The sequence below is a fragment of the Microcoleus sp. A006_D1 genome, assembly GCF_036702805.1.
Classification (GTDB): domain Bacteria; phylum Cyanobacteriota; class Cyanobacteriia; order Cyanobacteriales; family Microcoleaceae; genus Microcoleus.
Window position 1 is genome coordinate 115,344 of the sequence record NZ_JAUBVZ010000009.1, and the last position, 57,671, is coordinate 173,014.

The 57,671-nt window shown below is 45.3% G+C and carries 53 protein-coding genes, 1 tRNA gene and 3 pseudogenes (2 of these 57 cut by a window edge); 29 read left to right on the forward strand and 28 right to left on the reverse strand.

Features of this window, described 5'->3' with window-relative positions; all coding sequences use genetic code 11:
* Positions 1–11, forward strand: partial view of a YggT family protein gene (locus QUB68_RS17710; RefSeq protein WP_332994898.1) — the 3' portion only. It extends 274 nt beyond the left edge of the window; the window shows 11 of its 285 coding nt (coding positions 275–285); the start codon falls outside the window, past its left edge; its stop codon occupies positions 9–11.
* 114 nt (positions 12–125) lie between these two features.
* On the opposite strand, the gene accC is transcribed toward QUB68_RS17710, so the two are convergent.
* The gene (gene accC, locus QUB68_RS17715) at positions 126–1,481 is read right to left on the reverse strand and encodes an acetyl-CoA carboxylase biotin carboxylase subunit (protein ID WP_332994900.1); all 1,356 of its coding nucleotides are present in this window, start codon (positions 1,479–1,481) and stop codon (positions 126–128) included.
* A gap of 229 nt (positions 1,482–1,710) precedes the next feature.
* On the opposite strand from accC, the gene QUB68_RS17720 reads away from it, so the two are divergent.
* Positions 1,711–1,794: transfer RNA gene (locus QUB68_RS17720), tRNA-Leu, on the forward strand.
* Between the two features lie 230 nt (positions 1,795–2,024).
* Here QUB68_RS17720 and QUB68_RS17725 read toward each other — a convergent pair.
* A complete protein-coding gene (locus QUB68_RS17725; protein ID WP_332994902.1) occupies positions 2,025–2,228 on the reverse strand; it encodes a hypothetical protein in 204 nt (67 codons plus the stop codon).
* 91 nt (positions 2,229–2,319) lie between these two features.
* On the opposite strand from QUB68_RS17725, the pseudogene QUB68_RS17730 reads away from it, so the two are divergent.
* The 4 genes and pseudogenes from QUB68_RS17730 to QUB68_RS17745 form a co-directional block, all read left to right on the forward strand.
* A pseudogene (locus tag QUB68_RS17730) lies at positions 2,320–2,571 on the forward strand (RNA-guided endonuclease TnpB family protein); the annotation flags it as partial.
* 160 nt (positions 2,572–2,731) lie between these two features.
* The gene (locus QUB68_RS17735) at positions 2,732–2,944 is read left to right on the forward strand and encodes a helix-turn-helix domain-containing protein (RefSeq protein ID WP_332994905.1); all 213 of its coding nucleotides are present in this window, start codon (positions 2,732–2,734) and stop codon (positions 2,942–2,944) included.
* A 5-nt stretch (positions 2,945–2,949) separates the two neighbouring features.
* Entirely contained in the window at positions 2,950–3,531 is a 582-nt protein-coding gene (locus QUB68_RS17740) for a hypothetical protein (protein ID WP_332994907.1), read from the forward strand.
* Complete coding sequence (locus QUB68_RS17745) at positions 3,528–4,115, forward strand: hypothetical protein (protein WP_332994908.1); 588 nt, start codon at positions 3,528–3,530, stop codon at positions 4,113–4,115. The genes QUB68_RS17740 and QUB68_RS17745 overlap by 4 nt, the downstream gene beginning before the upstream one ends.
* Here the strand turns inward: QUB68_RS17745 and QUB68_RS17750 are convergent.
* From QUB68_RS17750 to QUB68_RS17785, 8 genes are all read right to left on the reverse strand, one after another.
* A complete protein-coding gene (locus tag QUB68_RS17750) occupies positions 4,091–5,596 on the reverse strand; it encodes a hypothetical protein (protein WP_332994910.1) in 1,506 nt (501 codons plus the stop codon). The two genes, QUB68_RS17745 and QUB68_RS17750, sit on opposite strands and share 25 nt — an antisense overlap.
* A gap of 17 nt (positions 5,597–5,613) precedes the next feature.
* A complete protein-coding gene (locus QUB68_RS17755) occupies positions 5,614–5,946 on the reverse strand; it encodes a hypothetical protein (protein WP_332994912.1) in 333 nt (110 codons plus the stop codon).
* A 10-nt stretch (positions 5,947–5,956) separates the two neighbouring features.
* Positions 5,957–9,181, reverse strand: coding sequence for a CHAT domain-containing protein (locus QUB68_RS17760; RefSeq protein ID WP_332994913.1), 3,225 nt, complete (start codon positions 9,179–9,181; stop codon positions 5,957–5,959).
* A gap of 80 nt (positions 9,182–9,261) precedes the next feature.
* Positions 9,262–9,858: a DNA-binding response regulator gene (locus QUB68_RS17765; RefSeq protein WP_332994914.1), complete on the reverse strand. Its 597-nt coding sequence runs from the start codon at positions 9,856–9,858 to the stop codon at positions 9,262–9,264.
* 420 nt (positions 9,859–10,278) lie between these two features.
* A complete protein-coding gene (locus QUB68_RS17770; protein ID WP_332994916.1) occupies positions 10,279–10,989 on the reverse strand; it encodes a hypothetical protein in 711 nt (236 codons plus the stop codon).
* A 503-nt stretch (positions 10,990–11,492) separates the two neighbouring features.
* Positions 11,493–12,764 carry an FAD-dependent hydroxylase gene (locus QUB68_RS17775; protein ID WP_332994918.1) on the reverse strand — a complete coding sequence of 424 codons (1,272 nt, stop codon included), beginning with the start codon at positions 12,762–12,764 and terminating at the stop codon, positions 11,493–11,495.
* Positions 12,765–13,252: 488 nt separating this feature from the next.
* A complete protein-coding gene (locus QUB68_RS17780; RefSeq protein WP_332994919.1) occupies positions 13,253–16,393 on the reverse strand; it encodes a PAS domain S-box protein in 3,141 nt (1,046 codons plus the stop codon).
* A gap of 704 nt (positions 16,394–17,097) precedes the next feature.
* Entirely contained in the window at positions 17,098–18,267 is a 1,170-nt protein-coding gene (locus QUB68_RS17785; protein WP_332994921.1) for a serine/threonine-protein kinase, read from the reverse strand.
* Between the two features lie 325 nt (positions 18,268–18,592).
* On the opposite strand from QUB68_RS17785, the gene QUB68_RS17790 reads away from it, so the two are divergent.
* Positions 18,593–19,840: a tetratricopeptide repeat protein gene (locus tag QUB68_RS17790; RefSeq protein ID WP_332994923.1), complete on the forward strand. Its 1,248-nt coding sequence runs from the start codon at positions 18,593–18,595 to the stop codon at positions 19,838–19,840.
* 238 nt (positions 19,841–20,078) lie between these two features.
* Here QUB68_RS17790 and QUB68_RS17795 read toward each other — a convergent pair whose 3' ends face one another.
* Entirely contained in the window at positions 20,079–20,744 is a 666-nt protein-coding gene (locus tag QUB68_RS17795) for a glycoside hydrolase family 108 protein (protein ID WP_332994925.1), read from the reverse strand.
* 99 nt (positions 20,745–20,843) lie between these two features.
* On the opposite strand from QUB68_RS17795, the gene QUB68_RS17800 reads away from it, so the two are divergent.
* The 3 genes from QUB68_RS17800 to QUB68_RS17810 all read left to right on the forward strand — a co-directional run bounded on the left by QUB68_RS17800 (position 20,844) and on the right by QUB68_RS17810 (position 24,374).
* On the forward strand, positions 20,844–23,021 hold the full coding sequence (locus tag QUB68_RS17800; RefSeq protein ID WP_332994927.1) for an O-linked N-acetylglucosamine transferase, SPINDLY family protein: 2,178 nt from the start codon (positions 20,844–20,846) through the stop codon (positions 23,019–23,021).
* 184 nt (positions 23,022–23,205) lie between these two features.
* A complete protein-coding gene (locus QUB68_RS17805) occupies positions 23,206–23,796 on the forward strand; it encodes a tRNA-(ms[2]io[6]A)-hydroxylase (protein WP_332994928.1) in 591 nt (196 codons plus the stop codon).
* 95 nt (positions 23,797–23,891) lie between these two features.
* Entirely contained in the window at positions 23,892–24,374 is a 483-nt protein-coding gene (locus tag QUB68_RS17810) for a GNAT family N-acetyltransferase (RefSeq protein ID WP_332994929.1), read from the forward strand.
* Between the two features lie 192 nt (positions 24,375–24,566).
* On the opposite strand, the gene QUB68_RS17815 is transcribed toward QUB68_RS17810, so the two are convergent.
* From QUB68_RS17815 to QUB68_RS17825, 3 genes are all read right to left on the reverse strand, one after another.
* Positions 24,567–28,406: a PAS domain S-box protein gene (locus QUB68_RS17815; protein WP_332994931.1), complete on the reverse strand. Its 3,840-nt coding sequence runs from the start codon at positions 28,404–28,406 to the stop codon at positions 24,567–24,569.
* A 196-nt stretch (positions 28,407–28,602) separates the two neighbouring features.
* Positions 28,603–29,994, reverse strand: a complete 1,392-nt coding sequence (locus tag QUB68_RS17820) for a malic enzyme-like NAD(P)-binding protein (protein WP_332994934.1) — start codon at positions 29,992–29,994, stop codon at positions 28,603–28,605.
* Between the two features lie 792 nt (positions 29,995–30,786).
* On the reverse strand, positions 30,787–31,182 hold the full coding sequence (locus tag QUB68_RS17825; protein WP_332994936.1) for a hypothetical protein: 396 nt from the start codon (positions 31,180–31,182) through the stop codon (positions 30,787–30,789).
* A gap of 297 nt (positions 31,183–31,479) precedes the next feature.
* Here QUB68_RS17825 and argS point away from each other — a divergent pair, with 297 nt between their 5' ends.
* Complete coding sequence (gene argS / locus QUB68_RS17830) at positions 31,480–33,240, forward strand: arginine--tRNA ligase (RefSeq protein ID WP_332994938.1); 1,761 nt, start codon at positions 31,480–31,482, stop codon at positions 33,238–33,240.
* A gap of 313 nt (positions 33,241–33,553) precedes the next feature.
* Here argS and QUB68_RS17835 read toward each other — a convergent pair whose 3' ends face one another.
* The 6 genes from QUB68_RS17835 to QUB68_RS17860 all read right to left on the reverse strand — a co-directional run bounded on the left by QUB68_RS17835 (position 33,554) and on the right by QUB68_RS17860 (position 36,759).
* Positions 33,554–33,970 (reverse strand): hypothetical protein, encoded by a 417-nt coding sequence (locus QUB68_RS17835; RefSeq protein ID WP_332994940.1) that lies wholly within the window; start codon positions 33,968–33,970, stop codon positions 33,554–33,556.
* A gap of 61 nt (positions 33,971–34,031) precedes the next feature.
* Positions 34,032–34,901, reverse strand: coding sequence for an ATP-grasp domain-containing protein (locus QUB68_RS17840; RefSeq protein WP_332994941.1), 870 nt, complete (start codon positions 34,899–34,901; stop codon positions 34,032–34,034).
* A gap of 72 nt (positions 34,902–34,973) precedes the next feature.
* A complete protein-coding gene (locus tag QUB68_RS17845) occupies positions 34,974–35,405 on the reverse strand; it encodes a DUF4279 domain-containing protein (protein ID WP_332994944.1) in 432 nt (143 codons plus the stop codon).
* Between the two features lie 23 nt (positions 35,406–35,428).
* On the reverse strand, positions 35,429–35,668 hold the full coding sequence (locus QUB68_RS17850; protein WP_332994946.1) for a polymorphic toxin type 33 domain-containing protein: 240 nt from the start codon (positions 35,666–35,668) through the stop codon (positions 35,429–35,431).
* 62 nt (positions 35,669–35,730) lie between these two features.
* Positions 35,731–36,420: an ImmA/IrrE family metallo-endopeptidase gene (locus QUB68_RS17855; protein WP_332994948.1), complete on the reverse strand. Its 690-nt coding sequence runs from the start codon at positions 36,418–36,420 to the stop codon at positions 35,731–35,733.
* A gap of 15 nt (positions 36,421–36,435) precedes the next feature.
* Complete coding sequence (locus tag QUB68_RS17860) at positions 36,436–36,759, reverse strand: helix-turn-helix domain-containing protein (RefSeq protein WP_190739559.1); 324 nt, start codon at positions 36,757–36,759, stop codon at positions 36,436–36,438.
* Between the two features lie 59 nt (positions 36,760–36,818).
* Between QUB68_RS17860 and QUB68_RS17865 the strand changes: the two genes are divergently transcribed.
* The 11 genes and pseudogenes from QUB68_RS17865 (at position 36,819) to QUB68_RS17915 (ending at position 44,990) form a co-directional block, all read left to right on the forward strand.
* The gene (locus QUB68_RS17865) at positions 36,819–36,995 is read left to right on the forward strand and encodes a hypothetical protein (protein WP_332994952.1); all 177 of its coding nucleotides are present in this window, start codon (positions 36,819–36,821) and stop codon (positions 36,993–36,995) included.
* Between the two features lie 17 nt (positions 36,996–37,012).
* The gene (locus QUB68_RS17870; protein ID WP_006634886.1) at positions 37,013–37,279 is read left to right on the forward strand and encodes a hypothetical protein; all 267 of its coding nucleotides are present in this window, start codon (positions 37,013–37,015) and stop codon (positions 37,277–37,279) included.
* Between the two features lie 127 nt (positions 37,280–37,406).
* Positions 37,407–37,799, forward strand: a pseudogene (locus tag QUB68_RS17875) (hypothetical protein); the annotation flags it as partial.
* 596 nt (positions 37,800–38,395) lie between these two features.
* A complete protein-coding gene (ltrA, locus tag QUB68_RS17880) occupies positions 38,396–40,189 on the forward strand; it encodes a group II intron reverse transcriptase/maturase (protein ID WP_332994955.1) in 1,794 nt (597 codons plus the stop codon).
* 19 nt (positions 40,190–40,208) lie between these two features.
* A pseudogene (locus QUB68_RS17885) lies at positions 40,209–40,517 on the forward strand (hypothetical protein); the annotation flags it as partial.
* 59 nt (positions 40,518–40,576) lie between these two features.
* A complete protein-coding gene (locus tag QUB68_RS17890) occupies positions 40,577–40,945 on the forward strand; it encodes a hypothetical protein (protein WP_332994957.1) in 369 nt (122 codons plus the stop codon).
* A gap of 57 nt (positions 40,946–41,002) precedes the next feature.
* The gene (locus tag QUB68_RS17895; RefSeq protein ID WP_332994960.1) at positions 41,003–41,980 is read left to right on the forward strand and encodes a hypothetical protein; all 978 of its coding nucleotides are present in this window, start codon (positions 41,003–41,005) and stop codon (positions 41,978–41,980) included.
* A 131-nt stretch (positions 41,981–42,111) separates the two neighbouring features.
* The gene (locus QUB68_RS17900; RefSeq protein ID WP_332994962.1) at positions 42,112–43,191 is read left to right on the forward strand and encodes a hypothetical protein; all 1,080 of its coding nucleotides are present in this window, start codon (positions 42,112–42,114) and stop codon (positions 43,189–43,191) included.
* Positions 43,192–43,345: 154 nt separating this feature from the next.
* Positions 43,346–44,068 carry a DUF433 domain-containing protein gene (locus tag QUB68_RS17905; RefSeq protein ID WP_332994964.1) on the forward strand — a complete coding sequence of 241 codons (723 nt, stop codon included), beginning with the start codon at positions 43,346–43,348 and terminating at the stop codon, positions 44,066–44,068.
* Positions 44,065–44,487, forward strand: a complete 423-nt coding sequence (locus QUB68_RS17910; RefSeq protein ID WP_332994967.1) for a hypothetical protein — start codon at positions 44,065–44,067, stop codon at positions 44,485–44,487. Before QUB68_RS17905 ends, QUB68_RS17910 begins: the two co-directional genes overlap by 4 nt.
* Positions 44,488–44,708: 221 nt before the next feature.
* A complete protein-coding gene (locus tag QUB68_RS17915) occupies positions 44,709–44,990 on the forward strand; it encodes a YiaA/YiaB family inner membrane protein (protein ID WP_332949608.1) in 282 nt (93 codons plus the stop codon).
* Positions 44,991–45,083: 93 nt separating this feature from the next.
* Here QUB68_RS17915 and QUB68_RS17920 read toward each other — a convergent pair whose 3' ends face one another.
* The 5 genes from QUB68_RS17920 to QUB68_RS17940 all read right to left on the reverse strand — a co-directional run bounded on the left by QUB68_RS17920 (position 45,084) and on the right by QUB68_RS17940 (position 50,768).
* Positions 45,084–45,539, reverse strand: coding sequence for a ferredoxin (locus QUB68_RS17920; protein WP_332994970.1), 456 nt, complete (start codon positions 45,537–45,539; stop codon positions 45,084–45,086).
* Positions 45,540–45,619: 80 nt separating this feature from the next.
* Positions 45,620–46,009 carry a DUF1257 domain-containing protein gene (locus tag QUB68_RS17925; protein ID WP_332994972.1) on the reverse strand — a complete coding sequence of 130 codons (390 nt, stop codon included), beginning with the start codon at positions 46,007–46,009 and terminating at the stop codon, positions 45,620–45,622.
* Positions 46,010–46,049: 40 nt separating this feature from the next.
* Entirely contained in the window at positions 46,050–46,259 is a 210-nt protein-coding gene (locus tag QUB68_RS17930) for a DUF2997 domain-containing protein (RefSeq protein WP_332994974.1), read from the reverse strand.
* Between the two features lie 405 nt (positions 46,260–46,664).
* Positions 46,665–49,376 carry a calcium-binding protein gene (locus QUB68_RS17935; protein WP_332994976.1) on the reverse strand — a complete coding sequence of 904 codons (2,712 nt, stop codon included), beginning with the start codon at positions 49,374–49,376 and terminating at the stop codon, positions 46,665–46,667.
* Positions 49,377–49,880: 504 nt separating this feature from the next.
* Positions 49,881–50,768 carry an ABC transporter permease gene (locus QUB68_RS17940; protein WP_332994978.1) on the reverse strand — a complete coding sequence of 296 codons (888 nt, stop codon included), beginning with the start codon at positions 50,766–50,768 and terminating at the stop codon, positions 49,881–49,883.
* A gap of 132 nt (positions 50,769–50,900) precedes the next feature.
* Here QUB68_RS17940 and QUB68_RS17945 point away from each other — a divergent pair, with 132 nt between their 5' ends.
* Complete coding sequence (locus QUB68_RS17945) at positions 50,901–52,229, forward strand: M16 family metallopeptidase (RefSeq protein WP_332994980.1); 1,329 nt, start codon at positions 50,901–50,903, stop codon at positions 52,227–52,229.
* A gap of 248 nt (positions 52,230–52,477) precedes the next feature.
* Positions 52,478–53,506 (forward strand): C39 family peptidase, encoded by a 1,029-nt coding sequence (locus tag QUB68_RS17950; RefSeq protein WP_332994982.1) that lies wholly within the window; start codon positions 52,478–52,480, stop codon positions 53,504–53,506.
* A gap of 308 nt (positions 53,507–53,814) precedes the next feature.
* Here QUB68_RS17950 and nadC read toward each other — a convergent pair whose 3' ends face one another.
* Positions 53,815–54,675 carry a carboxylating nicotinate-nucleotide diphosphorylase gene (nadC, locus tag QUB68_RS17955; protein WP_332994984.1) on the reverse strand — a complete coding sequence of 287 codons (861 nt, stop codon included), beginning with the start codon at positions 54,673–54,675 and terminating at the stop codon, positions 53,815–53,817.
* A gap of 182 nt (positions 54,676–54,857) precedes the next feature.
* Between nadC and vapB the strand changes: the two genes are divergently transcribed.
* The 3 genes from vapB (at position 54,858) to QUB68_RS17970 (ending at position 56,331) form a co-directional block, all read left to right on the forward strand.
* A complete protein-coding gene (vapB, locus tag QUB68_RS17960) occupies positions 54,858–55,073 on the forward strand; it encodes a type II toxin-antitoxin system VapB family antitoxin (RefSeq protein WP_332994986.1) in 216 nt (71 codons plus the stop codon).
* A 2-nt stretch (positions 55,074–55,075) separates the two neighbouring features.
* Positions 55,076–55,357, forward strand: coding sequence for a type II toxin-antitoxin system VapC family toxin (locus QUB68_RS17965; protein WP_332994990.1), 282 nt, complete (start codon positions 55,076–55,078; stop codon positions 55,355–55,357).
* Positions 55,358–55,662: 305 nt separating this feature from the next.
* On the forward strand, positions 55,663–56,331 hold the full coding sequence (locus QUB68_RS17970; RefSeq protein WP_332994992.1) for a hypothetical protein: 669 nt from the start codon (positions 55,663–55,665) through the stop codon (positions 56,329–56,331).
* Between the two features lie 101 nt (positions 56,332–56,432).
* On the opposite strand, the gene QUB68_RS17975 is transcribed toward QUB68_RS17970, so the two are convergent.
* A complete protein-coding gene (locus QUB68_RS17975) occupies positions 56,433–56,855 on the reverse strand; it encodes a helix-turn-helix domain-containing protein (RefSeq protein ID WP_332994994.1) in 423 nt (140 codons plus the stop codon).
* Positions 56,856–56,932: 77 nt separating this feature from the next.
* Positions 56,933–57,127: a DUF2283 domain-containing protein gene (locus QUB68_RS17980; RefSeq protein WP_332994995.1), complete on the reverse strand. Its 195-nt coding sequence runs from the start codon at positions 57,125–57,127 to the stop codon at positions 56,933–56,935.
* 60 nt (positions 57,128–57,187) lie between these two features.
* Here QUB68_RS17980 and QUB68_RS17985 point away from each other — a divergent pair, with 60 nt between their 5' ends.
* Positions 57,188–57,358 carry a hypothetical protein gene (locus QUB68_RS17985; RefSeq protein WP_332994997.1) on the forward strand — a complete coding sequence of 57 codons (171 nt, stop codon included), beginning with the start codon at positions 57,188–57,190 and terminating at the stop codon, positions 57,356–57,358.
* Positions 57,345–57,671, forward strand: partial view of a GNAT family N-acetyltransferase gene (locus tag QUB68_RS17990; RefSeq protein ID WP_332995000.1) — the 5' portion only. 267 nt of this gene lie beyond the right edge of the window; 327 of the gene's 594 nt are visible here — the first part of the coding sequence; it begins with the start codon at positions 57,345–57,347; its stop codon lies off the right edge, out of view. Before QUB68_RS17985 ends, QUB68_RS17990 begins: the two co-directional genes overlap by 14 nt.

Consider the following 57,671-nt stretch of genomic DNA (forward strand, 5'->3'; position numbering starts at 1 on the left):
TGATGATGTAAGTCAGCGGGCATCGGGCATCGGGCATCGGGCATCGGGCATGGGTTAGTTGCCAACTGCCAACTGCCAACTGCCAACTGCCTACTGCCAACTGTCAACTGCCTACTGACTACTGACTACTGACTATTTTGGTTCATAAACTGTTCAACGAAATTCGTGTAAACTTCGCCACTGAGAAATTCGGGGCTATCGAGGATTTTTTGGTGGAAGCTGAGGGTAGTGGGAACACCCGTGATGGCGCATTCCCGCAATGCCCGTTTCATCCTGCGAATGGCGGTCGGTCGATCGCGCCCCCATACAATTACCTTACCGATTAAAGAATCGTAGTAAGCAGGTATTTCGTAATCGGTGTAAACGTGAGAGTCCATCCGCACGCCGGGGCCGCCGGGAGGCAAATAACCGCTGATTCTGCCGGGGTGAGGGCGGAAGTTGCGATCGGGATCTTCAGCATTGATGCGGCACTCAATGGCGTGGCCGCTGAGAATTACTTGGTTTTGCTTGATTTGCAGTTTTTCTCCTTGGGCGATGCGAATTTGTTCGGCAATCAAATCGAGACCTGTAATCATCTCGGTGACGGGATGTTCCACTTGGATGCGAGTGTTCATTTCCATGAAGTAGAACTTGCCCGATTTGTCAAGCAAAAATTCCACAGTGCCCGCACCGGTGTAGTTGATAGATTTGGCTGCGGCAATGGCGGCGTGACCCATTTGATCTCGCAGTTTCTGGCTGAGGGCGGGGCTGGGCGCTTCTTCGAGGAGTTTCTGATGTCGGCGCTGAATCGAACAATCTCTCTCGCCGAGATGGATCACGTTACCGTAGTTGTCGGCGAGGATTTGGATTTCGATGTGTCGAGGTCTTTCGATGAATTTTTCGAGGTAGACTCCGGGATTGCCGAAGGCTGCATCGGCTTCGCCTTGGGCTGCATGGAAGAGTTTGGGGAGTTCCGAGGCGTCTCTGACTAGCCTCATGCCACGGCCTCCACCGCCGGCGGTGGCTTTGACCATCACAGGATAGCCGATGTCGCGGGCGATCGACAATGCCTCATGTTCATCTGCCAGCAATCCCTCGCTACCGGGGACTGTAGGGACTTTCACCCGCTGCATGGTTTCTTTGGCAGTGGATTTGTCTCCCATCGCCCGCATCGCAGCCGGAGACGGGCCGATGAAGGTAATTTGATGGTCGGCGCAGATTTCGGCAAATCGGGCATTTTCGGCGAGGAATCCGTAACCGGGGTGAATGGCTGCGGCGTTGCGCGTCAGGGCAGCCGAGATAATGTTGGGGATGTTTAAATAGCTTTTGCTGCTGGTGGGGGGGCCGATGCAAACGGCTTCGTCTGCCAACTGGACGTGCAGGGCGTGTTTGTCTACGGTGGAGTGAACGGCAACCGTGGCAATGCCCATTTCCTCACAGGTGCGTAGTATGCGGAGGGCGATTTCTCCGCGATTAGCGATTAAAATTTTCGAGAACCCCATCTTCGCTGCTTAATTCACTCAATATTCTGTACAATAATCCCTTTCGGTATCTTCTGGATAATGGTTTCCCATAAATTATTAATAAAAATTTATTTTACATTTTGGTGGTAGTTGTGCTATGATTTTAAATCGGTAGTCTAAAAGGGCTAGTCACAAGTTAAATTTCAGGAACCTCAACCTGTGAATGTTTAACTCGTAGCGTGAAAAATCCCAGAGATTGTCGGAAAGAGCGGATGTGGCGGAATTGGTATACGCGCACGCTTGAGGTGCGTGTGGCATTATGTCCTTGCGAGTTCGAGTCTCGCCATCCGCATTGAATATATGAAACAACTGTTGACAGTTTTGGCTGTTGGCAGTTGTTTTGTATTTAATGGGTGGGTGGGCAGAAACCGGGTTTTTGCGAGATACTTTGTTACGGTGGGAAGATTTGGGAAAAAACCCGGTTTCTAAAGATTGTGCGCGAGTACCGATCGGGTGCGGATTCATCAGATATCTTTAAGTGCGATCGAACTTCTGATAGATCCGCACCCTACAAAATACTCTTTAACTGTCGATCGACAATTGTGTTTGTATTGGTACGCTGAGTTCATTTACGCACGGCGCATTTACAAAGACAATTGTGTGCGAAACTGCGGGCATTAAGCGGCGCACTGCTTTCAAGTAAGATTCCGCATCGGGGCGACGACTGAAACGGGCGACTGTTAATCGCTGACTGTTGGGGAGGTGGCGAATTACGCACCACGGCACAAGTCGATCGCGATATGTCAGTTGTTTTGGTATTGTAAAACTTTATTAAGATTGTAAGCATCAATAGACAATGGTAGTATCATATAGTCAGATTCCTGTCTACAGGAATATTGAAACCCTGGATGTCACATTTAGTGGTTCGCGAATTAAGATAGGATTGTACAGAACGTCGTCGGGTCGGTTGATTAACGCCGATGTTAACGGATCTTACAATATTTTGAGAAAAGCAATCCCAAATGCTTTTAGCGATGGGATAGAGAGCTGCGTAGTTCAGCCGAGGCGGGTTAATCCGCTCGAAGTGAAAGCGAAAGGGGAGGGACTCAACGCCTCCCGTGTCATGTAATAAATGACTATACTTTTACAAGCTATCATAGAGTCATCCTTTCCACGAAAGTGGATGGTTAGAAAGTGGCGATCGCCCTTGATTTATCAGGTCTGAGGGCGATCGTCTTTGTGATTAAACATATTAAACGATAGATACTTATCGTTTGTCAATAGGCAGAATGGGCTTAGTTAGGTTCCGAATCCGAGAGTTGGCTGAGGAAAAAGGATGGACGCTAAAGGATGTTGCCGATCGATCGGACGTTCCGTACAGCACAGTCAGGCACTATGCTCGTTCTGAAGGGCTGGCCACGGTTGATATCACATCGATTCAAAAAATAGCTCGCACCCTCGATGTTTTGATTGAAGAGTTAATGGATGTTGTCAAAGAGTAAAGAGATTGTTTGCGATCGTGCCACAGTATTTTGGAGAGCGTCATCAGAAAGAAATCCGTCAATATGCAGAAATTATCGCCATGACGGATGATGTGTATACAATAGCTAATTATCTAGAGATTTCCGAACAAATTATCCGCCAAGTAAAAGAACACATATTTATCAAGAAACACGAGCTTGACATTCCAAATGATGACACAAAAACTATTAGCCATGTCCGAGGTAATTTTACACCCGATGGTGAGATTGCTGACTTATGGATAAGCGCAAAAAATGGTGAGCTAAAACCGAGAGAAATTACCAAGTTTAAACGGTTGATAGCCCATGAGTATATAGAGCAAGCACTAATGGCCGATGGACTTCCTTATCGATCGCCTAAAGCTTGGATAGAGCATCCCATGTATGGTTTTGGCAACTGGCCGACCCCGGAGCATTTCGGAGCGCACGATATAGCTCCTCATACCAGCAAGCCCAATCCATTTTCCCACTGGGTTAACATAATAGGTAAGTCAGCGGAAGGACTGATGCTTGCGGACAACCTCTCGAATCTTGATGAGTTGCTTGAAGCTATTAGAGAAAGAATATGACTGCAAAAACAATTACCGATACTGCACTAGAGCGAATTTTAGCAATTAAATGGGAGCCAGACGATAGTCGCGTTAACTCTCACATAGCCCTGTTGCGAGAATACTTGAGACGTGCTGCGCTTTGGGCCAAGGCTTTAGATTGTACAGATGAATGGCCGTTTTTTGATGTGGCTGCTCATCTTGATTCTCTAGATGCTGATGAGACTAAGGTTAAAGTGCTGAAGACTCATTTCACACAGACACCGTTTTATGTGGCGGGTATTATTGAGAAAACCTGCGAGTGGTTCCTCGAATGGGATAGCGTGAAAAATTCACCAAAAGTCAATGAATTTACTCTACCTGAACCGTATGAACCGCTAATCTTAATGTATGAACGCGGTGGCATATTCTCTACGGAACATGGATTTTTTGATTTTACTGTTGGGAGTTTTCCTAGAGGTAAAAGGCAGCAATACGAACAAATTATGCCTTTGTTGAAACTAGACGCGAGAACTCTAGATCGACTAGATATTGATGCGGGCGATGGGTTAAATATAATTAACCAGAAAGCAGAGGGCGATTACACATCAATAGAGGTAGATTGATTTTCGGAACCAGGTAAACTTGTTTGATTAGATGATGGTTTGAACAGTTTACGCGCAGCCAGCAAAGCAAGCCCGCCAAAGATTCCACCACCCAAACAACTAACGATAATGGCACTAATGAAGGGATGAGGCGGCAGAGGATGCTGGAAAGAGGGTAGTGCCCAAGGTTTTTCGATTAAGGGGTAGCTGCTGCAAACAATGCCCGCAACGCCTATACCCACACCGACAACGGCTATGGTGATTTGTAAATTACGATCGCGATCGTTTTCATTTTTCTCAGACTCTACCTGTTGTTTTTGAGCATCAACTTCCAAAATACCTTGGATTGTTTCAATCATCTGTTGAAATAATTCCTTTCCTGCAATCAGATAACTCATATTTAGTTTAATCTGTTGCTGAAATATCTTGCAACTCCCCTTAACAAATTGTTGTATGAAATCTAAGTTATCTATTTCTTTGACGCTGCAATCACCAAGTTTTTTCAGCCAATAACTATAGTTTTTAGCATTCGTTTCAATTGTAATCTGGTGAAGTTCTATATCTCGCAAATAGCGGGCATAAGTTAACCCGATTTGAGGGAGTTTCGTCAGCCAGCCCTCTAGTTGTTCCAGACGTTCCTTTCTATCTGATTTCAAATGGCTAAATTCTTCTACTTTTTCCTCTAATTGACTGTACAGTTTTCTCGCTTCCTCGTTGCAAAGATACGCTTGGTAATAGACATAAAGGATTTTACTGCGGCAGCATAACAAATTTATCAGCGGACGGTAATAATTACTTAATTCTTCTATCTCTAAAGTTTTTTCATCAGTATCTAACCAGACTAGAATATGACACTTTAATCTCGGATCTTCTTGACTGTTATCAAATTCAAAAATGGGACTACCTAGAAGTTTGCCTTCACCGATTAAATAGGCTTTTGGCTGTTTAAGCTCTGAATCTTGAAACAAAGCGTCTACACAAGCTACTGCTAAATCTTGATGATTGCCAGCAAAATCAACCGGTTTGGCAAATAATACTAGGGTTTGTCCCAGTGACGCTTGGATTTCGCAAGGTAGCAGACAACCTTGAAAATTTAGGTTGCTCAGTTGGTTGATTTCTAATGTTAAATTCGGGGAAAGTAGCGTGAAATCAAGTGCGTAAGTATCGTGGAGTTGCAGCGGGTAAATTCCGCCTGTCAGGGGCAGTTGATCCGGTTGGCTAACAGTTGTAAATGACACAAATCTATTGCCATTTGACTCGTAAAGTTCAAGATAGTCGCTCTGTTGGGTATTTTGGCTGTTGCGATTGTTCAGCTTTTCGGGTAAAGAATCGAGCTGCGGATTTGTTTGCAGCAGGTGTCCCAAAGCAGCGCATTTCTGCCATAAATGATCTGCTTTGTCTACAGGTTGTTTATCGCCTTTTGCAAGGTTGTTGCACAAATTAAAGGCAAACAGCGTGAGTTTGGGGTTGGCAAGTTTGCCGGTCAATTCAGGATTGTTCATCACCTAGGCCCTGAGTGCTATTTTGACTTGTTGGGGAAACTTTCTTGGATGGCATTTAATAGCGTTTCTCTGGAAACTTTGGGAGGTGGTGGCGGTGGTGGAGCTATCGGTTTGGTTGTTCCTGGGAGGCGATCCTTATCAAGATCACCGTGCAGCTTTATCAAAGCCTCTAGTATTTGAGGGCGACTTTCACAAGCACACCAATTTGAGACATCATCAGATATTTTCTCGATATCATCTGAGAGAGTAGCACCTAGCTGATGTAATTCAGCCTTGTGTTTAGAAAATAATACACGTTCGGTAGTAATCAACTGTTGAAATGCTCTAATGTTGTCTTCTGCAAGTGACATTTATAAACTCCTATTGACCGATAGCACAGAAAGCAGCCCAGTGGTAAGGCGACTGAAAAGGCTTAGCATTAGCTTCCATCTTATTAAATAATGCAGGTAACTGTACAATTTTTTGCGTAAAACTCAAGGTAAGTTTGCTTGTCCATGCCTGCAAATCTTCTTTAGTGGCATCCCGCAGCCAAAGTTGAGCAGAGTTAAGGGCAAGGGAGACACTTAACCCGGCTTTGAGAAGCTGATAAAATTTTATCATCAAAAATGAGGTTGACAAATCGCTGACTGCCCACAGCGTCGGGACGACACTGGAACTGCCGGCAACCAGGAAACCGCTAGGTAAGCTGATATATTCATCGCTGATGCTGCTAAAGTCGCTGATGCCGGTTTCGCAGGCGGAGAGCACAACTAGGCGGCATTCTCGGAAGTCGAGGGCAAAGATGTCTGCTAAGGTGAGGCATTTGGTGAGGTCGAGGGTTTTGCCATTTCGTAAGGGTAGATAGCGAGTGGGGTTTTCTTCTGGGGGAGGCGGGGGTAATTCGCAGTCGGCTAGGAGTAAGGCCGATCGCAAAGGTTGTTTAAAGTTAAAATAGCCGTGACAGCTAAAGTGGGCGCAGTGGGCGATGCGGAGACGGCTGTCATCTATGACTGATTTTTTGGCATCACTTTGAATCAGGATATCTTTGGGGTGGAAATGCTGACTAATCGCTGGCACTTCTAAGTCTGTAAATTTGAGGTCATTGGTGGGGTTTTGGACGGCAAATAGGTGTGTGAAATTGGGGCGTTTTCGCCTTTGTGCCTGTTGCAGCAGTTGGCAACTGGGAGAATAGCGGACACCTTGTTTGAAGCAATCTAGTAAGCAGGGATTGGTGGGTTCAGCAGACTGCGTTTGTGGGTTAAATCGCTGCCAGGTTTCATGGCTAACCGGCAAGGCGTGAAGGGGGAACAGGTGCAGGAAACGGTGGGGAATTAAAATTAATTGATCGCAGTGTTTCGGCATTCTCCCCAGAATTTCATTGAGATGCAATATTTCAGATAGGCTTTGGAGGCGAGGGGCTAGGTTTTCCCGCCATTCGGTTTTATCTTCCTTTTGGTAGTCTGCCAGATATTCTGCGCGCCAGTTTATTAAGGCTTGAAAGTCGGTTTTTGAAGATTGCCAAACTATAGGATTTGGTGATTGAGGAGTAATGATGAATGTGAGGAATTTGTCGCCCAGGATGTACCATTGAATGATAGCAGTATTTTCGGCGGTGAGGGCTTGAATATCGCTGTAGGAGATGCTTTTAACTTCTTGAGTCAGCAGGAAGTCGGGGTCGATGGGTTTGATGTCACGGATGAGTAGTTCGTCGAGTTGTTGCCGCAATTGGGTGAGATGGGTAGAATCGCGGCTGGTAGTTTGTACGGTGTCTATTTGGAGGCTGCGTTCTCCCGATATTGTGCCGCGGTTGCTGTTACGATTTGTCTGTTGGTTGTTTAGTCGGCGTTGTTCGACATCAATTTCTCGACGCAGGCGCGAGAGTTCGTTGATAACGGTTTCGGGAATATCGCCTTTGGGGTATAAGTCGCGGGTGGCGAGGAGTTCGACTAAGTTGCGGGCTTTGCTGCGTTCGACGTATTCTATGGCTTCGGTGTAGTTTTTTAGCTTTATGCAAACTTCTACCATATTTCGGTAGAGTTTATTCCATTCTTCCGCGAGTTTTTGTTTGCTTTCATCTCCAGAATGAATCTCACCCCGTAGGAATTCTACGGTATCAATGGCGGCGGCAAAAGTATTGTGAGCTAGCTGCAAGTTGAAAACTTCTCGATAGGTAAGCCCTAAATTAAATAGTGTTTCAGCATGGTTTTGGGGGAAAGCTTCGCGGGTACGGACTTCTAATGCAGCAGTGTAGAAGGCGATCGCAAGTTCGATATTCTCTGCTTTCTCTCCCCTGATTCTGTCACAATAGGTATTGGCCAGATTATTTTGCGTCTGTGCCCAATCTTGGGGAAAGGCTTCGCGGGTAAGGACTTCTAATGCAGAAGTGTAGAATGCGATCACAAGTTCGATATTCTCTGCTTTCTCTCCCCTGATTCTTTCAGAGTAGGCATTTGCCAGACTATGTTGCGTCTGTGCCCAATATTCGGGAAAGGCTTCGCGGGTAAGGACTTCTAATGCCACAGTGTAAGATGTGATCGCATATTCGATATTCTCTGCTTTTTCTCCCCTGATTCTTTCAGAGTAGGCATTTGCCAGACTATGTTGCGTCATTGCCCAATCTTGGGGAAAGGCTTCGCGGGTGTAGACTGCTAGTGCCGCAGTTAAAGATGCGATCCCATATTCGATATTCTCTGCTTTCTCTCCTCTGATTCTGTTACAGTAGGCTCCTGCCAGATTATGTTGCGTCGTTGCCCAATCTTGGGGAAAGGCTTCGCGGGTGTACACTGCTAGTGCCGCAGTGTAAAATGCGATCGCCATTTCAATATTCTCTGCTTTCTCTCCCCTGATTCTGTTACAGTAGGCTCCTGCCAAATTATTTTGCGTCTGTGCCCAATCTTTGGGAAAGGCTTCGCGGGTGCGGACTGTTAATGCAGCAGTGTAAGATGCGATCGCCATTTCGATATTCTCTGCTTTCTCTCCCCTGATTCTTTCAGAGTAGGCTACTGCCAGATTATTTTGCGTCTGTGCCCAATTTTCGCTCCCCGGTTCCCGATTACTTAAAACTACTTGATAACCACTAATGGCAACTTCTATATTATTCGCTCTATTCCCACGGGGAAAGTTACTAATATCAATACTCAAATTTTCAGTGAGGACGACAATATCTCTAGTTGCTTCTGGATGTTCGGCAATTAAATTCTGGGTCACTTGCTGTAAAATCTCAGCAAAACGGGCATTGAGGAGATGTTCCCGCCCGGCCAGTATGGGGTAAATTACTTCAACATCGCTACTACTTTCTGCTTCTGCTCGCAATAATTCTCCGATAAACCTTAAATACTCTTGTGGATTTTTACCCTCAGAGTTATCACGATCTCCTCGATCATTCCTCCCCAAAAATTGCTCGAGCTGACTGGCCAGATTTCGTAAAAAATTAGCCTGATTTTCCTGTCCTTCCTGTGCCATAATTTCTGCTATTACCTTGCAAACTTGCAGAAACCCCTGATCGAGCAATTCCGAGTTAACTAAAATCTGCTGTTTCTCACCGTTGGGGCAAGTCAGCAGCGCATTAATTAATTGCATATAAGCTTGGGCGCGGTTTTCTTGCATTGTGGGGAGTTGTCAGTAACACCGATGTTTATTTTATCACGATTGGTGGTTTGGCGGTTGACGCTCCCCCGTATCAATTTCTACCCCATCCCGAACAAGTAATCGAAATTACCCTCTCCCACAGAATTTCTAAGCGTATTGATAATTTTCCTTGTATTATCGTGAGGCCCTTCAACATAACAAGGTTCTCCATTGCGACCGAATTTTAAGCCGATTTCGTTGGTTGATTCTCCTAAATGAGCCTTCGACTGCTCGAAATCGCGATGCGGTTCAAAGCCTAATTTTTTGGCATAAGCGATCGCACCCCAAACCAGGGCTTGTGCTTGCTCTACACTAATCTCCTCGTATTCTTGCCCAAACTGCGAGTAACAATGCTCAACGAGATTTTTATATTGGCTATCGTTGCAGTTACGTGGCTGCATGGCATCCTTAACTCCCAAACACCAGTAATCGATCAAATAAGAGGCCGCAACAAAACGATTGTATCCCTTGGAACGGGTAACCATCACTAAACCCAAACCGCCCGCTTCAGAGGTTTCATTCCGCAACAAGACATTCGCAAAATTTACATCCACGAGACATTGAGCAACGGGCAATAACTCTCCTTTTTCGGCGCTAGCGATGGCTGTTTGTTCTGCCTGAGATATCAGAAAGGTACTGATTTCGGATGCTTTCAATCCTAACTTTCGGGCAATTTGTTTGGGCGTTAATTGGCGATCGCGCAGGTTGAGAATCTCTTGTTATTGTTCGGGTTGCATGGTTTTTTTACTGCTGTCAGGGCAGGGTTCGATCTGAGTAGATCATTGTATCGCCTTTTTCCGACCAACTTCGTAACATTGCAAAGATTGAGGAAAAAACCCGGTTTCTTTGATGGTGCGAGTGGCGAGAAACCTCGGTTAGCCCGATAGTCCGCCAGGGGTTGAAACCCCTGTCTCATAGCAAAAGTCCTCTTAAAGAGGACTAAAGAGTTTTTCATTTTTATCTCGCATTCTCAGTCGGTTTCAACCGACTTTCGCTATTAGCCAGGGGTTTCAACCCCTGGCGGTTGTGGCAACACCACTAGAGTACAAGCAACATAGGAAAAAACCGGGTTTCTTCTAACTTTGTCCTAATTCCGGTGGCCGCCCCATTAAGCCCGTCATCAAGCGCAAGGCTAAAAACCTCACTGGGGGAATTGTCCGCAAACACCACAATCCGAAGCGGCGAAATGCGACAATTGGCAGCCAAGTATTGGAAAATAATTCGATTGATAGTGGAGTTGCTATGGGTAATGAAGTAACGAATTGATCTTGTTCAGAAACTTCGCCAGCAGTCGTAGATGAGTAAACCCGATTTTCTGAGCAAGATAGTACCATAAATCCTTCTCTATTATTGTCCCATTTTAAGTTGTTTTTAATCTGAGAGATGCACTCACTAACATTCTGTTCGTACAAACTATCTATGCGATCGCAGTGCCATTCAAATACCACAACCCATTGAGGTTGCTCAGTCAAAATCAACTTGAGAAATTCATCAAAACTTTTACCTTCCCAATCTATCTCTGAGCCATTCACCTCGGATTCTAACAAGTCTAATCCTTGCCCTTGCACTGAAAAATTCAGCCATTTCATATTTTGATAAGCCGAAGGTAAACGCTTGATTATATGGGGTGGAATTTCTCGCTCTACTAATTTTATATATTTGCCCCACAGGTAATATTTTTCTCCTTGAGGATATTCAACACCGCCCCAAGTAAAAGTTTCCTGATAACATTCTAAATACTCAAGAGTCTGTCTTGTAGAAAGCAATATTTCAAAACAGGCATCCATAATTTCTCCTTTAGTTAATCAACATCTCTGGGATACCACCAAAATTTTTGCAATCCACATTCCCATCTTTTCTGTTCCCAATTGTAGCGGAATTCGTGGATATGGGGGTTGGGGTGATCTGATGGGCCGATCGTGGTGTGTCCAATCTACTCTACCCCAAGGCACATCATAGCCATTAGCTTTTGGCCAAGTTGACGAGGGAAAGGTTGCTGACTGGCGGTAAAAAATGCGATCGCTTCCTTCTCTTCTTCCAAGTGTTGTATGGGGTACTCCTTCTGCTAGTGGATCGGGTAAGGGGATATCCTCTCCCTGTATTGTTTGCTGTGTCAGAGAGAATTCTGGTATATAATACTCGCTGTTTGTTGACAGAATCTTCTCCTTTTAATTTATTGATTGTAAAATAATAAAATAAAATTGCGGAAAAAATTGCTCAGTTAATTACTTGGGAATTTGTTCCGCAGATGTCAGCGCACGATCGGAGGGCTTCAGCCCTCACTACGAACCTAATTTTGCCCTAATTCCGGCGGCCGCCCCATTAAACCGGTCATCAAGCGCAATGCTAAAAACCTCACAGGAGGAATTGTCCGCAAACACCACAATCCGAAGCGGCGAAATGCTACAATTGGTAGCCAAGTATTAGAAAATAACCTGTCTAGAAAATCCGTAAATCCTAACACGATTAAATTCTCTTTTTTCCGCCAGTTGTGATACCGTTTTAATACTCGCAAGTCGCCGATGTCTTCGCCTTTTTGGTGCGCTTGCTGCAAGATTTGGCCGATCGCCCCAGCGTCACGAATGCCCATATTTAAGCCCTGTCCGCCCACGGGATGACAGCAGTGGGCAGCGTCGCCAATCAGTGCTAATCTGGGCAACACGTAGCGATCGCTCTGCATTAACTGCACCGGGAACAAAAAGCGATCGCTCTCCAACTCCAAACTCCCCAAAATCCCGCCCGTGCGTTGTTCCAACAAAGCTAAAAACTCTTTTTCGTCCATTTCTTGTAAAGCTTTTGCCTCCGCGTGCGGTGCAGTCCAAACTACTTGACAACGGTTCCCCGGTAATGGTAAGACTCCCATCGGGCCGCTCGGCCAAAAGCGCTCAAAAGCGATATCATTGTGCGGTTTTTCTGCTTTAATGGTGATCGCAACGCAGGATTGCCAGTATTTCCAGCCGCGAGTGCTGATGTTGGCTGCGGTGCGGATGCGCGATCGCGAACCGTCAGCAGCAACTAATAATTTGGTGCGAATTGTCCTAGTTTCGCCGTCTTGTTTAATTTGAATTTCAGCCGAATTAGTTAAATATTTTACTTCGACTACTTCCGCCGGACAAACCCAACTAAAATTCGGGTTTTTTGCTAAGGATTCATGCAAAGCTGACAGCATGACTCGGTGTTCGCCAACATAACCTAAAGCCTCTTTTGGTACGGGTAATTTGCCAGTATTTCCCAAGTCGGGGCGGTGGAATTCGACGACGCCCGGATAGTCGCCGTCGCACAGGCTAATTTGCTCGAAGGTGGTAATTTTGGGCAAGATTTGTTCCCACACGCCGATACTTTCTAAGATCATTCCCGATAGCAAGGTGACTGCGTAAGCTTGTTTTTTGGCGGCTGCTGCTGCGGGGAGTTGGGTTTCGATGATGGCGATTTTTAATCCGGAATCTTTGAGGGCGCAGGCTAAGGTTGCGCCGACTATGCCACCTCCGACGATCGCGATATCATAGTCGAGTGTTGGTGTTTGGGTGGAGGCTGTGGTTACAGAAAGTTGGTTTACAGGCATTTTCAAGGGTTTTATTTAAGTGAATAATCATATTTACTATTTTATTGTAAAGAATTATTGCGATTTTGGGCGATCGATCGGCCCAGAAGGAGAGGGGGAGAGGGGGAGAGGCGGAGAGGCGGAGAATGGGAGAGAGGGCGAGGATCTCAAAATGCAAGTCCTGGATGCACTCGCAACCTCAGAAACCCGGTTTCTTTCGATATTTCTCGTGACTAAACATAAAACTCGTAGAAACCGGGTTTCTCGCCCCCGCGATGGCTGAGAACCTCAGAAACCCGGTTTCTTTCGATATTTCTCGTGACTAAACATAAAACTCATAGAAACCGGGTTTCTCGCCCCCGCGATGGCTGAGAACCTCAGAAACCCGGTTTCTTTCGATATTTCTCGTCACTCAACCCAAAACTCATAGAAACCGGGTTTCTCGCCCCATGCGTGACTCTCAGAAACTAATGACAACTGTCAACTGTCAACTGACCACTGACTACTGACTACTGACTAATGACCAATTCCTTGATGTTTTCCGTCGCCAACGCAGAGACTTTCTGGCAAATGGGAATCTCGATGACAAACTCTGCACCTTCCCCGGGTGCGGAAATACACTGCAATTTGCCTCGGTGTTTTTCAACGATAATTTGATAGCTGATTGAGAGTCCTAAACCAGTGCCTTTGCCGACTGGTTTAGTCGTAAAAAATGGGTCGAATAACTTGCGAATGACTTCAGAATTGATTCCCATCCCGTTGTCAGCAATCCGAATTGTTACCGTGTCTGAATTCACACTGGTGTTAATCCGAATGGTGTTGGGGCTAGCATATATTTCTTGGGCAGAACGCTTGCTGTTGTACTCTTCGAGGGCATCGATCGCATTTGCTAACAGATTCATAAATACTTGATTGAGCTGACCTGCATAACACTCGACTTTTGGGAAGTGGCCGTATTCTTTGATAATCTCGATCGCCGGACGAACTGCATTAGCTTTGAGCTTGTGCTGCAAAATCACTAAAGTGCTTTCGATTCCTTCGTGAATGTCTACTCGCTTCATCTGCGATTCGTCGAGTCGGGAAAAGTTGCGTAAGGATACAACTAAGTCGCGGATGCGATCGGCTCCTACTTTCATTGATTCCAAAATCTTCGGAAAGTCTGCGATTAAGTAATCGACTTCAATATCTTCGGCTGCTTCGCTAATTTCTGGGAGGGGATTTGGATATTTTTCCTGGTAAAGGTGGAGCAAATCGAGTAAGTCTCGCGCGTATTGGCTGGCGTGGGTGATGTTGCCGTAAATGAAGTTAATCGGGTTGTTGATTTCGTGGGCGACTCCGGCGACTAGCTGGCCGAGGGAGGAGATTTTTTCGGTTTGGATGAGTTGAGTTTGGGTTTCGTGCAAGTCGCGGAAAGCTTTTTCGAGCTGGGCTGCTTGCTGGCGGTACTGTGCGGCTGATTGCTTGAGTGCTTCCAAAACTTGGACTCGATCGCTAATATCTGTGTGAGTGCCCACCCATTCGCGAATGCTGCCGTCTGCTGCTAAAACTGGCACTGCGCGCACCCAGAAGTGGCTGTAGCTGCCGTCGGCGGCTCGCAAGCGGTGCTCGACTTCATAAAGGTTTTTGGATTCTACTGCGTGCATCCAAGCTTGCGCCGTCAACTCGCGATCGTCTGGGTGAATTGCCGAAACCCAGTTTTCTGTAGCTTCTTCCAAAGTTTGACCTGTATATTCCATCCAGTCGATCAGTGCGATCGGCTTTCCCTCGGCGTCTGTCATCCATACCAGTTGAGCGGTAGCGGCGATCAGCGATCGGTAACGTTCCTCGCTCAGACGCAGCGCTAGCGAGGCTTGTTGGCGATCGCTGATGTCGCGGGCGATAGTTGAAATGTATTCGAGTTTGCCGTCGGGTGCTGAGTGGGAGATGATGACTTGGCTGACGGGAATTTCGACTCCCGATGCTGACACGAAGGCTGTTTCTCCGCTCCAAACGCCTTCTGAAATTGCGGTGGCGATCGCGCCTTTCAAGGTGCTGTGGGCTGACGCTGCTGTGAATTCTCCAACTTGCAGGTGGGATATATCTTCGTTTTCGTCGATACCCACCATTTTTCTGCCTGCTTTGTTGATGTAAACGGCGTGTCCTTCCATGTCGCAGATACCTACAAAATCCGGCGTTGCTTCCAGAATTGCTGCCAGACTTCTGTTGGCAACTTCGGCTTGTTTGCGTTGCGTAGCTGCCGCCACGGCATCGGTAATATCCCGCGCGATACTAACTATACCGCCGATCTGTCCTTGCCCGTCCCGGTAAGCGTTTTTTGTCGAAAGAAATGTCCGCAATTTTCCTTGGACTGGCAGTTCTTCTTCCATGACTTCCGTTTTTCCCGCTGTCATAATTTGGCGATCGCTTTTCCGAATATTGCCCGCAATTTCCGGCGGAAATAACTCGCTGTCATCTCTGCCGATAATTTCCTCAAAAGACTTGCCAATGATGCTAGCTCCCGCAGCGTTGAGCATCAGATAGCGGCCCTGAATATCTTTGACAAATAGGGCTGTCGGTGTACTGTTGATGACTGTCAGTAACAGGTTATAGTTTTTTTGCAGCACCTGCTCTGTTGCTTGAGAGTCGAGAATTTGCTGCTGCAATTGCTCGTTGACGAGTTGCAGTTGGAGAGTCCGTTTCTCAACTTTAGTTTCTAAGTCTGATTTAGCTTTTCTTAGTCCCAGTTGGGCTCGATAGCGCTTCCGGTCTGCGGTGCAGAGAGTTTTCGCATTCTGCCAAATCAGAACTGTAAAAATAATCACGTTCAATACGGTTAACAGCGATAGTCCTAGCTCTGGTTCGTAGGCTTGGAACCGCTCTCCCGAGATGATGAAATAACCCACTAAAGGCGGGATAATTATTGCCTGCGGCAACAAGCGCCTCGCCATGATGCCGCCCGCGCGATCGCTCGCAATTACTGCTATCAATCCTCGCTCTGGATTGGCAAACAAAATGCCGAGGCTCAGCAACATCAATGCTGCGGCGGTGTGCAAAGCCATTCCTGTATGAGGGCCAATTTGGTAAAATAAAGCTTTGCCGTAGATGTAGCCGATCAAACCCAGAAATGCCATTAAAAATGCACAACAGCTTAAGATTTGAACCCGCAGGTATTTAGGGCGACGTTCTGACAGCAGTAGTAAGGCTGAACCCAGGAATAAAAAAGCAGCAGCTGTATTCGGTGCCATGCGTCCCGGTGCTGAGGAGCTTGTCAGGCTGGGACTTTCTTGAAATAGCAGTTGGTCGATGCCTAAGTCTAAATTAAAGCTATATTGAACTAGGGTGAGGAGGCTAATTAATATAATTAAAAATGAACTGCTATAAATTAATAAATTATCAATTTTTTGATGCTTGATTGTTGTTAATTTGGCGCGCCTGCGCTGTTGGAGGAACAGAGAAAAACCGCCCAAAATAAAGCAGACCGCAGTGTTTGCTTTCATGCTCACGAGTCCGGGCAGAATGCTTTTTAAGAGTTGTAGGTCGAATATCCAACCCAAAATGACTGTACAGCCGATCGCGATTACTGCAATTCCAGCTTTTTTGGAAAAAGACTGAAGCGCAATAATTGGGGTTGAGGGCGGCTGCACTTGTTGTACTCGTTTAAAAAATACCAATTTCTTGCTCCCTCAAATGATGTGGGTTTCTACGTATCAAAGGTAACAATCAACACTGTACTTATATTGTTGCCAGCTATACAAAGCTGCTCAAGATCTTGTTAAAACTGCTTGTTTAGCACATAATACTCATGATTTTATCCAACTTGAGATAGAGTGTCAACTGAAAGTCGCAGGCTCTTATCTAGAAAGCATTCGTCAGAATTCAAGAAGTTTTCTTGATTGTTAGTTAAAACAAAACAATCCTGGTTCTTAATTCGCTGTGGCGGATTGTGGGGAAAGAGTGCGATCGCCCGATTTATCAACTGGACAGAGTGTTTTTACTCAGTTGTTTGAGGGGCAAGGGTAGCGGATCGGGCGATCGGCAAGAAGATCACTAGGATGGTAAACTGGCTGTGGCGACTGCGGGAAGGCGGTTGAAACCGCTCCTTGTCAAACGAAGTCCGCCTTCGCGGACTCAAGAGGGAGTATTAAAGCCGGATTTGGTAAGTAGGTGGGTACAAATAAACATTAGATGGGGAGGGCGGGTTTTGCCTTGATAAACTGGCTCGTATCATAGATTCTTAGCTAAACCCGCCCCTACAAGATACTATTGTTTTTTTGCAATGACCTACTTATTAAATCTCAAATCAATGATGTTGGGTTTCGTTCTTTAACTACTGATTACTGACTACTGACTACTGTCAACTGTCAACTGTCAACTGTCAACTGTCAACTGTCAACTGTTGAAGTGCGAGCATTGCTTCGGTTGCTGACGGGTAACGCTGGGGGAAAGCGTACAGCACCATTTGGTCTAAAACGCGAGCAAACTCGGGGGTGACAGTGGCATTTTTCTGCCAAATGAGATTGCCTAAATTATCGACTCTGAGTTGTTTGGGCCGCATCCCTGTCAAGGCTTGAATGCCGATGATCCCGACAGCATAGATGTCGCTGCAAAATTTCGGGGAGCCGATGGCTTGTTCGGGGGGAATGTAGTCTTGCTGAGTGCCGCCGCGCGATCGCGTTTGACCGCTGCTGTTTTGCGAGGCGTTGATTTCTTTAACTGCTCCGAAGTCAATTAATACAATCTTGCTGTCTGATGCGCGCCTGATTAAGTTTTGAGGGTGAACGTCGCGGTGAATTACATCTTGTTTGTGAACGAAAACCAGCACTTCTAAAATATCTTTCAACAAAGCAATAACTTGAGGTTCTTCCCAGGGTTGACCTTCGATTAGTTCTTGATACAGGGGTTGCCCTTCGACAAATTGATAGACTAAATAAAAATATCCATCTTCTTCAAATCTAGCTAACAATTCCGGTATCCGATCGTGTTGGCCCAAGCGATATAACACCCGCGTTTCGCGATCGAATAGGTGGCTGGTTCTGTCTGACTGGCTTTTCAGGCGCTTGACGAGGCACAAAGGTCGATCGGGCAAATTTTCATCTTCAGCCAGATACGTATCGCTGTAGTCGGTGCTCACCAAGTGTTCTCTGATTCGGTAACGCATCCGCAGCAGCTTTTCCAAGATCGGATCGGCAGGTTTACGGGGTTGTGTGCCTTGTTGTAAAGTTCTCATCATGCAGTCCCAAAGATTTGCTCCGACTACTCTTTCTTCTGGTTCAATAATTTCTGCTTGCTTCAGTACCTTGGTGATATCTTTCCACAAGTTGTAGCCGACATACCGCCCCAGGTAGCCCACTGTATAGTTGCGGGCGATCGGATAGTTTTCCTTAATTTCTTTGTACGTCAAACCCTCTATAACGCCTTGAATTATCGCCTTTTGCAACGGCTTTAGGCGTTTTTGTGTTTGTTCGTACACCAGATCGTCTAAACAAATGATTGCTTCTTCTACCGTCATAGTTTCATGGCTTAACTTACTTGTGCAGCTACACATTTTATTTTGATATTTATGTTATAGACGGTTTGGTTGAAATTTACTAAATTTTTCAAAATTTGAAATATATCTTGATAAATATGACTTTTATGAATCAAGATTCATGACTTTTATGAACTCAATTGACTTGACAAATGGTTGATGTGTTAGTGTGAATTCACGAATTTTAATCAGGACTTAGGCAAAGGTAATTTGACGCGCTATTCATCAGCCTCTGTGTGCTTACGGCGCACGCTACAGATAGAGGTTCTGCGTCCAAGACGGTAATCAAGAGTAATGAAGCTGAAGTTATACTGAGAGAGAGAAAATTAATTAATTTTGAGAGATGATGGAAGCCGATTATCACAAGGCATTAAAACAGATAGAAACGGGAGATTTATCAGGTGCGCTGCAAGGCCTCGATCGCATTCTGAAAAAAAATCCCAAGTTCGCACCAGCTTACCGCCCCAGAGCACAAGTGCGCGAACAACTCCAGGATTTACCAGGTGCGATCGCCGATTACAAGGAAGCGATGCGCTTGCAGCCGACGGCGATGTCATTTGGGGAACGGGTTTCAATTCAGTCGCAGATTATTGACCTCGAAAATGCGATCGTACAGGCGCGCTTGCTAAATTCCGCAAAACACTTGTCGTCACCGCTGTTCTTCTCCGAAGCGCGCGCTAAGGTCGATCGCGGGGAATATTCAGAGGCTTTGTCCGACCTCGATTTAGTGTTGCAAATGCAGCCCGATCGCCCGGAAGCACTTTGTCAGCGGGCCAAGGTGCACGCCAAGCTGGGAAACCCGAAAGCAGCAGTTGAGGATATCGCCCGCGCCCTGCAACTCGAACCGGAAAATCGCGAACTTCGCTGGCACCGGGGAGTTGTGCGCTTGTCTGTCGGAGATGGAGCCGGCGCAGTCTTGGATTTTACACATTTAATGCAGTTTGAGGGCGATCGCGATCGCCTGTTTTTGCAGAGGGGACACGGATACTGCTTGCTGGGAGACTTGGACAAAGCTTTCAAAGATTACTGTAACGCGATCGCAATGTCCGATCGCGATGCCGAAGCTTTTGCCAGTCGCGCGGGCGTAGCCGAAGCGTTGGGGGATGTCGCAGGGGCGATCGCCGATTTCCAGCAAGCGGCAGCTCTTTGGCTGAATCAAGGCAATTGGGAAGCTCACAAACAGGCGATCGCGCAAGCCAAAAAAGCGGCAGAATCAAGCATCATTCGAGTCCCGATTAAAGCTCGTTGGGGAGGAGTTCCAATCGTTGAAGTTGTCTTGAATAATGGTTGTGCTTTTACATTCGAGCTGCTGTTGGATACCGGAGCCAGCAGGACACAAATTACGCAACGGATGGCGGATCTCCTGAAAATTGTGCCGTGTGGAACCTGTCAGTCAATGATTGCTGATGGTAGCGTTGTAACGTTTGACTTAGGTTGGGTGCAATCTTTAGCAGTGCAAACTGCCGTTGTACGCAACATTCAAATTTCGATCGGTGATAATCGGCTCACCTATGGGCTTTTAGGACAAGATTTTATGGCTCGTTATAATGTGCAGATTCTCGAAAACCAAGTAGAATTTAAGCCCCGATAATTTATAGAAAACAGGCCAGATGCCTATTCTACAAATATCAGCAACAGGCAAGATGCCTATTCTACAAATATCAGCAACAGGCATCTTGCCTGTTCCACAACAAATAAGCAACAGGCAAGATGCCTGTTCCACAAATATAGAAGAAGGAGGGAAGAAATAAGGGGGAGAGAATGGGAGAGGAGGAGACGGCTATCAATTACCAATTCCCAATGCCCAATTCCCAATGCCCAATTCCCAACTACTTAATCTTATTCACATAGCCCCACAAACTGTAATCGCGACTCAGCCAACCCCGGAAAAAAGCCATTTGACTCGGATCTTCCTGCACCCGTTTGTAGCGGTAAATAATCCGTTCGTTAATCATTTGTAGCGCTGTATTTTTGTTATTAGCGGCTTTCAGCGCTTCCCTGGTGCGCGCGTCAAAAATGCCGCTTTGCGGCAATCCTAAAGCTTGCTGCAAAAATGTAATAGAATTGTTGATGCCGAAATTAACAGCAGTGTCAAACATGACGATCGCCAAAGCAGGCTGCATCGTACCCGAAAGACTAGAATCCCAGTAATATTTATAAATTTCTAAGAGCTCTGCTTCCGACATCTGCGTCACATCGAGGGGCGGCAGCCCGCGACTGTAGCGGTAGGAGTTGTATTCTGTTTGCAGGATGCCCCGATAAGTTCTACCGCCCTTATCTGCGGGGTGATTGCTGAATCCACCCTCAAAATATAGAGTGAAATAAAGCGCTGTTTGAAATAATTTCTGCCGAAAGCTTGCTGTCTGCTGTTGCTGCGCCAGAGTCTTTTGGGCAAAGGGTAAGGGGATTGCCAAGGCTAACAAGAGTATCCCCAGTAGGAGGTTTGGTTTCCACTTGATGTGATGTTGGCGCTGTGTCGCTTGCTTGTCGCTCATAAATTCTCTGTGACGATCGCCCGTAGTTCCGCTAAAACTGCTACTCTGCAAATTAATCTAGATTCAACCTTTAACTTGATAGCACAGATAGGCCGCCAAATGAATTCCGATTTTCGCAACCAATCAGAAACACCCCAATTTGAAGATGCTGCATCGCTGACTGTCGTTGCAGAAACCTATTACTCCCAAGGCAATTTAGCAGCAGCCGTTGCTGCTTGTCGCCGAGCTCTGGAATTGCAACCGGATTGGGCGGCGGCTTACGTGACAATGGGTAACGTGCAGCAAGCAAGCGGGCAAATTGAGGAAGCGATGCGGTTTTATTCGGAGGCGATCGCCCTGAATCCCGATTTTGCTGAGGCTTATGCTAATTTGGGGAGTATGCTCTACAAGCAAGGGCGTTTGGTAGAGGCGATTGTTAATTACCAAAAGGCGATCGAACTTAAACCAACTTTGGCTGCTGCTTACTGGAATTTGGCAAGCGCACTCAAGCAGCAGGGGCAGCCGGATGCAGCGGTAGCCTACGAGCAAAAAGCTCTCGAACTCAATCCCCATCTGGCTCAGGTAGATTTTCACATAAATTTAGGCGATCGATTAGCGAGACAGGGGCAGTTAGATGAGGCTGTGGCTGCATGGCAACGGGCGATCGCTTTCAAACCCGATTTACCCGAAGCATACTGTCAAATAGGCATAATTTTGCGCCACCAGGGCAAGTTTAAAGAGGCGATACCCAACCTGCAAAAAGCCCTAGAAATTAAACCGGATTTTATTGCAGCCCACCAACATTTGTGCGGCATCCTCAGAGATACTAGCGATTTAGTAACCGCGCGGCAAGCTGTTCACAAATACAGCCAAATGTGCGCCGAAACCGATCCGATAATGACGGCGATTTACTTCATCAGCACCTATCAAGTATCGGGATTGAATCAAATTGCAGGCGAACGATTTTTAGAACTAGAATCGTACTTGCAGCACAACTTAGAAAGGGCGAGTTCGGTAGAAATTAAATCGCTTTATGCAAACTTATTATTCAGCACGCCCTATTTGCGAGATGACTTGGCAGCCAACTCTAAACTTTACAGATTAATTGCCCAAAAGTACATCGAAAAATGTATCAAACCTAATTTTTCTCAACCCGCAAATTATCGTTCCCCATCAACAGTCCAATCCAGCAAGTTAAAAATCGGGTTTTTGTCCAATCACTTCAGTCGCCATTCTGTAGGTTGGTGCAGCGCTGACATCATTCGCGAATTGTCCGACATCACGCCTAATGTGTATTTGTACGCTTCCGAAAGAATTGTTCCTGACGATCGCACTCAGCAATTTGAAAGTTTGGGAAAACTGACTTTTCCGAAAACGTACCCGAATGGACTTGCCAATTCCGCAGAAATTATCGACCAAATTCAGCAAGATGAATTAGATGTTTTAGTCGATTTAGATTCTCTCAGCGTACCAGTTCACGCTGACATTCTCTACCAAAGACCCGCACCAGTTTGTGTTTCTTGGCTGGGATTTGATGCGCCTTACATATCGCGGGAAAATTACTTTCTTACAGACTGGCACTCGCACCCCGCTGACAGAGAAAAATATTATGACGAGCAGCTAATTAGGATGCCGGATTCCTTTGTAGCGGTGTCAGGTTTTCAGAGATATGGAGTCGATCCGGTTGCATTGAGAAAGTCGAATCGCATCGGTTTGGATCAAATAGTTTATCTGTGCGTCGCTCCCGGCAGAAAATTTAATCGCGAGTTGGTAAAAGCACAAATTGCGATTCTCAAAAAAGTGCCGAACAGTATCTTAATTCACAAAGCTTTAGGCGATGCAGCAGTGTTTGAGGCTGCGTATCATCAAGCTTGCGAAGCTGAGGGAGTCGGCCGGCATCGAATTAAGTTTTTGCCGAGGTTTGCTACGGAGGAAGAACACAGAATTGTCTATTTGCTGGCAGATGTTTTGTTAGATTCTTATCCTTATAATGGAGGTACTCATACTTTAGAGGCTTTGTGGTTTAATTTGCCTGTGGTGACTCGCACCGGAGAGCAGTTTTTGTCGAGAATGGGTTATTCGTTTTTGCAGGCTTTGGGAATTGAAACTGGTGTGGCTTTGTCTTGGGCGGAATATGTGGATTGGGGTGTAAAATTGGGTAAGGATGGTGATTTGAGAAATGCAATTAAAGCACAGTTGGTTAAGTCTAAGGATGCAGCAAGTTTGTCGCCACTTTGGAATCCGAAAAAGTTTGCTGGTGATATGTATGCAGTGTTTGAAAAATTGTGTAAAATCTGAATAGATAGTATGATATCCACTGGAATGACCGCGAGTGCATAGGTTTGTAGTGAGGACTTTAGTCCTCTGATTTATGCGGACTAAAGTCCTCACTACAAACCGAGAAAGGTTATTTGATCGAAGGCTATCTAACTACTGACTACTGACTACTGACTACTGACTACTGACTACTGACTACTGACTAATGACACTACCAACTATTAAGTTTTTGAAACAGCCGACTTCGGAAGCTTGGATCGAACAGGCGATCGCCCATTTTGATACAATCTTATTAGATCATTCCCACTGCGAGCGGAAAGCGGCGGGAGTAGCGTTAAATTTAATGTTTCGCTACCCAGCGCGGGAAAAATTGGTGAGGATGCTAACCGCCATCGCCCGCGAAGAATTAGAGCATTTCGAGCAAGTCAACCAGCGGTTGGAAGAGCGCGGCATCGCTTTGGGCCCTTTGGCGGCGCCTCCCTACGGTGCGGGTTTGTCGGGGCACATTCGCAAGCAGGAACCGGAGAGACTTTTGGATTCTTTGTTGGTTTCTGGTTTGATTGAAGCGCGGAGTCACGAACGGTTGGGGCTGCTGGGCGAGCATTGTCCTGATGCGGAATTAGCTAAGTTTTACCGCAGTTTGATGGCTTCGGAAGCGCGCCATTATGGGGTATATTGGATTTTGGCAACAACTTATTTCGATCGCGCTCTTGTGATTGAGCGACTGGAGGAATTATCATTGGTAGAAAGTGAGTTGCTGGCAACTCCTTATCCTGAACCGAGAATTCACAGTTAAAAGTTGGGTGCATTTAGCAACTGTAAAATGCCAAAAATCAGTAATTTTACAGTTGCTAAATTCCAAAAATTAATTAATATAAGTTGCAACAACCCATGAAAACCCAACATCTGGATTTTTTGATTCGTTCCTGGGAAACGCGCGATCGCGCTGAGGCTTTCCATTTAATTCGGGATGTTTTAGCAGAGTACGGTTTACGGTGCGAACCTTACGGCGCAGATCGAGATGTTTATGATGTAGAAGTGCACTATCACAATAAAGGCGGGGAATTTTGGGTAGTTGAACGGCAGGATCAAATAGTCGGTACGGCGGGTTACTATCCCATTGAGCGCGGCAAGAATGCTGTGGAAATTCGCAAAATGTATATTTTGCCAGCAGCAAGGAGACAAGGTTTGGGGAAGTTTTTACTGCAAGAATTGGAAAGTACAATTATCGCTCGCGGCTTTGATGAAATCTGGATAGAAACTGCTAGCGTTCTCAAAGAAGCTGTGAAAATGTATGAAAATAACGGCTATCTGCCGACAACGGGTGTGGAGACGCTAAGGTGCGATCAGGTTTATGTAAAATCTTTAGGTTAGAAGCAAAGTCTAAGAAACCGGGTTTCTGAGAAAATCTCGGTTGGGTGGCAAAATATCTCGGAAGAAACCCGGTTTCTGGGACTGTTGTACTGGGGATTGTTGCAAAGTCTAAGAAACCGGGTTTCTGAGAAAATCTCGGTTGGGTGGCAAAATATCTCGGAAGAAACCCGGTTTCTGGGAATTTTCCAGGTTTTAATTCCTTTTTTGCCGCAGCGGAATCTCGATCGCAAATTCCGAACCTTCTCCCAATACAGAATTGCAGGTAAGCTTGCCGCCATGTTTTTCTACGATAATAGAGTGCGAAATTGCCAATCCTAAGCCTGTGCCTTTGCCGATGGGTTTTGTTGTAAAAAATGGGTCAAACAAGCGCCGTTTCACGTCTTCGCTCATCCCTGGGCCGCTGTCAGCTATCCGCATTGTAACGCAGTTATTGTCGGTTAGTTCGGTGCGGATCGTAATTGCGAGATGTTTGTCTGTGCGCTGCGATTTATTGATGTCCATTTCCACAGCATCGATCGCATTGCTCAACAAATTCATAAATACTTGATTTAACTGACCGGGATAACATTCAACTAAAGGCAAATTGCCGTATTCTTTGATAATATTAATTGGCGGGCGATCGGGTCTGTTTTTCAGGCGGTTTTGCAAAATCAGCAGGGTGCTTTCGATGCCTTCGTGAATGTCAACTTGTTTCATTTCGGCTTCGTCGAGTCTTGAGAAAGTCCGCAGGCTTAACACAATGTCGCGGATGCGATCGGCTCCGACTTTCATAGATGTTACAATTTTTGGTAAATCTTCAATAATATAATCAATTTCAAAGTCTTCTCTGGCATCTAAAATTGTGGCGGGAGGCTGCGGGTATTCCTGCTGGTAAAGTTGCAGCATTTTTAGTAATTTTTCAGTGTATTCGCTAACGTAGCTAAGATTGCCGTAGATAAAATTAACTGGGTTGTTGATTTCGTGGGCGACACCTGCGACTAATTGTCCCAAACTTGACATCTTTTCACTTTGAATTAATTGAGTTTGGGTGCGTTGCAGTTGGTGCAAAGTTTGTTCTAGCTGTTGGGTTTGAGCTTGAGCTAATTGGGCGGTTGTGCGGCTTTGGGTGTACAATTCGGCGTGCTCGATCGCGATCGCAATTTGAGCAATCACTGCTTGCATCAGCTCGACTTCCGAATCGCTCCAATTTCGCAGGGATAGAGCCTGATAGCAGGTGATCGCGCCAACATCGCCTGAAGCAGTGTGAATTGGCAGCGACAGCACTGAGTTAACTTTTGAGGTCTGGAAAAGTTCGCGCAATTCTGCATCTTCAAAAGTGCTGACATCATCAATTCGCAGAATTTGTCGGCGCAAAATTTGCTCGACTCCGGGACTAGATTGGTTTTCTACAACATAAGTACCTAGCAAGCTTGGTAAAGCTGCATTTTTGGCTTCACAAACTATGTCCCAAACAGGAGGATTGCTGTTGGGGCGATACCAAGTGAAGAGGCACCAATCTGGCTGCATCAAATTGCGAATTTCTTGAACGGCGGTTGCTAAAATTGTGTCTAAATCTAAAGAATTGCGAATCTGGTTGGCAATTTGATTGAGCAGTTGTTCTCTCTGAGCTTGCTGTCTGAGGGATTGTTCCGATCGCACTAGCGTTTCTTCTGCAAGTTTACGATCGGTTAAATCTTGGACGACTGCTTCGATAACTTGTTGATTTCCAACTTCGATGATTGTTAGCACGACTTCTGCGGGAAAATCAGTACCGTCTAAGCGCTGGTGCAGCCAATCAAAACGGTTATTGCCGCGTTCAAAGGCGATCGCCATCATTTCGCTAGCCATGCTCAAAGAATCTCTGCCGTTGGGTTGGAAAGGCGGCGAGACTTTGCCAGGATTCTTGCCTACAAACTGCTCTTTGCCAGTGCCTCCAAATAGTTCTATAGTAGCATTGTTGACATCACAAATACCGTTTTCATCTAACATCAAAACGGGCAAACTGGTGAATTCGTAAAGCGAGCGAAATTTAGATTCCGACTGCTGCAATGCGGCTTCTGTTTGCTTGCGATTTGTAATGTCGGCCACCATTGCCAAAGCGCCGAGATAGCGCCCTTCTTTGTCTAACAAAGGATTAGTAGAAACCATCGCCCACAAGTCACTCCCATCTCGGCGCAGGAACTTAAAATCGTGCTGTTCGCGAATTCCTTGACTGCGGCGGTTGAGATTTTCTTCGGCGATCGCCATTCCTTCTGCATCCATGAAAGCAAATAGCGGCTGCCCGATCGTTTCCCCTGGGGTGCAGCCGAGCATATCGGCCATTTTTTGGTTGACAAAAGTAGTGTTACCCTCCGCATCGATCATCCAAATTCCTTCGTCTGCTGTCTCGACAATGCACCTGTATTTTTCTTCGCTTTCCCTGAGGGCTTCTTCTGCTAAGTGGCGATCGGTAATGTTTTGAGTCATCAGCAATCCGCCGGTGATTTCTTGGCGTTCGTTTCTGACTGGCAAAGTGTAAGCGAGGTAAATGCGATCGCCGTAAGTAAATTCTGTAACAACTGTTTCTCCAGCCAGCGCCGCCCGATAATTTGGCTCGACAGCAGCGGAAAAATCCGGCTCGAATACTTCCCAGATTGTCTTGCCTTCCATCAACTCTTTGGAAAGCCCCACAGCGGCTAATTCTGTGCCTTCTACCAGGGTAAAGCGCATTTCGCGATCGAACAGCATCACCGCACCGTTGGGAATGTTGCTGGCCATCGTGCGGTAAAGCTGTTCACTTTTTTGCAGTGCTGCTTCTGCTTGTTTGCGATCGCTAATGTCAATCACAACTGCACCGATGCCGATCGCCTCACCGTCTTTGTCTAGCAGAGGAAAATAAGAGCCTGTGACGTGTTGAATAACTCCCGGATTTATGGGACTTTCAGCGCTCATCTCGATGTTAATTAAGGGAGCTTTTGTTCTCAAAATTTGTTCGTACAAAGGCTCTACCATTGGAGCGAGATCTGGCAATATTTCGCCAGCCGTCTTGCCGATGTGTTCGGCAGGACTCAGAGAATTTATTTCTGCTAGGAATTGATTGATTTGCACGTACCGCAGTTGAGAGTCCATAATGCAAAGTCCTGCCGGCGCCTCCTGCAAAAAAGCATCAAATAGTGCTTGTTTCTGTGCTAACTCTTGTTCTAAATTTTTGCGATCGCTAATGTCCCTGATGCAGCCGACACTTCCAATAACTTCGCCACGAACGTCTTTTAACAGAGAAAGTGACAAGTGCGACTCAAACTCTTCTCCAGACTTGCGCTGCATCATAATTTCCAGCTCGCACTCGCCTGTTTTTTGTAGCTTTTTTGCCACCAATCTAGATAGTAATTCTCGCTGTTGGGGCGGATAAACTAGACCAATATGTTGACCGATTACTTCACTATCCTCATATCCGTAAAGCCTTTGAGCGGCTTGATTCCAACTAATAATTGAGCCGCAGGCATCCGTGCAAATTACGGCTTCGCGAATTTGCTCTAAAATCTGATTTTGTAGTTGCAGTTGCGATTTTGCTTGTTCGATTTCGGCAGTTTGTTGTTGAAGTAATTCCTGATTTTGGGCCAATTCCGCAGTCTGGTTTGCCAGCAATTTTTCTAGATCTGAATCGCAGTGCGCCGCTAATTCCAGCGGCTCGCTATTTTCATTATTCCCATTAAAAATTTTTTCAGCACTCAGGCAAATCGCCCATTCTCCCTCTGTTTCAATTGCTAGCTCGGAAACTCGGACGGGTACGAGATTGTTGTTTTTATGTTTGTATGCTGCTGAACACGGGCCCGTACAGGTATTTTTTGCGGGAATTTCTAAATATTTTTCTCTTCCACCGCAATCAGTTTGCAGAATTTCCCAGTAATTGAGGTTGAGAGTTTCTGCAACCGTGCAGCCGATAATAGTCGCAAAAGCTGGATTTACTTCCAAAAAACTCCCGTCTGTCCGGCACAATGCCAGCCCTAGCGGGCACAGTTCTAATAATTTTCGGTTGCTGCGATCGGGCTTGACTTCTCCTAACTGGCTTTGCATTTGACCTAGCTGGGCTTGGGATACTTAATTATATCTTTTTATTATGTCTAATTTCTGTGATTCTTGTCACTCAGTTAGGAAGTTCGGCAACGAGGCCGAACTTCCTTCTATCCCGTACATTCCTCGTTGCTGAACTTCCTTCTATCCGTTACATCCGTTAAATCCCGTACATAATCCGTTGCCGAACTTCCTGCAATTAATCGCGGGCGATACCTTCGGATCGGGCGGCCAACTGCACTGCACCGGCGACGGCAATGGCAACTCTTTCGTCAAAAACAGATGGTATAATGTGTTCTTTGTCAAGCTGGGAAGGGCTGACTAAAGAGGCGATCGCATAAGCTGCACCCAAATACATACTTGTGGTAATCGTGCGAGCTTTGCAGTCCAAAGCACCTCGAAATATCCCCGGAAACGCCAAAACATTGTTAATTTGATTCGGGTAATCGCTGCGTCCGGTGGCAATAATCGCCGCATCCTCCATAATTAATTCTGGCTGAATTTCGGGAATGGGATTTGCCATGGCAAACACAATTGGATTCTCGGCCATCGATCGCACCATCGATCGAGTGACCACCCCGGGCGCACTGACACCTAAAAATACATCAGCACCGGCCATCGCATCTTCCAAAGTACCGCCCGAATCCACAGCAAATTCTAGTTTTTCTGGGTTCATATCCGTGCGATCTTTGGAGAGAACACCTTTGGAGTCGCACATGATGATGTTTTCGGCACCTGCTTGGCGCAACAATCGGGCGATCGCGATTCCGGCCGCACCAGCTCCGTTAATTACGATACACACTTCTGCGATCGTTTTTTTGACGATTTTTAAGGCATTAATTAATGCTGCCAAACTAACAATCGCCGTGCCATGTTGATCGTCATGAAAAATGGGAATATCTAAGGTTGCCCGCAATCTGGCTTCGATTTCAAAGCAACGGGGAGAAGAAATATCTTCAAGGTTTACTCCCCCAAAAACCGGAGCGATATTCTGCACGGTGCGAATAATTTCCTCGGTATCTTGCGTGTCCAGACAGATAGGAAAGGCGTCAATTCCGGCAAATTCTTTAAATAGCATGGCTTTGCCTTCCATGACTGGCAGTGCGGCGGCTGGGCCGAGGTTTCCTAGTCCCAAAACTGCGCTCCCGTCGGTAACAATGGCAACAGTATTTTGTTTGATTGTCAGGTTGTAAACTTGTTGGGGGTCATTGGCGATCGCAGTACAGATGCGGGCGACTCCGGGGGTGTATGCCATTGCCAAATCGGACTGGCGTTTGAGGGAAATTTTGCTAATTACGCTGATTTTTCCACCACGGTGCAAGTCGAAAGTGCGATCGTACACATCGATCACTTTGATATCGGGTAGCGCTTTCACTGCTTGGACGATTTCTTCGTTATGTTCAATGCTGTAAGCATCGACGGTGATATCGCGAATGGTAGTGGCGCGGCTTTGCTCGATTAAGTCGATTTGGCCGAAGTTGCCGCCCACAGATGCGATCGCGCTGGTGACGCTAGCCAGCATTCCCGGCTGGTTCGGCAGAGCAACGCGAATCGTTAAACTAAAGCTGGGGTTCGGTGTCAGTTTTACCATGATGGCTTGATTTTAGATTTGAGAATTGCAATCTTTGATTTTATCGCCAATGTTAGACATAAAATTTAATAATTCAAATTTTTAACTGAAATTTTTAACAAATTCTATCAGCCTGTGATGCGATCGCCCTATATCTCCCCCTAGGGTGCGTCAGTTTCAATCTGTTTGAATTGTGTCAAAACTTGGGACTGACGCACCCTACTAACTTTGTGGTGCGATCGCACTACTAACTATCTATTTTTTCTAATATTTCTGCTCGCTGCAAACTTAATGAAGATGAAGCAAAACTCTATTTTGCAGCGAGCTGTAAATCCACCTAACTCAACATAAAATATCTATCGCTAAAAGCTGACTGTGTATCTCTTCTTCTTTCTTCCCTCAAACCTCTTCCCTCGAACCTCTTTTTACCCGATCGCGTAGCCTTTATAGTCTTCTTCCCTCTTCCTTGACTTTTAAATCCGTTACATCCGTTACTTGCATCCGTTGCCGAACTTCCTTCTTCCTTCTTCCTTCTGTCAACTGTCAACTGTCAACTGTCAACTGTCAGTAGATGCACGGCTATTTGAGCCGGCAGGTAAAAATCAGATCGACTGACAAGCGGGTTTTTGGTATGTTAATTGTGCCTGCTTGTTTAACACTCTTCCATAGCGAGTGCAACCTTGCTTTCGATCGAATTACCTGCACACTTTGCCCAGAATTCGAGCGACTGTTACTAATAAGCAATCTATCCCGCGCCAATCCTGGCACAGGTTTAGCTCAGCACAACGAGTTGCTGGTTGCTAACTGTCAATTTTAGCGATCGCTCGCAGCATCAGCACAGATAATAGTAAAGATTTTGCAAGCTAGACAATCGGCGGGAACTTTTTCTAAGTTTTGCAGATCGACATATTGCTCTGCCTCGCTGCCGGGGGGGACGATGCACAGGGCAACTTGTCCAACTCCAGCCATGAGCTCGGCAACTCGCTCCAAAATACTGTCAATTTTGGCAATTAGTTGCTCTGCTTTATCCAGACTCGGCGCGATGATGAAAAAGGTTTTGACTCCATCGGGAGAAGGGGCGAAGCCGAGGTTACACTCTCGTAATAGCGCTTGAGTCGAAAGACTCAGAGGGTCATCGAAGCGATGGATTACAGCTTGATAAAAGGCTTGGGTCAGAGAACGATCGCCAAAAACAGGTTGAGATAACATAACTACTTCCTTTCGTAGAATTTTTGCGAGCTTTAAAAAAATATTAACATACCTTAATGTAACTGATTTAAATAAATTATATGGCGATCGCGATCATTGATTAGATGTGATATTTATTGAGTTGTGTAGCGATCGGCATTGTGATAATCTGTAACCTAAGATACTAAACGCTGTGATTGAGATCACATCAGGAAAAAAAAGTTTTCTAGGGGCAATCCCCGCAGCACAGCTAAAAGTTGCGATCGATCGCCCTCAACCTCTAGCGTCTAAAATAAATATCCAATCAAAATATTAAAGATGAACTCGATCGCCCAACAGTTAAAAGCAAGATTTGAAAAAGCCTTCACCTCCGCATTCGGCGAAAGTTATGCCGATACGGATCTGATGCTAGCCGCCTCAAGCAATCCCAAGTTTGGGGACTTTCAGTGCAACGCGGCGATGAGTTTGGGGAAAAAGTTAGGCAAGCCGCCACGGGCGATCGCCTCTACAATCATCGAAAACCTCGACATCGCCGACATCTGCGAAACCCCAGAAATCGCCGGGCCCGGTTTTATCAATTTGAAGCTGAAACCAGCGTATTTGGAAGCGCAAATAAGTGAGATCGCCGCCGACACCCGTTTGGGGATTGAACCGGTGAAAACGCCTCAGAGAATCGCGATCGACTTTTCGAGCCCGAATATCGCCAAAGAAATGCACGTCGGACACTTGCGATCGACAATCATCGGAGATGCGATCGCCCGCACCCTCGAATTTCAAGGCCACGACGTACTCAGAATCAACCACATCGGCGACTGGGGCACCCAATTCGGAATGCTAATCGCCTACCTGCGCGAAGTTCACCCCCAAGCCTTAACAACTGCTGACGCGCTAGATTTAGGAGATTTAGTCGCATTTTACCGCCAAGCAAAACAGCGCTTTGACACAGACGAAACCTTCAAAGAAACCGCCCGCCAAGAAGTAGTAAAACTGCAAGCAGGCGCAGAAGACACCCGCCGCGCCTGGAAACTGCTGTGCGATCAATCCCGCCGCGAATTCCAAGTAATCTACGACTTACTCGATATCAAAGTAACCGAACGCGGCGAATCATTTTACAATCCATTATTGCCCGCAGTAATCGCAGACTTAACCGAATTAGGTTTGCTAGTAGAAAGCGACGGCGCAAAATGCGTTTTTGTAGACGGCTTCACCAACTTTGAAGGCGAACCATTACCGCTAATCGTCCAGAAAACCGACGGCGGCTACAACTACGCCACCACCGATTTAGCAGCCATCCGCTACCGCATCCAAAACGACAATGCAAAGCGCATAATTTACGTCACAGATTCAGGACAATCAAACCATTTCGCCCAAGTATTTGCAGTAGCTAGAAAAGCCAATTGGATTCCCGAAGATGTCGAGATTATCCACATTCCCTTCGGTTTAGTATTAGGAGAAGACGGCAAAAAATTAAAAACCCGTTCTGGGGAAACAGTGCGCTTGCAGGATTTGCTAGATGAAGCAGTCGTCCGCGCACGCCAAGTTTTATTAGAAGAGATATTAAAAAAAGAGGGAAGACAGGAAACTGAGGAATTTATTGCCAACGTATCTCAAACAATTGGTTTGAGTGCCGTTAAGTATGCTGACTTGAGTCAAAATCGTGCCAGTAACTATACTTTTAGTTACGATAAAATGTTAGAGTTAAAAGGAAATACCGCTCTATATATGCTGTATGCTTACGCGCGCGTCCAGGGAATTCGTCGCAAAGGTGAAATTGATTTTGATAACTTAGATGCTGGTGCAAAAGTAATTTTGCAGTCCGATGCCGAGTTGGTATTGGCAAAGCATTTATTACAGTTGAATGAAGTTGTGAATGCTGTTGGTGCCGACTTGTTACCGAATCGGATCTGTCAGTATTTGTTTGAATTGGGTCAAAAGTACAATCAGTTTTTTGAGCAGTGTCCGGTGTTGAAAGCTGAGGAACCGTTGCGGACTTCGCGGTTAATTTTGTGCGATTTGACGGCGCGGACTTTGAAGTTAGGTTTGGATTTGTTGGGAATTCAAGTGTTGGAAAGGATGTAATCTCAAGAAATCAGGACACGGCAGTGCCGTGTCCCTACAATATTATTTTGGGGTAGGGAAACGGCACTGCCGTGTCCTCTGTTGTATTTTGTCAAGATTTTAATTTAGCATTTAATATTTGTAGGGTGTGTCGCCATAAAAAATCCCTAAATTGAATCGACAATCTCATGGCGACGCACCTTACACTTCTGGTTAAGGAAACAAGCAAAAAAAAATATTAACTGGTAACGAGTAACTTTTTCAATAGTACAGATGTTCGGGTAGGGAAACGGCACTGCCGTATCCTCTATTTCCTGCGAAATAAACGCAGATTTCATAACTCATTCAGTTTCATTTCCTGTGCCTTTCCTTCAGCAATTTCTTGTTTTGCGCGTTGGGCAGCAGCCACAAGTTGCGGTTGCGCTTTCTCGAAAGATTCGTCCCATCGAAGCTCATCTTTTAAGTCTTCGATATACTCTTTCAAGTATTCTGCTACTCGCTGCTGTAAAGTTTCTGGCAGAGACTCCATCATCTCGCCGATCGCTGCATCAATACCTTCCCATAGTTCAGAAAGCGGTACAGTCTCTCCTGTCATTGCTTCGTGCCATCCTTGACGAAAACAATCTTCGGCTGACTTCAGCGGTTCCTCATCAGCAAGAACAATGATGCGAACTCGGCGATCGGCAAACTTTGCTGATTGGGCTAGAATCTCTTCCCACGTCCCCTCTAGTTCTAACACTTCTGCTGTCATTATGTTTGATTGTGTAATAGTTGGATTTGGTTAATTGTAGCGCATTTCTCAAATCGAACATTTACGGCTTTTTGTTAACAATCAAGTTCTCCAAAATCTCTTTAAACATCTTGACAGCAATGTGGCGATGATTATCTCTCACAAAAATCTCAAAATTGGGACTTGAATTAATTTCAATTAACCAATATTCCCCATTTGTATCTAGCGCTATATCAAACCCGCCGTAATTAATCCTAATCTCCTCAAAAACAGGCTGAACAAAATTTTCAATTTCCGAAATTATCTCTAAATCGGTAATATGCTTAGCTTTTGCACCCTCCCAGTGCAGCGGGCTTAAATTCCCCGTAAATTTAGCGTTCGATTTATCTTTTTCATACAGCAAAACCAGCTTATGATCGAAGAACACCGCTCGATATTCGTGTCGGATATCAATGCAATCTTGAGCTAGACAAACATAGTCATAATCTTTGCTGTTGACATTAAATATAGTTTCAATCGCTGCTAGAACTTGCTCCTGCGTTTCACAAAGGAAGACGTTGTTTCCCGCCGAACCGCGATTTTTTTTAACAATCACGGGCAGGGAAAATGTTTTGCTCACCTCGGCTACAATTTCTTCACAATCTTTAAATACCAAATATTTCTGATACTTTTCCTCGCAGAAAGGCGAGAGAAATCCTAGAGTTTTTGGAGTTTTAATCTTGCCTTTCAGCAAGTTATAGGTATATTCCTTGTCTTTAAATATCTGTACGATTTGCTCGTTGTTAAACGGCATACTGAAATTAACCAAGTAATAATCTTGACCGTTCAGTTTGATTCTAACTAAGTTTTGGTTGGGCGCGAGGATTTCATAGCTGATATTTAACTCTTGACAAGCTTCGAGAACGAGACTGATATTTGTCAGCATAATTTGCACAGTATAATTTTTTTTCATTCATACTGTACCACACCAGGAAGCCAGGAGTAGATAAGGGCGATCGCTCTTTGCACAAAAACCCTATATCACTCATGCTGCTACTGCTTCATTCGAGCCACTTTCTTCTGGCAAAACATAAAAATCTACATCAATTGCCGCATTCAATTGATGTACTTTTTCAACAATATATTTATCAAAATGAATCGCGGGGATACTGCCACTTCTGTAATAAATGACGCAAGAAATCTCGACTTTACAATGCTTACACAACTCTACCAAAGATAGCCATCCCGGTTGAAGTTGTTCCATCACAGATTTAATGTGAGATTCTAAGTCGTCCGACTTGCTAAGTTGAGAATCTACTCTCCAGCCATTGTACTTTTTGCGGATAGTAGCCTTTGAGTGAATTAAATCGCCAATTTTCCAAGTTTTACTTGGTTTTATGCCGACTTTTTCTGTTACCTCTTCTGGAGATAAGTCAGTTCCAATTAAGGCAAAATAAGCGTAAATCTCTGATTCCATCCTCAGACTCCTGTTTAATGTGATTAGAAATCATTAATGTTTAGATTTGTTGGTTCGCCCGGACTCATGCCGCCTTTAGGTTTGACGTAGATGTTTCCATCTCTGTCTTTGTAAAGGTCTTTCTTAGAAGCATTTTCTTCATTTTTGATTTCGTGGATGTCAATTCCTGCTATTTTTAATCTTTCAATCTCCTGCTTGGTAAGCAGCTTGTCTTGTCTCCAGTTTCGCTCTTCTGCACTATTCCCTGATATTATTTCCGCCATTCCTGACACCAAAAAAAGCTGAGATTCGAGAATCTCTCTCAAACCTCAAATCCAATCAAATTCTACCCAAACAGCCGCTGCTGACCGTTTGCCGCACCTTTCCCGGCATAAATCTCGCGCGTTCCCTTGGGAATATAAATCCAGCCAAACTCTTGCAAGCGGTTGGTCAAATTGGAAATGCTCACTCCCAATTCATCTCTCATTTTGTATAAATGCGACCACTTTGTTAAATCCCGTCCCTGTCTTTTATCTTCCAAAATACATCGGGGCATCAACAAACAGCTTGCAAAATATTGCGCTTGCCATTCGATCGACAAAACCTTATTTTCACCACCCGCGCCCCGACAAACAAACGCTTCCTCGACATCCTGGGCGGTTTTTTCTGTATCGCCCAAATCTAGTTCCAACTGTTCCACATTCCCGTCTGCTTCGTCTTGATTGACGTGCAGCACCCAGTGGCCGATTTCGTGGGCGATCGTCGATTCGATGAACCCCGGCGGTTTTTCCAGAATCAATTCGTTGATTTCGATTAACCGCTGCTGGGGTAAAATCCTGGCGGCGATCGCACCCTCTTCATCCGGCTCAATGTAGTCCCAGACTACGCCCAAATCCAGGAAATCAGCCACCGTTGTCGCTTCAAAAGGCCATTTCGGAGCAAAATTTTGCGTTTTCTGCATCTGCATCAGGATGTCATTTGCCAAACGCTCGATCGATTCTTTGGGATAGAAGCAATACGGTTTAAAAATACTCACTTTTACAGGCCTCTCTTACGCTTCAAAAGATTGTTTGAGCCAATCTGGATTTTCTTGCATCCGCCGGAAAAGAGCCTGCATTTCCTTCGGATTCTGCTTCAGCAGCGCTTCGTACTGCTGAGGCAGTCTACCGGCCAGGAAAATCAATTCCTCTTCGTTGATGTCGAGATTCCGCGCTAATGCTCGGATTACCTCCTCTTTTGGCGCATAATCGGCGCGATCGTTTTCCAACTTCGACAAATAAGTAAAATCCACACTTAGCATACCAGCTAGCTCACGTTGTGAGTAAGCCTTGTCCTTGCGAGCTTGACGGATCAGTCTTCCAAATGTTTGTTCCACGGTTTTTCGCCTCCTGACAAGCATTCTAGCCTGTTTTGATGAAAAGTTCAACAAAAAACTTGACGCGAAAATCAACATACGTTACTATGGGTTTAGTTGACGGTTTAGTCAACCAATTTAACCGTACTGCTGTGGTTAAAAATGCAAATCAGCTAAACCACACGCTACATATAGCGCCATCAACTTTAGAGGAGCGATCGGCGCTGGGCATCAAAACGCTTGTACGCAGCAAATAAGGAGGAACAGATAGCAAATGCTGAGAACCTGGACAGACACGCATTACAAGCTCGAAGACGATGACTGGCTATACATCGCCACCCACGAAGAACAAAGCTCAGCCTCACTGGTTTGTCCGGGCTACGCGCGGGATGGCGAAGGCTTCAGCATCCACTTCACCCCAGCGCACTTAGAAACGTTAGAGCATTTGCTCGCCGCGCTGCGGATTATTAAAGCTCAACAAGAGGCGATGCTTGAGTATACGTATCCAGAACCAAAAGCGACAACACATCTCATTCGGTAATCGAAGGAAGTTCGGCAACGGATTGTGTAACGGATTTAACGGATTTAACGGATTACCAATTACCGATTACCAATTGTCTGTAAATCAATTGTCTGTAAATCAATAAAGAACTAAGGAAAAACGAACCATGACTGCAACAAAAGAAAGACCTACATTTTCCGTATTTGGTGCCAAACCTAGCAATGCTTTGCTAGTACCAGAAATCCCGATCGCCGTTCGCAACAATTGCCAAAGCGGCCAGTGGGCGATCGGCGACACAGACTACGGTTCCAAGTGTTCCATCACAATCCTCAAATTTGCCAAATTCTTCGGTTCCCTCGGTCAAACTTCCCACACACTGTGGGGCCAACTGTGGTTTGTCGCAGAAACCGGCGAACTGCCACAAGGAGTTGTGATGGTGACCTACATCAAAAACCGCAGCTTGAACGATTTTAACCGTTTAGTCGCATCAGTTCAATCGCGCGGCGTAGAGCCTGCAACCGGGATTTTTATTCCCGAATTTGTCAAGCATTCCGGTCAGGTGCGATTCGTTAGCTAGAAACCAATTCCTATCTGGAATTAGGGGGATTAGCTACAAGGTCTATTGACCTTGATAACTTGATAACCATGTGGGTGAAGATAAGTATCCTAGAAAATCCAGTCCCACCCCGTAAGTGCAACGGTGACAGCAATACCCCCACTGTAGAGACTAGCCATCAATCGGTGAAGCGGGGTGTAATGACGGTAATTGGGAACCTTACCCAAAAATCCCGACTAGCAAGAACTCATGGGTAGCGAAAGCAAAGATGTGTTTGAATCATCGTTAAGTGTAACCAGCCAAATAAGGTTGATAGGCTGGAGCCAAAAGGCAAAGGATAGGGAATTGGCGAATTTGGCCTCGACCAATATGCACCTCCCATAAACCCGGTGAATAGCATCGCCCTAAAAGTTCAATCAATGGTTATCAGGAACGAAATAACTCTATGTATGCTCTTGGAAAAGTCGATATCCAAGTAGGTGCTAACCACAAGCTACAAAGAGTGGGATTGAGTCAGAAGCGAACGCCTTATTGTAATGGTAAGGATATGCAGACAGACTCACGGTGATTTGTAAAGTAGAGTCCAAGTAGCAATAAATATGTCTAATACGAGTTTAAAGACTACGGCGGAATGGAATCAGATTAACTGGCAAAAGCTAGAACGTCAGGTTTTCAAGTTGCAAAAACGAATCTACAAAGCCTCTCAACGTGGTGATTTGAAAGCAATTCGCAGGCTCCAGAAAACGTTGATGAAGTCTTGGTCAGCAAGAGCATTGGCGGTTCGTAGAGTTACTCAGGATAACAAAGGAAAAAAGACCGCAGGTGTGGACGGTGTTAAATCATTATCCCCAAAGCAACGACTTGACCTTTTAAGAACACTAAACCTGAATTCAAAGGTTAGCCCCACTAGACGAGTCTGGGTAGACAAACCTGGTACGGACGAGAAACGACCTTTGGGAATACCTACAATGAACGACCGCGCCTTGCAAGCACTTGTCAAACTGGTCTTAGAGCCAGAATGGGAGGCGCGATTTGAACCTAACTCATACGGGTTCAGACCAGGACGCTCATGCCATGATGCCATCGGAGCAATATACAGTGCAATAAATAAGCAACCTAAGTTTATCTTGGATGCGGATATTGCCAAATGCTTTGACAGCATTGACCATGAAACACTGCTAAGAAAATTAAATACATCTCCCACCATTCGCCGTCAGATACGAGCCTGGTTAAAAGCGGGGGTGATGGACGGTAAGCAGTTGTTTCCAACATCTGAGGGAACGCCACAGGGCGGAGTTATTTCTCCATTACTGGCAAACATTGCCCTTCACGGGATGGAAGAACGGATAAAGGAATATGCAAAAACCCTTAACATGAAAAATGAACGGGGGAATCAAAAAAGTTGGCAAATGAAATGCCAAAGCTTAACCCTTATTCGGTACGCCGATGACTTCGTGATTCTCCATGAAGACATAACCGTTGTCCAAAGATGCAGAGAATTAATCTCTGAATGGTTAAAAAGCATGGGATTGGAATTGAAATCAAGCAAGACAACACTAAGTCACACCTTAATCGAATACGAAGGAAAAACCGGATTCGATTTTCTAGGGTTCTCAATCCAACAATACAAGGTGGGACAATATGAGTCAAAGCAAGGTTTCAAAACAATCATCACCCCAAGCCAGAAAAAGCAACGAGAACACTATCATGCAATAGCTAGTATCATAGACGCCCATAAGACAGCACCTCAAAAGGCGCTCATAACTAGGTTAAATCCAGTTATAAGAGGATGGGCAAACTACTACTCTACTGTAGTAAGCAAAGATACTTACTCAAGGTTAGACCATGAAATATTCTACAAGCTAAAAACTTGGGCAAAACGTCGCCACCCCAAACAAAATTGGAGTGAGGGAGCCGGGAATTACTGGCACACAATCGGTGGTAGTAACTGGAATTTTGCAGCCAAAGAAGAAGGTAATAATTTACTTCGGCTACTTTCACACGCCGAGACACCAATAGTGCGTCATGTGAAAGTCAAAGGCAATCTGTCACCCTATGACGGAAATCTAGTTTACTGGAGTACAAGAATGGGAACCAACCCAGAAATGCCTCACATAGTGGCAACACTTCTGAAGAAGCAAAAAGGGAAGTGTGCCTATTGTAAATTGTATTTCAAAGAAGAAGATGTAATGGAGATTGACCACATTGTCCCTCGTTCACTAGGGGGAAAGGAAGAATACAAAAATCTCCAATTATTGCATCGACATTGCCACGATACAAAAACTACTGAAGATGCTTCAGTTAGAGGTTCCTATGACAAAGGACAAATCACTGAGGAGCCGTGTGAAGGGAAACTTTCACGCACGGTTCTGAAGCAGAGACGGGGGAAGTGATTCCCTCGCCGACTGTAACAAACCAGACGACAGCGGAGTAGTAAAACCGATTAATTACTACAGCTTAAAATGGTCGTGGATGGAGCGCAAAGACTGGGCAGTTATCGACCAAGCCGCAGCAGTTTTATCTGATTCCAGCAATCAATCGCGGATGATTGATTTGGAAGGAACCAGGGCTATGGTATGTTTGGACAATCTGCCGGCGCAGCAAGTAGCCTCCTTGATGGCTGCTCACGCTAGCGGTGAAAGTGATGCTATTGCTTTGAATTCCAACGGCGGTATGTCGCTGCCACCAGCGGAAGACAAATCAACTGCTGACTTGTTCTAATTTTGTTGTAAGGGCGCGATTAAATCGCGCCTTTACCATAACTGTTACAACAGAGTGAAATGAAGAAACTAACGAAAATCAAAACCAAACCAAACCTGCAAGAAAGCCGTTTGCGAAAGAATTGCGAACTGTACGACCAAATTCGGGCAGATACAGTTAACGACATCGAAAGTCTGACCCTAGACTTCCAGCACATGACTTTAGTTGCCGAATCTATCCGGCGGAATTACCGAGCTTTGTTAGCCGAAAATCAACTACTAAAAGATACACTTTTAAGTATAGTTGACGAGTGCGATTGCTGGCAAGGAAATCGGTGCGATCGCTGCCAACAAATCCTCAAAATTTTAGCGGGCGACAACCCCGAGCAGAAACCCGATGCAGCCAGAAAATACCGCGCTATTCTCAGCCAACTTCGGAACTTAGAATAGATCAACACGTCTTAGTAACAAGGTCTCTCAAAGTTAGAATCAGGAGGAACAAGCATTATGACACTAGCAACTGCCAAAGATAGCAAATCCCAAATATTGCAAAATTTTCAGCAGATTTTATCCGATAAGAAAAAGATTGAATCAAAAGTCGAAACCAAGGAACAGTCAGCCGAAAAAGCTAAAAATAAACAACTTCTCGAAGTCGCTGCTACCTACACAATTGACAGCATTGTCAAAGGCTTAGCCGACTTGCAATTAGATTTCGGCAGCATCACCAGCGGACTTTCGGATAAACTGAAGGCGGAATCTTCCAAATTAGATGAATTAAAACGCGCGATCGAAATTGAAGCTGAACAATTGCAAGAGTTGCAGCAAATACGAGTTGTAGCAGACGCCCTCCACATTTTAACTCAAGAGCATCAAGAAAAATTGACTGTACTCGAACAAAACGCTACCAGCCAGCGCGAAATTCTCGAAAAAGACACGACCCAAAAACGCAAGATATGGGCGAAAGAACAGCAAGAATTTGATGTAGTAGTTCAAGAAAAAACTGCATTCACAACCAAAGAGCGCCAGGGAGAAATAGCTGATTACCAATACGATTTACAGCGCACCCGCAAAATCGAAACCGACACCTACGAAGAAACGAAGCGCACATTAGAACGGGAATTGCAAGAATCTACCCGTGGAAAAGACAAGAATTGGGCAGAACGGGAAAAATTACTCAGCGACAATCAAGCGGAGTTTGAAAAGAATCAAACTAAAGCCGCAGGGTTTGAAGAAGAACTCAAACAGGCTTATGTTAAAGCCAAAGAAGAAGCAATTCAAGAAGTTTCCCGCGAAGCTAAAGTCAAGGCAGATTTAGCGGACAAAGAATGGGAAGGAAGCAAGCAGGGATATGAATTGAAAGTACAATCTTTACAGCAGACTATGCAGCGCCAAACCGAACAAATTGCCGAAATTTCCGCGCAACTACAAGCCACGATGAAGCAAGCGCAAGATTTGGCAATTAAAGCTTTTGCGAGCAAAGCTTAAAACCCCGTTTGTAGTGAGGACTTTAGTCCTCATTTCCTCAAAACTTAAGGAATAAAGTCCTTACTACGAACTTTTTAGGACTAAAGTCCTTACTCCGAACAAATTCCCCCATTATTAACAAATGAAAAGCCATGAGTAGAAAAGTTAGCGACAAAAGCACCAAGGCTGAAATCTTAGAAGCTTACAAGGAAGCAACGGAAGAAAAAGTCACATTAGAATCGCAAATCAAACAGCTAAATGCTGCCCCAAAGCAAACAGCAGTCCCAGAAAAACTTATTGTGGAGGCAAAGAAACCAATGGCTTTAACTGAAAATCAACAAAAAATGCAGTCTACCATCGACAATTTAATTTTGCTGCAATTTGGCTTTGGCGGCGCTGTCAGCGAGTTGTCGGAAAAATTAACTTCGGAAGCTGCTAAACTAGAAGAGTTGCGGCGCACTGTGGGCGGGGAAATTCAACAACTGCAAGAGTTGCACAGTTTAGAAGATGTTGCGGAAGATACACTAGACAATTTAATTCAGCAGTACGAAGAAAGTGCGAAAACTTTTACTAACGAACTCAGCGAACAGCGCGAAACTGTCGAACAGGAGTTGCTGGAACAGCGGCTAGCTTGGGAAAAAGAGCAGGAGTTGCAAAAGTTGGCTGTTAAAGAACGCAATGAGAATCAGCAAAAAAATCGCGATCGGGATGAAGAGTTGTATGATTATGATTTGAATCTTCAGCGAGATTTGGACATTGAAGAATACGAACAGCGCCAGGAAAGGCTGTATCAAGAAATTGAAGAGTTTCGGCAAGAACAGGAGAAGCAGTGGGCGGAACGCGAAAAATTGGTTGCGGAACGGGAAAAACTGTCTGCGGAAGTTAAGGCTAAGGTGGAAGCTTTCCCGAAAGAACTGGAAGCTAATATCAAGAATGGGAAAGATACTGGTCGGAATATTGGCAATTATCAAGCTAAGATTAAGGCTGATTTGTTGGCTAAAGATATTGAAGGACAAAAGCAGAATTATGAACTGCAAATTCAAGGGATGTTGCAGACTATTCAAAATCAAGATGTGCGGATTGCTAGTTTGTCGAAACAGCTTGATTCTGCTTTGAAACAGGTTCAAGATTTGGCGGTGAAGGCGATTGAGGGTTCGTCGAATTTGAGTTCTTTCCAAGCTGTGCGGGAAATTGCGATCGAACAAGCGAAGACTCAGCAGAAAAATAAGTAGATAAGTCGGCGGTTTTAGGAATTAATTAGTTGGGATTGTATTGTAGAGATGTAGAATTCTGCATCTCTACATTTTTGGGAACAAATAAAATAAATTATGCCGATCGCCCGCTGGCCGTGCAAAAATAGAAGTATTTAGGCTGGAGGTAAGTGCTATGGCTGATACTAACAACTTTGAACTGCGGGATATTCCGATATATTCTATCCCTCAAGCAGCACAATATCTCAGGCTGCGGAGAGATATGTTGCGACATTGGGTTGTTGGCTGGTACTCGCAAACAAAAACGGACAAGCACTTCTTTGAGCCGTTGATTGAGTTACCTCAACACAATAATCTTGAACTGCTGCCCCAGTCCAAAACTAGACTACTTTCTTTCACCAATTTGGTAGAGGCTCATGTTTTGATTGCTATTTTTAAGGCTACAGGCTTTTCCCGCAAGCAACTTAGCACCACTCTCAAATGTGTCAACCGTAATTTTTCTACTCCTCACTTATACGCTCGAATTGAGTTTCAAGTCGAGGGAATTGCTCTTTTGTTTGAGAGATGCGGACAGAAGCTTGCAACATCCGGTAGGGAACAGGAAGCGAGGCAGATTCTAGACATTTATTTCGATCGCATTGTACGAGATGAAGCTGGATTACCTCTCAAACTCTATCCTTTCACAAAACTACCAGGTGCTGACGAACCTAAAACAGTGATGATTGACCCCGGAATCTCCTTTGGTCGCCCAGTTTTGGCTGGAACTGGCATTCCCACAGCTATGCTGGCAGAACGTTACAAAGCGGGTGATTCCATAGATGAACTTGCCGAGGACTACAATTGCTCGCGCCTCCAAATAGAGGAAGGTATTCGCTGCGAACTTCCGCTAGTAGCATGAATGAGATATTTTTCATCGATCGATGTTTAGGAAAAAAACTGGCAGATTCGTTACGAAATGCGGGGGCGACAGTAGAAATTCATGACGATCATTTTAGTCAAGACCTCAATGATGAGGATTGGCTGAGGATAGTTGGAGAAAGCAATTGGGTTGTACTTACAAAGGACAAGAAAATTGCTAGTCGTCCTTTGGAGTTATTGGCCGTGGCTCAAGGTAATGTACGGCTGTTTGCATTTGTGGGTGGCGATGTTTCTGGAGTTGTAGTCGCACAAGCTTTTGTAAATGCCTTAGAAAATATGAAACGATTTATTCGGGGGAATCAAGCACCTTTTATTGCTAAGGTGTACCAGTCTGGTTTGGTCAAGCCCTGCAAAAACCAAAAGGAACTTTTGAGAATTCTCCCTAAAACCAGTGAGTAAATCATCTCAAAGTCAATCTCGATTAGTCCAGTTTATAAACTGTCTACTCCCTTCCAGGCTCAAAGAGTATGAAAACCTATCTACAGCGTTATAATTTTTAGTTGAAAGCCCGATCGCCCTGTTCACTTATTTAAACTGTCCCTACTCTTCCTGAATCCTCCGATCAAGCTTCCTATTGTTGAAGTTAATCAACCAAAAGATATATTTGACTTAGAGGCATTATGCAGAAACAAATCATACGTCAAAAAGATACTAATGCTTGGATTCTTCAATGTTGGGTTTCTTTTATTGTTGCCATTTCCGCAACTACTGTCGGTGTGATTTATTTACAGGTCGATCCTTGGCAAAAAGCTTTTATGGGTATGGGTTTAACCTTTTCAGTTGGCTCGTCTTTTACTTTAGCAAAAACCATTCGGGATAACAACGAGGCAACAACATTAACTGCCAGAATCGACGAAGCGAGAGTTGAGAAGATTCTCGCTGAGCATCATCCTCTGAAATAAATCTAATTATACAGTGTATAGAAAAACAGCCCGCGCGGGCTGTTTTTGTTTGTTGAGCCACAGGTTTTAAGCTGTGGATTTGAATTGTGGATTTCAATGGCTGTGTTTGAACTTAGCCTTCTGGCGCTGGCGCACACCCGCCTGAACCGTAGCCATATCTACGGGAAAACCAACGACAGGAATCACCTGATCCTTGCGTTCTTCTTCCAGATTCTTGAGTTCGGTGTAATCAACCCAGTGAATGCAATTCACCGGACAAGTGTCCATCGCCTCCGCAATCAACTCTTCAGAATCCCCGTCTTGTCGAACCACGCGCGATCGCCCGTAATCCGGTTCAATGTAGAAAGTATTGCGAGCAACATGAGCGCAGTGCTTGCAGCCAATGCAGGTAATCTCGTCAACGTAGACACCTTTTTGGCGCAACACGCCACCTAACTCCGGTTCTAAACCAGTGCGATCGGGCGCATCCCGCAAAAATCCGCCTAACTCCGGCTCTAAACCAGTGCGATCGATTGCTGTATCTATTCCGAGTCCAGAAAGCTCAGACATTTAGATCCCCCACAATAGTAAATAAGTCCGCTTGGGCGGACTTTAGATGAGACTTGAATTGCAAAAATCTCGCAAAATTATTAAGCAGCACACCAGCGCTGAACCACCAAGCGGATCGAACCGTCTTGATTTTGCTTTTGCTCAGAAACTTGGAAACCCTGCTTAGCGCTTTCATTCACCACAGTATGGTAAGCGTAGCGCTGAGTCACCTTATTCAGAAAACGGTCTACAGACCAAGCTTGCTGCCAAAACTGCAAATCAGCCACCAATTCATACTCAGTCCCGTTCCAGCTAAAACCTAAGTCATAGCCGTTTTCTTGCTCAATCACCACCTCAGCAGTGCTGGTGAGGCCGCGATAGCCACGCACCTCAGTCGGGCCCGACTTCCAGTCGATACCCAAGTCAGTTAAAGCAGCTTCCAAAGAATTCAAATTGCGGATCTGGGTCTTAATTTGGCTAAAGTGTGACATGGTGATTCCCAAAAAGATTAAGTGAACTCAACAAAAAAAATTACCAATCGCTAAAACCCACTTGGGTTGTCGCTTCGGCTGACTGATTGAGCGTTTGCGCGAAATATTCAGATGTTGACTCTTGATGAAGTACCACGCCTAGCTGGGCTTCGATCGCAGCCGTTACCTCAGCGCAGGATGCACCGACAATGCCGGTGACTGTTTCCTGTACGCGGCCATCTGGATAAATCACAAACTCTAGTGTTTCCATAATCCGGGCTGACTGAATAGGAACAATGAAATCTGACACCGACACCAGCAAGCCAGGGACGATGCCTCCTGAAGTCGCTTCTTGAGAGTTGGCTGACTGACAAAGGGCTATATCAATTTTGACGAATTGACAGGTTTTGAGTCACAACTTAACAGAAGTTATTAATAGGTAGGAGCAATACATGAGTGTTATGTAAAGTTTCGCGTACTTTGTGACAGCAGTCAAGTCCTTAGGGTTGAGATCAGATAAGACGGCGGTTGAAACCGCCGTCTTATTGGTAATACTGAGATATTGCACCATTGTCATAAGTTTTTCAAGGCTGGGCGAAAAGCCTGTTAAGCGAGAATGGTGCAAGATCTCAGGTTAAAAAAAGTACACAAGTACGATCGCCCGAAAGCCCAACCTCTAAATCAAAGTGAGATTAGCAGTCACAAAACTTCCCAGAAGTCGATCTGGCTTCACCGAATTAACCACAGCCAAAACTTGACCGGAATCAGCAACTCGGATCGCGGTGTTGCAACCGACAGCCTCCAGCCGCAAGCTAGCAAACGTCAAACCTTCAGAAAGCCCGATCGAATCTATCCCAACTTGGAAATCGGCGATCGCATCAGCAGCAGCCACATCAGTCGGTGCGCCTTCAAGTCCCAGCAAAAACAAATCATTCCCCGGCCCGCCAATCAAGGTATCTTGAGCCAAATCGCCCAAGAGCGTATCGTTACCTTCGGCGCCAAATAGCAAATCCGATCCTTTGCCACCGAACAGCAAATCATCGCCATTGTTACCGATGACAGTATCATTACCTAGATCGCCCCGGAGTCGATCGTTCCCAGCACCGCCGGCAACCAAATCGTTATCCTTGCCGCCAAACACAACATCATCGCCAGCAGCCCCATCGATAGTATCGCTGCCGGGATTGCCAAAAATTCGATCGCTCCCATCGCCTCCAAACAGACTATCAGAACCATCCAAACCAAACATCGTGTCATTGCCTTGACCGCCATTGATACTATCTTCACCGTTAGCACCAAACAGCAAATCATCCCCTGAATTTTCTAGAGTCAGAATCGGCCCAGGTTCCAGTACAGGCATCGGTATAGATACCAGAGTCGGACATGATTCCGTTGGCGGTATTGGTGTCGGTGTTGGTGTTGGTGTCGGTGTTGGTTGCGTCACCACAAGCCTCGGAGTCGGAGTTGGCGTCGGTTCAGCCGTCGGAGTCGGAGTCGGAGTTGTGGGAGTCGGAGTTGTGGGAGTTGGAGTTGTCGGAGTCGGAGTTGTCGGAGTCGGAGTTGTCGGAGTCGGAGTTGTCGGAGTCGGAGCGACTACAGGTGTTGGAGTTGGCGCAGGTGGAGCCGGAGGCGTTGGCACAGGCGTCGGTGTCGGTGGAGCCGGAGGCACAGGCGTCGGGGTCGGCGGTTGTGTCGGAGGGGGTGGAGGCGAGACAGCAAAACTATTAAAAATTTCGGTACTGCTGAAATTTCCCAAATTTTGGATCACACCAGAACCAGGAGTAGTCCCAGTCGGCGTCGCAAAGAAGTTGAAAATCTCCACATCTGAACCATTAACAATGCCATCTTGGTTCAAGTCAATCACCAAACTGGTGCCATTTCGTCCCAAGCCCGTCTTTCCAGGAGCAAGAGTGAGTGAAAGCGTGACTCCCGGAATGGTTAAGGAATTTATGCCACCCGTATCTGAAATTACGCTACCTTGAGCCGTCGTACCATCCAACTGATAAAAATCATTGCCCGCCCCTCCAAACAAGAGGTCAGCACCGCCACCACCAATCAGAGTATTGTTGCCCTCATCTCCAAACAAAATATCATTGCCCAACCCCCCGTTTAAAGAATCATCGCCGGCCTCACCGCTCATAAAATCATTGCCAGCCCCGCCATTCAGCAAATCATTGCCAGCCCCGCCAAACAGGAAGTCACTACCATCGCCACCAGACAGGAAGTCATTACCAGCCAAACCATCTAAATAATTAGCGCCAGTATTCCCTGTCAAAGAATCATTACCGCTACCACCGATAATATCTTCGATGTTAATGAGATTGTCCGTTCCCTGTCCCGTTGCCGTCCCGGTTGCCAAATTAGCGACTATCGGCCCAGTTGCTGTTCCGTAAGAAACAAGGTCAACACCTTCTCCACCATCAACCGTGTCATCGCCAGCCCCCCCGCTCAGCAAATCATTGCCAGCCCCGCCATTCAGGATGTCATTACCATCATCACCAAACAAGAAGTCAATACCTTCTCCACCATCAAGCGTGTCATTACCAGCTTCCCCAACCAGAAAATCGTCACCCAATCCGCCACCGAGGAAGTCATTGCCATCACCGCCGAACAGGAAGTCACCGCCATCCAATCCCAACAGAGAGTCATTACCAGCCAAACCATCTAAATAATTAACGCTAGTATTCCCTGTCAGAGAATCATTACCGCCGCCACCGAAAATATTTTCGATGCTAATGAGAGTGTCAGTCCCCTCTCCTGTTGCTATCCCTGTCACGAGATTTACCAGCACTGGAGTTGTCGCTGCCCCGTAGGAAACGAAGTCAAAACCGTCTCCGCCGTCGATCAAATCGCTGCCAGAACCTCCACCCAGAAAATCGTCGCCGACTCCCCCTTTGAGAATGTCATTGCCATTACCGCCTAATAGGAAATCGTCGCCATTCTCTCCAGAAATTGAATCATCGCCATTATCACCAGACAGGGAGTCACTGCCATCCCCGCCATTGATGGAGTCATTGCCAAAACCGCCAATTATTGCATCGTTGCCCAATCCGCCTAGAAGGGTAGCAGATTTGTTCGCACCGGCGATCGTCTCATCGCTAATGAGAGTATCATTCCCCGCATCGCCAAGTATTAAGTCATTACCACCAATGCTGAAAATAAAATCATTACCTTCACCTCCGCTGAGAGTTGAATTGCCAAGCCCGTCAAATAAGGTGTCATCGCCAAGTCCCCCCAGGAGGGAGTTATTCCCCTCATCGCCGAAGAGAAAGTCGTTACCTCCAAGGCCGACGAGGGTATCTTTTCCTCCTGCTCCGAAGATGTCGTCATTGTTCGCAGTTCCTGTGAGTAAGGTGTCATTGTTATTGGGTGCAAAAATAGATGCCATGATTTAATTTCCTCGGATGATGAGTATCTGGGTTTTTGCTGGTTAAAATGTACTATTTCGGTTTTGTAGTCGCACGAAATAGCATTTAGTCATTACTAAATGAAGTTTGATTGGTCGCGATCTATCTTCAAGCAGGTGTTGTTACAATGTCAGATATGACTCAATACTCTTTGCACAAGACAGTGCGATCGGCAAAATGCTTTGACAAACAGATACTGCGATGGCAACGGTGAGTTAGCAAGGACAAAAAAGTGTTGATTGAACAGTATTGAGATACGACTTGTATTGCATCTGTAAAGTTGTCAGTATTATCACCTAGATTATTTCTAAAGTAAATTCATAAAAGTCATGACTTTAAATCATAGAAGTCATATTTTAAAGTCATAAAAGTCATAAACTTAAAGTCATAAAAGTCATATTTTAGTGATTCCAGGTGCTGCTGGGAGCAACGGCCCACTAATGGTTTGATTATTTATTGACAGATAATTTAAATGCCGATCGAACTTACTGCCTTCTCACAGCATTAGATCTGGGGTCTAAAGCGTCTCGCAGGCCGTCGCCCAAAAGGTTGAAACCTAGAACTGTCAAGGTAATTAGCAAACCGGGAAACAAAATAGTCCAAGGAGACGAAAGAGCGTATCCACCCTTGAAAGCGTCCGAAAGCATCGTCCCTAACTCCGGCGCTGGCGGTTGTGCGCCCAAACCGAGAAAACCTAAACCAGCAGCTTCTAGTGTGGCTGTACCAGTCGAAAGAGTTGCTTGTACAACTAGCGGCGCGAGACTTCCCGGCAAAATGTGGCGAAAAATAATCCGCAAGTCGCTGGCGCCCAAGGCCTTGACAGCTAACACAAACTCTTGTTCCCGCAGCGACAGCACCATGCTGCGAGTTAAGCGGATGTAAATCGGAATTTGCACGGCGCTGACGGCGATAATTACGCTTTGCAGGCTCGGCCCGGTGACGGTAACAACGGCGATCGCCAGTAAGATTGAAGGAAAAGCTAGCAAAATATCCGCCAAAGTGCCGATCGCCACTTCAGCCCACCCCCGAAAATAACCGGCGAAGAGCCCCAACAGCGCTCCCACAATTAAACCCGCAGCCACAGAAACCAGGCTGACGATCAAAGATATCCCCAATCCGTGCCACACCCGCACTAACAAATCTCGCCCCAAACCGTCGGTACCGAACCAATGTTTGACATTAGGAGCCACTAAGCGCGACAAATAATCGCGATCGACCGCCGGATTGTAAGGGGAAAGTAGGGGAGCTAACAGTGCCGAAAAAATCAGCGCTACGGTCACAATTAAGCCGATTTTCCCAGAGGTCGATCGGCCAAATCGTTGCCAAGCAGGCTGTGAAAATATTAATTTTTTATTTAATTTTCGATTTTCCATAATTTGCTGTCACCAAAAAAACTCACAGTTGTGCCCGATCGCAGTTTTTATAGCGAATGGTAGATGCCAAATGCCCGATCCCTTCGTAAAAGACCCTTTAAGATATAGAAACAAGATAAATTTAAAAGCGCAATGACATCAACCCTACTCAAATCAACCTCCAGACCGCCCCTCAACGCCCCAACAGTCCGCCATTTCCCCAACGGACTCACAGTTATAGCTGAACACCTGCCGGTTGATGCCGTGAACCTCAGCGTGTGGATGAATCTCGGTTCAGCCGTCGAATCCGACGAAATCAACGGTATGGCGCACTTTTTAGAACACATGATTTTTAAGGGAACTCCCAGCATCAAGAGTGGAGAATTTGAGCGGGCGATCGAACAACGCGGCGCTGTCACCAATGCAGCTACCAGCCAAGATTACACGAACTACTACATCACCACAGCCCCTAAAGATTTTGCCGAACTAGCACCGCTACAAGTCGATGTCTTGCTCAACGCCAGCATTCCCGACGATGCCTTCGATCGCGAGCGCCTGGTAGTATTGGAAGAAATTAGACGATCGGAAGACAATCCCCGCCGCCGCACCTATCAGCGATCGATGCAATTAGCCTTTGAAGTCCTGCCCTACAATCGACCCGTACTCGGCCCGACTTCCGTCATCGAAAATCTTACCGCCCAACAAATGCGGGATTTCCACAGCAGCAGATATCAGCCCGGGGCGATGACAGCAGTCGCAGTAGGTAATTTGCCGGTCGATCGACTAATTGAAATTGTCGCAGACAGTTTTGCCGCAAAAAGCACAGCACGAAACGGCAACATAAATCTGCCCTCAACAGATAGCATTCACCCGCAATTTCAAAACCCAACCTACGGCCAAGAATTGCCATTTACCGAAACAATCCGCCGCGAATTTGTAGACTCAACCCTTCAGCAAGCTCGACTGATTGTGATGTGGCGAGTCCCCGGTTTTGTGGAAATGTCCGAAACCTATGCCCTAGACGTTTTGGCGACAGTATTGGGACACGGGCGCACAACTCGCTTGGTTAAGGATTTGCGGGAAGATCAAGGGCTAGTTTCGTCAATTTCGGTCAGCAACATGACTCAGCGACTGGGTGGCGTATTCTCGATTTCTGCTCAACTAGCGACAGAAAACATAGAAGCAGTGGAAGCAGCCATCGTCGGACACATCCGCACTCTGCAAACCGAACTGGTGACAGATGCCGAAATTTCCCGCATCCGCACCCAAGTAGCAAATCGGTTTGTCTTCGCTAACGAAACTCCTAGCGATCGAGCAAGTCTTTACGGTTACTATCAGTCGATGGTAGGAGATATCGCTCCCGCCCTCAACTACGCAGCCTCCATACAAGCTTTGACTGCGCAGGATCTCCGGGAAGCCGCAGTCAAATATCTGTCTCCAGACGCGATCGGTGTTGTGATAATTCGCCCCGAAGCAGCATAAATTTGCTCAACAGCAGGGCAATTCTATCATTGCTCTGCTTTTGAGACATCCAACGGTGTTCGTCGGTAGAAAGAAAGCCAACGGGCGCTAGGGATTTTTGGTCAATAGTACGCAAAGTGCGATCGGCTGTCACCTTAAAGGTTTGTATCGAATCATGAATACAAAGTCCTTAAGGTGCGGACGATCTGTAAAATTGCCGTAATTTTCTGAGACTATAAACTTGGAATCCTTGACGTGGGTAGGCAAACATGAGATTACAAAACTTTCTAAAGTCAAAAATTAGGTACGATTCCAAGGCGATCGCCGCTGACGACGACCTCAGCCGCCAAATTCAAAGCCGCCTCATTGACCTCGGTTTACTGAAACCTCCGGTAGACGGAATGTTTGGGCCTCTTTCTACCGCCGCCCTCCACCGATTTCAAACTCTGATGAAGTGTGGCGAACCGGGTTTTTTGGGAGCAATCACAGCCCAAAAGCTGATCGAAGCCAAACCGGGAGACATTCCCAAACCTCGCCCGATCCTGAAAATCCTCAAAGACACCATTTTAAAATCAAAACCGCTGGCGTCTTCTCAACTTCAGGACTCGGAAAAACAAGTAATCCCAGCGGGAAAAGAGTTTGAACTGCTGGCTTTTGCTCCGATTCGCGGTCATATTAGAGTTGCTCTGCGCAACGAGTCTTTCAAAGGTTCAGGGATTTGGTATGTTTTCGGAGGACACGCTCAAATTACTCTAGACGGCGCTCTGCTTTATCCCAAACCGAATCCGCCAACTGTCAGACTGGGCATTCCTTATCGATCGCAAATGGATAACTTGTACAATCCTACAGGTGCTTGCAATGTAACTTCAATAGCGATGTGTTTGGACTTTTTGAGAATTCCCCGGCGCAGAAGAACCGGACAATTTGAGGATGAACTCTACGAATATGCGATCGCCAAAGGTTACAGTCGTTGGGACCCGTACGATTTAGCAAAGATTGTTAGAGATTACGGCGCCCAAGATTTCTATACCGAGAATGCAACTATTGATGACGTTCAAGATTGGTTAGCCAGCGGAAATCCGGCTGTAATTCACGGATATTTCACATCTTTCGGTCACATTATAGTTGCCGCAGGCTACGACAGCGAAGGATTCTTCGTTCACGATCCCTATGGCGAGTGGTTCCCAACTGGCTACGACACAACTGTTAGCGGTGCTTACTTGCACTATTCCTATCGCTTAATCCGCAACGTCTGTATGGCTGATGGGAATTTTTGGGTGCATTTTATCTCCAAATAATTGGGCATTGGGCATCGAGAATTGGGAATTGGTAATTGGTAATTGACTTTCAACTAATGACTAATGATTGCTGCAACTTCCAACTGGCAATGCAGTTATTGTAGGGTGCGTCAGGGCAGAAGGTTTTGACGGAATACTAATGATTTTCCCCCTGACGCACCCTACTACTCTCCAAATAATTGGGAATTGGGAATTGGGAATTGGGAATTGGGAATTGGACATTGGGCATTGGCTGGTTTCAATGACAAACAAATAACCAATAACCACTAAGCAATAACCAATAACCAATAACCACTAACCAATAACCACTAACTATTAATTTTCATACTCAAATCCAGCCAAGTCGATCGCGTAATCGGAGCACTGGTTGAAATATAATCAACTCCAGTTTCTGCTACACTTCTAATAGTTTCTAACGTCACATTGCCGGAAGCTTCGATTTTTACCCGATCGCCCTTTTCGCGAATTATTGCCACGGCCTGCCGCATCAGATCGAAGGACATATTATCCAACATGATGATATCCGCCTTGTGCTGAAGAGCTGTCTCCACCTCAGCCAGAGTTTCGGTTTCAACTTCGATTGTCAGCGGATAGGGGATAGAATTGCGAATTAGGGCGATCGCCTGTGCAATTCCGCCAGCCGCCGCGATATGATTGTCTTTAATCATCACCGCATCATCTAATCCCATCCGGTGATTGCAAGCACCGCCGACTTGAGTCGCGTATTTTTCCAACAATCTCAATCCCGGCGTAGTCTTGCGAGTATCGACTAATTGCACGGGTAAATCGGCAATTTTGTCAACATATTTGCGAGTTAAAGTAGCGATGCCGCTCAAACGCATTGCCAAATTTAATGCTACTCTTTCTCCTGTTAGCAGTGCGTCAAAATTGCCTTGAATCTCTGCAATTATTTCTCCTTTTTCGCACAATTTCCCTTCGGGTACTTGCGGGATGAAACTGAGGCTGCTGTCTAAAAGTTTAAAAGTGCGATCGGCAATGGGCAATCCAGCAACGACTCCAGCCTCTTTGACAATCCATTTAGCAGTACCTGGGACGCTCTCTGCGGGGAATAAGGCCGATGTTGTGCGATCGCCCCTACCGATATCTTCTAACAGCCAGTTGTGCAATAGGGAGTCTAAAATAATCCAAGGTGGCAATATTGCATTCATGTTTTGTTTGTTATTCCTGCTACTAGGAACGATAGTCGATCGGGCGATTTTAGGCAAGTTGCAGAATGATGATGGTGTGAGTGCGATTTTGGGCGATCGTACTAGATAATCGGGCTACTCTGTTGCTGACATTGGGTTTTGGTGCTTTAATGGAGTAGATGGGGCGATCGCGAGAATAAACAATGATACAGCCAGTCATTTTAGAAAAACTAGAAGAACTCCCTGAGTCTCTTCAGACAGAAGTGCTTCATTATATTGAGTTTTTGCTAGAAAAGCAGGCTAAAAACTCAACTCAAGAAAAGCCGACAAAGCGAGGCGGACTTGGAATTTGGAAAGATAAAATCTGGATGTCTGATGATTTTGATGAACCTCTCGAAGATTTAAAGGATTATATGTAAACATGAATATTCTACTGGATACCCATACTCTTCTCTGGTACTTGGAAGACAGTAAACAATTAAGTTCTAAAGCAGCAGAAATTATTGAAGATCCAAGTAATACTCTCTGCTTGAGTATCGCCAGCTTATGGGAAATTTCAATAAAGCTTGGTTTAGGAAAACTTAGCTTGCAAAACTCATTTTCTGAGTTAGAGGAAGTGTTGCAACAACTAAAAATAGAGGTTTTGCCTATCACATTCTCTGATACAGAGTGCTATCTTAACTTACCCCTGCATCACCCTTGATCCTTTCGATCGCATTCTGGTGGCACAGGCGATGAATCATTCCCTTGTTTTGATTAGTCGCGATGTGGCTTTTGATGCCTATGACATTCAGCGGGTATGGTCATAGGTGTGGCAGGTATTCTGTTGCTGACATTGGGTATTTGTGCTTTAATGGAGTAGATGAGTATGGATTAATAGTTAGACCTTTGAGCTGGGGGCTTAGTTAAGAGGCTATCTGTGGGCAGCAATGCTCAAGTAGGCGGAAGCTTTTGGTTTATGGAGTTAAATTATTCAAGTGTGAAGCATTCCTAAAGGAGAATCATTAAATGGTGGATCTTTCTGACAAAATAATTGAATTAATTATTGACAAAATTTTAATTGGAGGTATCGTTTTAGCAGCAGGTTATTGGCTCAATAAAAGATTCGAGATATTTAAGAATGAGACTAACGAAAAATATCACCAGAGACAATTAATTGCTGAACTTGAAAATCAACAAAAACAACAAATCTCTATATTAGAAGATCAGATTGCTATAGCCCAATACAATGCAGAATTGGAATTTATAGAAAGACAGATTTCCGAGTTTTACTGGCCTATATATTTAAGATTAGAAAAAGATAATGTAATGTGGAAACGAATAAAGTCTTTGAGCTCTGAAAAAAATGTTTTACCCGAAGCTGCAAGTGAAGCTATAGAAAAAGAGTTCATCCTTAAGAATCACCAAGAAATAGTTGAGATCATAGAATCTAAAATACATTTGGCAGAGAATTCCAATAACAGCAAAGAGTTGATAAATGAGTTGCTGAAGTATATCAAGCACGTTGCAATTTATAAAACAATCCGTTCTATAAAGGAACTTCAAAGATTTAACCCAATTGACCTGAATGAGCCATTTCCTGAAAGAATTCATCCCTTGATTGAAAATAAGTTTCTAGAATTGCAGAATAGATATGAATACCTTAAAAAGGTTAAGTTGGGAGAGCTTAGGAAATAAAATTACTTGCACAGGTAGCGATCACCTTAGCTATCACTTAAATCGATCACGATCGCTTAAAACTAATGACTAATCAGCCGGAGAGCGAATATCAGCAACTCCTACTCAACAAGTAGCCGATCGCACTTAAAGAAACAAACTAATATCAACTTGGAAAAATCCGCTAATTTTCTGGCTTCATCTATTTCGATCGCCCTTCCGCTAACAAAAACTTTATCAACCTCTGTTTCCGTTCCCAAAACTGGAATCAAATCAGATTTTTCCAAGTTTCTCGCATCCATTAAATGTTGCAACATTAAACCAGCATTTCCTGCCGGAATTGGATAATTTTCAGATTCAAATTTTTCAATCAGCGTTATCAAAAGCTCCAGAAATAGCTCTTCCTCCAGCGATCGCATAGGGCGGTGTTCCAGTTCGCAAGCGAGAGCGATCGCGGCCTCGTTTTCTGCTTCATTTGCGATCGGTTTTGGTTGATAGCGAACAAGTAAATCTGTATAAGATTTTGCATCAAAAGTACGGATCATTTTTCCACTCATCCTTACTTAGATTTACACTCTTAGCGATCGCCATTTCTATTTAAGCTACAGTAAAAGCTATATTTTCACTTCACCACATTAGGTATATTTCCACTACCTAAAACCTGTGTAGCATCTAAAACTTCTATCCCTACCAATAACTCATTTTCCCCAATATTTAAAGCAATTTCGTCATTTAACTGAAAAGTGCGACACTGATGTTTACCTTCTACAAGTCTAATGTAGAGAGCATCAATTTCCGAATCATAACTAATCTTCATAAATTTTTACCTCAAAAATAGAATGTATACTACGATAGAATTAGTGAATCAGGTTTCGTAATGAAGTACCCACTGCATACAGTTTCCAAGCCAGTCTCAGGTAGCGAAGTTCAAAAACTTGCCCATGCCCTTAAGACTGGCGGTTATGTTGCAAATGAAGCTGCTTTAGCTTTGGCTCAACGGATTGCGGCTCGTCGCCATCGTCGGAAAGCTGCCAATGCCGCCAAGTAGTAAGTTTGCAGGAGTTGATTTTTCCGAGTTGCCTGTCGAGCATTTGACCTCCGAGCTTACCATTTCTGGTCAGGGGTTTCGCTGTCTGCGGGGTGAGTTTGTCACCTACTGGCGACAAGGACGCATTCAGCGAGATATAGATGCTTGTATCAGTCAATGCTGGATTTTACGCGGTGAAGACAGTTTGGCAGGTTACATCACGCTACTCACAGATAAACTGGAATTAGATGAACCAATCCTACTTGACGAAGGCGTTCAGTACCGATCGTTTCCAGCCATCAAGATTGGTTTATTAGCAGTCGATAGACGTGCC

Excerpts from the sequence above, each read along its gene's own strand:
- accC (WP_332994900.1), bottom strand. The coding sequence starts at position 1,481 with ATGGGGTTCTCGAAAATTTTAATCGCTAATCGCGGAGAAATCGCCCTC.
- QUB68_RS17735 (WP_332994905.1), top strand. The coding sequence starts at position 2,732 with ATGGGCTTAGTTAGGTTCCGAATCCGAGAGTTGGCTGAGGAAAAAGGA.
- QUB68_RS17745 (WP_332994908.1), top strand. The coding sequence starts at position 3,528 with ATGACTGCAAAAACAATTACCGATACTGCACTAGAGCGAATTTTAGCA.
- QUB68_RS17750 (WP_332994910.1), bottom strand. The coding sequence starts at position 5,596 with ATGAACAATCCTGAATTGACCGGCAAACTTGCCAACCCCAAACTCACG.
- QUB68_RS17755 (WP_332994912.1), bottom strand. The coding sequence starts at position 5,946 with ATGTCACTTGCAGAAGACAACATTAGAGCATTTCAACAGTTGATTACT.
- QUB68_RS17760 (WP_332994913.1), bottom strand. The coding sequence starts at position 9,181 with ATGCAAGAAAACCGCGCCCAAGCTTATATGCAATTAATTAATGCGCTG.
- QUB68_RS17770 (WP_332994916.1), bottom strand. The coding sequence starts at position 10,989 with ATGGATGCCTGTTTTGAAATATTGCTTTCTACAAGACAGACTCTTGAG.
- QUB68_RS17775 (WP_332994918.1), bottom strand. The coding sequence starts at position 12,764 with ATGCCTGTAAACCAACTTTCTGTAACCACAGCCTCCACCCAAACACCA.
- QUB68_RS17785 (WP_332994921.1), bottom strand. The coding sequence starts at position 18,267 with ATGTGTAGCTGCACAAGTAAGTTAAGCCATGAAACTATGACGGTAGAA.
- QUB68_RS17790 (WP_332994923.1), top strand. The coding sequence starts at position 18,593 with ATGATGGAAGCCGATTATCACAAGGCATTAAAACAGATAGAAACGGGA.
- QUB68_RS17795 (WP_332994925.1), bottom strand. The coding sequence starts at position 20,744 with ATGAGCGACAAGCAAGCGACACAGCGCCAACATCACATCAAGTGGAAA.
- QUB68_RS17800 (WP_332994927.1), top strand. The coding sequence starts at position 20,844 with ATGAATTCCGATTTTCGCAACCAATCAGAAACACCCCAATTTGAAGAT.
- QUB68_RS17805 (WP_332994928.1), top strand. The coding sequence starts at position 23,206 with ATGACACTACCAACTATTAAGTTTTTGAAACAGCCGACTTCGGAAGCT.
- QUB68_RS17810 (WP_332994929.1), top strand. The coding sequence starts at position 23,892 with ATGAAAACCCAACATCTGGATTTTTTGATTCGTTCCTGGGAAACGCGC.
- QUB68_RS17815 (WP_332994931.1), bottom strand. The coding sequence starts at position 28,406 with ATGCAAAGCCAGTTAGGAGAAGTCAAGCCCGATCGCAGCAACCGAAAA.
- QUB68_RS17820 (WP_332994934.1), bottom strand. The coding sequence starts at position 29,994 with ATGGTAAAACTGACACCGAACCCCAGCTTTAGTTTAACGATTCGCGTT.
- QUB68_RS17825 (WP_332994936.1), bottom strand. The coding sequence starts at position 31,182 with ATGTTATCTCAACCTGTTTTTGGCGATCGTTCTCTGACCCAAGCCTTT.
- argS (WP_332994938.1), top strand. The coding sequence starts at position 31,480 with ATGAACTCGATCGCCCAACAGTTAAAAGCAAGATTTGAAAAAGCCTTC.
- QUB68_RS17835 (WP_332994940.1), bottom strand. The coding sequence starts at position 33,970 with ATGACAGCAGAAGTGTTAGAACTAGAGGGGACGTGGGAAGAGATTCTA.
- QUB68_RS17840 (WP_332994941.1), bottom strand. The coding sequence starts at position 34,901 with ATGAAAAAAAATTATACTGTGCAAATTATGCTGACAAATATCAGTCTC.
- QUB68_RS17845 (WP_332994944.1), bottom strand. The coding sequence starts at position 35,405 with ATGGAATCAGAGATTTACGCTTATTTTGCCTTAATTGGAACTGACTTA.
- QUB68_RS17850 (WP_332994946.1), bottom strand. The coding sequence starts at position 35,668 with ATGGCGGAAATAATATCAGGGAATAGTGCAGAAGAGCGAAACTGGAGA.
- QUB68_RS17870 (WP_006634886.1), top strand. The coding sequence starts at position 37,013 with ATGCTGAGAACCTGGACAGACACGCATTACAAGCTCGAAGACGATGAC.
- ltrA (WP_332994955.1), top strand. The coding sequence starts at position 38,396 with ATGTCTAATACGAGTTTAAAGACTACGGCGGAATGGAATCAGATTAAC.
- QUB68_RS17890 (WP_332994957.1), top strand. The coding sequence starts at position 40,577 with ATGAAGAAACTAACGAAAATCAAAACCAAACCAAACCTGCAAGAAAGC.
- QUB68_RS17895 (WP_332994960.1), top strand. The coding sequence starts at position 41,003 with ATGACACTAGCAACTGCCAAAGATAGCAAATCCCAAATATTGCAAAAT.
- QUB68_RS17900 (WP_332994962.1), top strand. The coding sequence starts at position 42,112 with ATGAGTAGAAAAGTTAGCGACAAAAGCACCAAGGCTGAAATCTTAGAA.
- QUB68_RS17905 (WP_332994964.1), top strand. The coding sequence starts at position 43,346 with ATGGCTGATACTAACAACTTTGAACTGCGGGATATTCCGATATATTCT.
- QUB68_RS17910 (WP_332994967.1), top strand. The coding sequence starts at position 44,065 with ATGAATGAGATATTTTTCATCGATCGATGTTTAGGAAAAAAACTGGCA.
- QUB68_RS17915 (WP_332949608.1), top strand. The coding sequence starts at position 44,709 with ATGCAGAAACAAATCATACGTCAAAAAGATACTAATGCTTGGATTCTT.
- QUB68_RS17920 (WP_332994970.1), bottom strand. The coding sequence starts at position 45,539 with ATGTCTGAGCTTTCTGGACTCGGAATAGATACAGCAATCGATCGCACT.
- QUB68_RS17925 (WP_332994972.1), bottom strand. The coding sequence starts at position 46,009 with ATGTCACACTTTAGCCAAATTAAGACCCAGATCCGCAATTTGAATTCT.
- QUB68_RS17930 (WP_332994974.1), bottom strand. The coding sequence starts at position 46,259 with ATGGAAACACTAGAGTTTGTGATTTATCCAGATGGCCGCGTACAGGAA.
- QUB68_RS17935 (WP_332994976.1), bottom strand. The coding sequence starts at position 49,376 with ATGGCATCTATTTTTGCACCCAATAACAATGACACCTTACTCACAGGA.
- QUB68_RS17940 (WP_332994978.1), bottom strand. The coding sequence starts at position 50,768 with ATGGAAAATCGAAAATTAAATAAAAAATTAATATTTTCACAGCCTGCT.
- QUB68_RS17945 (WP_332994980.1), top strand. The coding sequence starts at position 50,901 with ATGACATCAACCCTACTCAAATCAACCTCCAGACCGCCCCTCAACGCC.
- QUB68_RS17950 (WP_332994982.1), top strand. The coding sequence starts at position 52,478 with ATGAGATTACAAAACTTTCTAAAGTCAAAAATTAGGTACGATTCCAAG.
- nadC (WP_332994984.1), bottom strand. The coding sequence starts at position 54,675 with ATGAATGCAATATTGCCACCTTGGATTATTTTAGACTCCCTATTGCAC.
- vapB (WP_332994986.1), top strand. The coding sequence starts at position 54,858 with ATGATACAGCCAGTCATTTTAGAAAAACTAGAAGAACTCCCTGAGTCT.
- QUB68_RS17965 (WP_332994990.1), top strand. The coding sequence starts at position 55,076 with ATGAATATTCTACTGGATACCCATACTCTTCTCTGGTACTTGGAAGAC.
- QUB68_RS17970 (WP_332994992.1), top strand. The coding sequence starts at position 55,663 with ATGGTGGATCTTTCTGACAAAATAATTGAATTAATTATTGACAAAATT.
- QUB68_RS17975 (WP_332994994.1), bottom strand. The coding sequence starts at position 56,855 with ATGATCCGTACTTTTGATGCAAAATCTTATACAGATTTACTTGTTCGC.
- QUB68_RS17980 (WP_332994995.1), bottom strand. The coding sequence starts at position 57,127 with ATGAAGATTAGTTATGATTCGGAAATTGATGCTCTCTACATTAGACTT.
- QUB68_RS17985 (WP_332994997.1), top strand. The coding sequence starts at position 57,188 with ATGAAGTACCCACTGCATACAGTTTCCAAGCCAGTCTCAGGTAGCGAA.